The sequence below is a fragment of the Mycobacterium sp. URHD0025 genome, assembly GCF_000426065.1.
In the GTDB taxonomy this organism is placed as follows: domain Bacteria; phylum Actinomycetota; class Actinomycetes; order Mycobacteriales; family Mycobacteriaceae; genus Mycobacterium.
This window is the reverse complement of the sequence record NZ_AUEQ01000021.1, coordinates 1,515-57,722: the sequence shown is the minus strand read 5'-3', so window position 1 is coordinate 57,722 and position 56,208 is coordinate 1,515. Positions and strand designations below refer to the sequence as shown.

Here is a 56,208-nt window from a genome sequence, read left to right as displayed (position 1 = left end):
AGCCGGTACTCCTGAGCTACCTGCTGCGCACACGCACCCTCGTCGATCACCTTGCCCACCACTTCGAGCTTGAACTCGAACGAGTACTGCGTTTTGGTCGGTTTTGCCACCAGTACCTTCCTGCCATGCAGGACCCAACGGCGATATATTTCGCGAACCGGCCCCCGGCTCACTCCCAGATACCTCGCCGTGGCGCCATAGCCCCGACCCTGCTCGAACAACGCTACCGCCGCACCACGTTGAGCCTCACTCAACGAACTAGAAGGATGCAAAAAAGTACTCCCCAGAAGAAGAAACTGAATTTCTCAGTCCAACTTCCGGGGAGCACTTCAGAAAAGGGGCAGTTTTGCGTCTGCTCGTGAGGGTTAGGCGGCGTCCTTGCCTGCGGTGTCGCTGCCGGCGCCGCTGTCTTTGGCGGACGTCGCGGACGTCGCGGACGTCGCGGACGTCGCGGACGTCGCGGACGTTCCGGTCTGGCCGGTCTGGCCGGTGGCCTTCTTGACCGCATCGCCGAGCTTCTTGATCGACGACGACACCTGGTCGTGCGCTTCCTTGGCGGCGGTGCGCACCTGCTCGCCGGCACGGCTGAGCGACTTCGTGACACCCGGTAGCGCCTTGTTGCCGTCCGACAGGTCAGTCGCAGTGCGCGGCTTGACGATGCCATCGGCCGCGGCCTTGAGCTTCGACTTCGTCCCCGCGAGGGATGCGGAATCGGCCGGTTTCGTTGTGTCCGAGACAGTCTCCGTCTCCGGGGCGGACTGAACTGCCTTCGCGACGCTGTCGGTCGTGGTGTTCACCGAGTTCTTGACGTTCTCGGTGCCAGTGGTCACCTTCTCCTGGAGATCGCTCGTATCCTTTTGGACCGTGTCGCTGACGCGCTCGATGATCTGCGCGTTGATCGCACGGCTGAATTTGGTGACCGAGAAGGATGCGTCTGCGACGCTGTGGTTGATCGCGGTCGCGATCGTCTTCAGATCACCGGTCTGGAATGCCGCTTTGACCTGATCGGCGGCGGCGGTCAGCTGCCTGCTCAGCGTCCGCAGCTGCATGTTCACTTCGTGCTCGAAGGTGGGTTCGGGGCTGAACTTCTTGCCGTTCCAGTCCGTCAGGATCCAGCCGTCCTCGGGATTGCCCTCGACGACAACGTAATCGGTGTTGCCGAGCGCGTAATGGCTGAGTAGGTCGATCTTGTCCGTCACGGTGAGATTCGACGCGTTCATCATTGTCCAGACCATGATGGTGCCGCCGTGGGAGAACACCGCGACATTGCGATCGCCTTTGTCGTACATCTGCTGGATCGCACCATCGACCCGGGCGTCAAGGCCGTCTCCGGTGAGCGTGGTTCCGGGCATCGCCACGCCGCGTTGGCCCGCAATCGCCCACGCGCCGATGATCTTCCCGTATCCGGCGGCCGCCTCACTCTCGGGCGTGCCCTCGTAGATGCCTGCTTCGATCTCCTGCAGGCCGGGCAGCACCTGGATCGGCAGGCCCAGGTAGGCCGACATCGGCGCGGCGGTCTGCTGCGTGCGCACCATCTGCGAGGCATAGATCGCGTCATAGTTGTTGTCGCCCAGCAGGTCAGCTACGGCCTGGGCCTCCTGACGGCCCTTTTCGGTCAGCACCGGCCCGGGGGTCTTGGTGTCGATCAGCCCGGAGGCGTTGCCCTCCGATTCGCCATGCCGGATGAACGTGATGCGCATGTTCTCGGCGGCATGGGCGACGGGCATCGCCAGGAAGAACGCGAGGAATGCCAAGGCGACACCCCCTAGAATGCTTCTATATCGGGACGCCGGCGCGTCACCTTTGCGGCGGTTCATGTGTTTCCTCCATTGCGGCTGTACGGATTTCACGTGACCTGCCGGTGACAGTGCGTTGGCCGGCCAACTGCATTGTCTGCCCAGTTGGGATTAAGTCCAGGCGTTATCCCGTTGTGCGGGAAACTATTTCACGAAACATGAGGTCGTTTGCCGGACCGCCGAGGGCACGGCTCGGTCCCCCTCCTCGACGTGAGGAGGGGGACCGGCCCAGTTGGTATTCCTTTGCGCTGCAGCCTATTTCATGCCGCGTCTTTGGCCTTCGGCTTGGCCTTGTTGTCATCGGACTTGTCGGCCTTGGTGGCACCGGTCAGCTTCTTGACGGTGTCACGGGCCTGTGTGACCGAGGACTCGATCCCGCTACGCACCTCGTCTGCGGCCTGATTGGCCCGATCGCGCACCGCGGAGGCAGCGTTACCCGGCTCGACCTTGTTGCCATTGGTCAGCCGCGTCGCGCCGTTGGTGACGCGGGTGGCGGTGGCCTTGGGCTGCACCGGCTCGGTTGCCTTTTCGACGGCTTCGGTGGCGCCTTCGGCAGCGCTGTCGCCCGCGGCCGTGGTGCCGAAGGCGCCACCGTTGTCCGCGGTGGCGTTGAGGGTGCTGACCTTCGACACCGGCGATTCCGGCTGCTTCCCCAACGAGCCGGGGATTCCGGTGATCGCGTTGACGGTGTCGGTGATCGAGTCCTTGACGAACTTCACGCCGGCGTTGGCGACGTTCTGCACGCCCTGCGCACCGGTGGTGACGATGCCCTCGGCGTCGAGCGAAAGGACCGGGAGCCGCATGTCGTAGGCCGCTTTCTGCGGCGCCACGATCAGATCGCGCACGTTGACGAACATCTGGGTCGGGTAGTTGGCCGGACCGACCTCTTCACCAGCCCAGCTCTTCAGGGTCCAACTGCCGTCGTCGTTTTTCTCGACGACGACCGTGTCGGTGTTGTTCAACGGATGCTGCACGATCAACAACAGGTTGGGGTTGTCGACGTTCATCATCGTCCACATCATGATGGTCGCGCCGTGTGAGAACACCGCGGCGTCGATCTCGCCGTCGCCGTTGGTGTCCTCGGTGTCCGACTCGACCTGGGAGAGGGCATTGGTCACGCGCTCGTTGAACTCCAGGCCGTTCTCTCCGCCGGGGATCGGGACGAACTGCAGGCCCAGCGTCCAGGCCAGCGGCGCAAGGATGTAGCCGATGCGGCCGATGCCCTCGCCCTCGGGCAGGCCCTCGAAGATGCCTGCACTGATTTCCTGCACACCGGAGTTTTGCTGCGGGTGATCCGGGTCGTAGGCACCAAGGACGGTGACCGGCAACCCACGCTTGAGGGCGAACGGTGCCGCAGTCTCCTGGGTGCGGATCATGGTCGAGGCGTAGAGCGCGTCGAACTTGGTGCACTCGGCAGTGGGGCACTGGGCATTGGCCCAGTCGACTGCCTGCTGCTCGCCGGTCGGACCATCATTCTGGTTGACCTGGTCATTGGTCAGGTGCGGCCCGGGAGTGCTCGTGTCGATGTAGCCGGAGGCGTTGGCCTGCGATTCGGAATGCCGGATGAAGGTGACCGTCATGGCGGCGGCGGGCAGGGTCGCGGCCGCGAAGAGGGAACACGCTGTCAGGGTGGTCGCGGCGGCACCGGCAGCCCGGCGGCGGTTGGGTCGTTGCATACGTTCTCCATCGGTTCACGAAAATGTGGGCTGCCGCTCACTTGCCGTTCACTGTGCGCGGGCTCACAGAACATAATCAAAATTCTGTTCACTCGTCAATTCTGCTACCAAGAGTTGCGTAATTGGCCAGCTACAGGACACCTCGCAACCCAAAAGCGCCCCCGACCTCGAGGTCGGGGGCGCTTTTGGGAGACGTCCGGTCAGGCCGGGTCGCAGATCACGATCGGGATCTTGCGGTCTGTGTAGGACCGGTAGTTCACGAAGTCGGCGTACATGGCGTCCAGCTTGGGCCAGTACTCGTCGCGCTCGGCGTCGGTGGCATCGCGCGCGGTGAGTTCCAAGGTCTCGTGCTTGGTCTGGAACTTCACCCGGGGATTGGCCACCAGGTTCAGGTACCACATCGGATTGGTGGCCCGGCCGCCCTGCGAGGCGACCAGCACGATGCGTTTGCCTTCCTGGAGGTACAGGAGCGGGCTGTCCCGCTCCTCGCCCGACTTGCGCCCGGTCGTCGTCAGGATGCCCACTTCGGCGCCGCGCAGGAACTTGTCGCCGAAGCGCCCGCCCGTCTTCTTGAAGATCCAGGTCTGGGCGCGCGACATCCACTTGATCGCGGTGCCGGTCGATTTCGCGTTGAGCCGTTCGACCTGTTTGGGGCTGAGCGGACGAGGGGTGTTGGCCATGCGGGGGACCTTAGCGGCTGATGAACGGGGTCAGGGAGGCGCGGATGTGATGGATCTGTCCATCCGATGCCGGAATCAGGAACGTCTCGTCGACGTGTGAGCACACCCGCCGCCCGAACAGACGCGGCTTGGTCAGTACATCGAATCGAGCCCGGATCTGATCGCCGTCGACGGTGAACTCCGGCGTCGTCGTCTTCTCGATCAACTTGAACTGCGGACCGTTGTTCAGGCTGCGGCGCAGGTGATCTCCGGAGCGGCCGGTCTTCAGACCCATCTCGATGCGGATGCAATCCGGTGAGAACGGGACCGCATCCGCCTGATGGCTCACCAGCGCATCGATGTACGCCTGTGCGGCGGCGATGCGGTCGGCATCTGAAACAGGCCCAGCAGACGACTCGGAAGGGGTCACTAGATCCGCTCGATGATCGTGCCGGTGGACAGCGCCCCGCCGGCGCACATGGTGATCAGCGCCGTGCTCTTGTCCGTGCGCTCCAATTCGTGCAGAGCGGTGGTGATCAGGCGCGCACCGGTCGATCCGACCGGGTGGCCCAGCGCGATGGCACCGCCGTTGACATTGACCTTGTCCATGTCGGCCCCGTGCACCCGGGCCCAGGACAGCACCACCGAGGCGAACGCCTCGTTGATCTCGACGAGGTCGATGTCGCCGATTTTCATGCCGGCTTTTTCGAGGACCTTCGCGGTGGACTGCACGGGACCGTCGAGGTGGTAGTAGGTCTCGGCGCCGACGTTGGCCTGGCTGATGATGCGGGCGCGGGGTTTGAGGCCGAGCGCCTTCGCCTTGTCCTCGTCCATCCACAGCACCGCGGCGGCACCGTCGGAAATCTGCGACGACGTTCCGGCGGTGTGGATACCGCCTTCCATGACCGGCTTCAGCGCCGCCAGACCCTCAAGGGTGGTATCGCGGAGCCCCTGGTCGCGGCTGACCGTGTTCCATTCGTCGGTCGGCTGCTTGTTCTCGTCGATGACCGGTGCATCGATCGGGGAGATCTCGCGGTCGAAACGGCCCTCGGCCCACGCCTGCTTGGCCTTTGCCTGAGAGGCGAACCCCAGTGCGTCGATGTCGGCGCGGGTGATGCCACGGCGCTTGGCGATGCGCTCGGCGGCTTCGAACTGGTTCGGCAGGTCGATGTCCCACGACGCGGCACGGGCGCCGCCGCCGTTGGCGCCCAGGCCGACCCGGCTCATCGCCTCGATCCCGCAGGCGATGCCGATGTCGATGGCCCCGGTCGCGATGAGGCCGGCGACCAGGTGGTTGGCCTGCTGCGCGCTGCCGCACTGGCAGTCGACGCTGGTGGCGCCGACGTGCTCGGGCAACCCGGCGATCAGCCAGGACTGCCGGGTGACGTTGTTGGCCTGCTCGCCGTACTGGGTGACGCAACCGCCGATCACCTGCTCGACGCTGCCGGGGTCGATTCCGGCCTTCTCGATGAGGGCCTTCTGGACGGCTCCGAGCAGCTCGGTGGCATGCAGGCCGGACAACCAGCCGTTGCGCTTGCCGATGGGGCTGCGGGTGGCTTCGACGATGACAGGGTTACCCATGGAGTCAGGCTAGAACACGTTTCATTACTCTGACAAGCGGCGATGCACCACTACCTTTGATCTGCGGTCAAGCCGTGTTTCAATGGTCTCAATTGGTACTAGACCACGTTGTTTCAAGCATTGCTGGCTACGCGCACGGCTTGCTACAGACACTAGGAGTTAGACACATGGGCTGCCCCAACATTCCCAAGGAATTCGACTTCCTCGATTCCGAGCTGAACCTCAAGGGCCTGCCGGTCGAGGAACTCGCCGAGCTGCGTAAGGCCGAGCCGGTTCACTGGGTCGACGTCCCCGGAGGCACCGGAGGCTTCGGTGACAAGGGCTACTGGCTGGTGACCCGGCACGAGGACGTCAAGGACGTCTCGCTGCGCAGCGAGGTGTTCTCCAGCGCGATGAACGGCGCGATTCCGGTCTGGCCGCAGGAGATGACCCGCGAAGCGGTCGACCTGCAGCGCGCTGTCCTGCTGAACATGGACGCCCCGCACCACACCCGGCTCCGCAAGATCATCTCCCGTGGCTTCACCCCGCGTGCGCTCGCGCGGCTCGAGGACGAGCTGAACTCCCGGGCCCAGCAGATCGCCAAGAATGCCGCCGCCTCGAACACCGGTGACTTCGTCGAGCAGGTGTCCTGCGAGCTGCCGCTGCAGGCCATTGCCGAACTGCTCGGTGTGCCCCAGGACGACCGCGACAAGCTGTTCCGCTGGTCCAACGAGATGACCGCGGGCGACGATCCCGAATACGCCGACGTCGACCCGGCCATGTCCTCGTTCGAGGTCATCACCTACGCCATGAAGATGGCCGAGGAGCGGGGCAAGAACCCGACCGACGACATCGTCACCAAGCTGATCCAGGCCGACATCGACGGCGAGAAGCTCAGCGACGACGAGTTCGGCTTCTTCGTCATCATGCTGGCCGTCGCCGGCAATGAGACCAGTCGTAACTCCATCACCCACGGCATGATCGCGTTCTCCCAGAACCCCGATCAGTGGGAGCTTTTCAAGCGGGAGCGGCCGAAGACCGCTGTCGACGAGATCATCCGTTGGGCCACACCGGTTTCGGCCTTCCAACGCACCGCCAGCGAGGACACCGAGATCTCGGGCGTCAAGATCAAGGCCGGCGAGCGCGTGGTGATGTCCTACCGTTCGGCCAACTTCGACGATGCGGTGTTCGAAGACCCCTTCACCTTCAACATCCTTCGCGACCCCAACCCGCACGTCGGATTCGGCGGCACCGGGGCGCACTACTGCATCGGCGCCAACCTGGCCCGCCTGACCATCAACCTGATCTTCAACGCGGTCGCCGATCACATGCCCGACCTCAAGCCGATCGGCGATCCCGAGCGGCTGAAGTCCGGATGGCTCAACGGCATCAAGCACTGGCCGGTTGATTACACCGGCAAGTGCCCGGTCAACCACTGATCGCCTGAGCCCAACGAGCGCACTGATCGCCTGACGAATCAAGGAGGATTCGGGTGGATTTCACACCGAACCCAGAACAGCAGGCTGTCGCCGACGTGGTGACCTCTGTTCTGGAACGCGACAACACCTGGGATGCACTGGTTTCCGGTGGCGTCGCGGCGCTGGGAGTGCCGGACCGACTCGGCGGTGACGGGTTGGGTCTGCCCGAACTGTCGACCGCGCTGACCGAGATCGGTCGGCACGGCACCACCGGCCCCGCGCTGGCCACCGTTGGCCTCGGTCTGGTATCGCTGCTCGACCTGGCCACCGAGTCGCAGCAGGACCGGTATCTGTCCGGTGTCGCAGGCGGTGCGGTGCTCTCGGCGGCGCTCAACGAACCCGGGCAGTCGCTGCCGGAACGTCCCGCGACCAACTTCGCGGAAGGCAAGCTCAACGGCACCAAAATCGGTGTGCCCTATGCCGAGACGGCGAAGTGGCTGGTGGTCACCACCGACAACGCCGTGGTGGTGGTCTCGCCCGCGGCCGACGGTGTGACGATCACCAAAACCCCGACCTCCAACGGTTCCGACGAATACGCCGTCACGTTCGCCGATGTCGCGGTCGACGCCGCCGATGTCCTCGACGGCGCGAGTGCGCACCGGGTCAACCAGCTGGCACTGGCCGTCACAGGCGCGTTCGCAGCCGGACTGGTGGCCGGCGCGCTGCGGTTGACCGCCGACTACGTGGCGACGCGTGAGCAGTTCGGCCGGCCGCTCTCGACGTTCCAGACTGTGGCCGCACAGCTGTCCGAGGTCTACATCGCCTCGCGGACAATCTCTTTGCTGTCCACCTCGGCTCTGTGGCGGCTGTCCGAGGGCCTCGACGCCGACGAAGATCTGGACATCCTGGGCTACTGGCTCACCTCGCAGGCGGCCCCGGCCATGCGGTTGTGCCATCATCTGCACGGCGGTATGGGTATGGACATCACCTACCCGATGGACCGCTACTACTCCTCGATCAAGGATCTGACCCGGCTGCTGGGCGGTCCGTCGCATCGCCTCGATTTGGTGGGAGCGTAATGTTCATCGACCTGACACCCGAGCAGCGGGCACTGCAAACCGAACTGCGGGAATACTTCTCGACCCTCATCACGCCCGAAGAGGCCGCGGCGATGGAGTCCGACCGGCACAACGAGGCCTACCGCACGGTGATCAAGCGGATGGGCAGCGACGGCAAACTCGGCGTCGGCTGGCCCAAGGAGTACGGCGGCCTGGGCTTCGGCCCCGTCGAGCAGCAGATCTTCATCAACGAGGCCAACCGCGCCGACATCCCGCTGCCGATGGTCACGCTGCAGACGGTCGGCCCGACCCTGCAGGCGCTGGGCACCGAGGAACAGAAGAAGAAGTTCCTGCCCGGAATTCTCGCAGGTGAAGTGCATTTCGCGATCGGCTATTCCGAGCCCGACGCCGGCACCGACCTCGCGTCGTTGCGGACCACCGCCGTGCGGCACGGTGACGAGTACATCGTCAATGGGCAGAAGATGTGGACCACGGGCGCACACGACGCCGACTACATCTGGCTGGCCTGCCGTACCGACCCGACCGCGGCCAAGCACAAGGGCATCTCGATCCTGATCGTCGACACCAAGGATCCCGGCTACTCCTGGACGCCGATCATCCTGTCCGACGGTGCGCATCACACCAACGCGTCGTACTACAACGACGTGCACGTCCCCGCCGACATGCTCGTGGGCGAGGAGAACGGCGGCTGGAAGCTCATCACCACCCAGCTCAACCACGAGCGGGTCGGTCTGGGCCCGGCCGGCCGCATCGCCGGCATCTACGACCAGGTGCACGCCTGGGCGTCCAAGCCGGGTTCGGACGGTGTCACCCCGATCGAGCATGACGACGTGAAACGCCTTCTGGGGCAGATCAAGTCGATCTGGCGGATCAACGAGCTGCTCAACTGGCAGGTCGCCGCGTCCGGCGAGACCATCGCCGTGGCCGACGCCGCCGCCACCAAGGTGTTCTCCACCGAACGCATCCAGGAAGTCGGTCGGTTGGCCGAGGAGATCGTCGGCAAGTACGGCAACCCGGCCGATCCCGAGACCGGCGAGCTGCTGATCTGGCTGGACAAGATGGCCAAACGCAACCTGGTGATCACCTTCGGTGGTGGCGTCAACGAAGTCATGCGCGAGATGATCGCGGCGTCCGGTCTGAAGGTGCCGCGGGTTCCGCGGTGACTGTCGGTGTCGCCGAGTGTGAGCTCGATGGCGAAGAATTGACCGAATCTCGCGAACAACTTCACTTTCGACGAGGAGGGTGCAGGTGAGCGATCTGCAGGCAGGCATCGACCAGATCATCGCGTCCGGCACGAGCAAGCCGACTGTGGCTCGGGATCCGGTGAATCAGCCCATGATTCACCACTGGGTCGACGCGATCGGAGACAAGAATCCGATCTATGTCGACGAGGCCGCAGCCCGGGCCGCAGGGCATCCCGGCATCGTGGCACCGCCGGCGATGATCCAGGTCTGGACCATGATGGGCCTGGGTCGCACCCGCTCCGACGATGATCCGCTGGGTCGTGCGATGAAGTTGTTCGACGACGCCGGGTATGTCGGCGTCGTGGCCACCAACTGCGACCAGACGTATCACCGGTACCTCCAACCCGGCGAGCAGGTGGCGATGAGCGCCGAGATCGTGGGCATCGTCGGCCCCAAGCAGACCGCGTTGGGCGAGGGCTATTTCATCAATCAGAAGATCCGCTGGCATGTCGGTGACGAGGAAGTGGCCGACATGGACTGGCGGATCATGAAATTTCTGCCGGCCGGAAAGCAGACCGGGGAGGACTCAGCCGAAACGGCGGTCATCCCTGAGGATCTCGATCCTGACAAACTGATGCGGCCATCCTCGTCGCGGGACACCAAGTTTTTCTGGGACGGCGTCAACGCCCACGAGTTGAGGATCCAGCGTCGCCCGGACGGAACCCTGCAGCACCCGCCGGTGCCTGCCGTGTGGAAGGACTACAAGGACCCGGTGACGGAGTCCGACTACGTCGTCGCCTCCGGCAAGGGCACGGTGTTCAGCTACGTCGTGCACCATGCGCCCAAGGTGCCCGGACGCAGCCTGCCGTTCGTCATCGCGCTGGTCGAACTCGAGGAGGGCGTGCGGATGCTGGGTGAACTGCGGGGTATCGCCGCCGATCAGGTGAAGATCGGAATGCCGGTCACCGCAACCTTTATCGACTTCCCGGACAGTGAGATCAGCCCGGCCTGGACGTTGTACGCATGGGAGCCGCAAGCATGAGCCTGACTATCTCCGACGTTCAAGTGGGCACTCCACTCCCCGAACTCAAGATCTACGGCGACCCGACGTTCATCGTCTCCACCGCCATCGCGACGCGCGACTACCAGGATGTGCACCACGACCGGGACAAGGCGCAGGCCAAGGGTTCCAAGGACATCTTCGTCAACATCCTCACCGACACCGGTCTGGTCGGTCGGTACGTGACCGACTGGGCTGGACCCAACGCCATCGTCAAGTCGATCAAGCTGCGACTCGGGGTGCCGTGGTACGCCTACGACACGATCACCTTCACCGGTGAGGTCACCGAGATCGAGGGCGACCTGGTGACCCTGAAAGTGGTGGGCAGCAACAGCCTTGGCAACCATGTCATCGCCACGTCCACCCTCGTTCTGGGAGGCGCACAGTGAGCCTGTCCGGTAAAGCCGCCATCGCCGGTATCGGCGCCACCGACTTCTCCAAGAACTCCGGTCGCAGTGAGCTGCGGCTGGCCGCCGAGGCGGTGCTCGACGCGCTCGACGACGCCGGTCTCGAGCCCTCTGATGTCGACGGCCTGGTGACCTTCACGATGGACTCCAACCTGGAGACCGCCGTGGCCCGGTCCACGGGGATCGGCGATCTGAAGTTCTTCAGTCAGATCGGTTACGGCGGCGGTGCCGCGGCAGCGACCGTCCAGCAGGCTGCCCTCGCGGTCGCCACCGGTGTCGCGGAATGTGCGGTGGCCTACAGAGCTTTTAATGAGCGCTCGGAGTTCCGGTTCGGGCAGGTGATGACCGGCCTGACCGTCAACGCGGACTCGCGCGGTGTCGAATACAGCTGGTCCTACCCGCACGGTCTGAGCACCCCGGCCGCCTCGGTGGCGATGATCGCCCAGCGCTACATGCACGAATATGGCGCCACCAGTGCGGATTTCGGTGCCGTGTCGGTGGCCGACCGCAAGCACGCCGCCACCAACCCGAAGGCATTCTTCTACGGCAAACCCATCACCATCGAGGATCACCAGAACTCGCGGTGGATCGCCGAGCCGCTCCGGCTGCTGGACTGCTGCCAGGAGAGCGACGGCGGTGTCGCCATCGTCGTCACCACGCCCGAGCGGGCCAAGGATCTCAAGCACCGGCCGGCGATCATCGAGGCCGCCGCTCAGGGCGCCGGCACGGATCAGTTCACCATGTACTCGTACTACCGCGACGAGCTCGGGCTGCCCGAGATGGGCCTGGTCGGCCGTCAGCTCTGGGACCAGAGCGGTCTGTCTCCCACCGACATCCAGACCGCCATCCTCTATGACCACTTCACCCCGTACACGCTGATCCAGCTCGAGGAGCTCGGATTCTGCGGTAAGGGCGAGGCCAAGGACTTCATTGCCGGTGGCGCCATCGAGATCGGCGGGCGGCTGCCGATCAACACCCATGGTGGTCAGCTCGGCGAGGCCTACATCCACGGTATGAACGGCATCGCCGAGGGCGTGCGCCAGTTGCGGGGTACTTCGGTCAACCAGGTCGAGGGCGTCGAGCATGTGCTGGTCACTGCTGGAACGGGCGTGCCGACCTCCGGATTGATCCTCGGGTAAAGGTGCGTCGCCACCCCTGATCGGCACGGTAATGTTTGCTCCGCATGTGCATCACGCGTAGAAGGGGGCCGTGGCATGGGGATGCCGCGCGACAGCAGCCCGTACGGGTCGCAGACGTTGCAAGGACCGGCTTGGCCGAATGTCGATGAGGATCAGCTGACCGCGGCTGCGGCGTCGTATACGAAGCTCGCGACCAAGATCAGCGGCAGCGTCGTTCCGCAGCAGACCAGCCAGCTCGCGAAGCTCGGCGAGGGGTGGAAGGGCGCCAGTTCGCTCGCCGCCTCAGGCGAGGCCACCACGATGATCGCCGGCCACGAGGCGAACGCCGCTCAGGCTCAAGCCATCGCCACCGCGCTGACCACCATGGCGGCGGCCGTGGTGCAGACCAAGACCGCGGTCAACGCGGCCGCCGAAGAGGTCCAGCAGGAGGTCATGGCGCTCCAGGCGGCGGCGGCGGTCACGCCCAATGTCCAACAGCTGATCGAGAGCCGCATCAAGATGGGGCTGTCGCAGAACATCGCGACGGTTTCGGCCGCGAGCAGTGAGATGGCCGGCAGCCTGGGCACCATAGCCAACCTCCCGCAGGTCGGCACGCCCCCGACCGCCCAGGCGACGGAGGCCGCCTCAAAGGGCGGCGAGCAGATGATGCAGCTGATCAGCCAGCTCCCGCAGATGCTGGGGCAGATCCCGCAGATGCTCGGTCAGATTCCCCAGCAGCTCTCCCAGCCGCTACAGCAGCTGTCCCAGCCTCTGCAGCAGTTGACATCCATGCTGGGTTCAGGTGGCAAGGGCTCCGGTGCCGGTCCGAGCCCGTTCTCGTCGTTCTCGAATCATCCGCTGGCCGGCGGAGCCGGCCCGAGCAGCGGTTCGGGCATGGTCAAGTCCGCAGGACTGCCGGGCGGACCGGGTGGCGGCAGCCCGCAGACCCCGCTGTTGTCGCGGCTCGTCGGTGGCAACACCGCGCCGGTCGCCGTCGACCCCGGGGCCAGCGGCGCGGTGATGGCCGGTATCGCGCCGGTCGCCGCGGCCAACGCGGCGGGCATGGGCGGCGGCAGCCCGATGGGCATGATGGGCCAACGCGGTGGCGAAGGCGGCGGAGGCACGACATCGGGTCTGGCAGTACCGGCCCCGCTGGAACATGAGTTGGGGGATGGCGATGACGACTATGACGACTGGTGAGCTGATTCAAGGGGGACTCCATGGGTGATCCGCTCTCAACTCCTGACGCACCGCTGAGCTGGAACGCCGCGCCGGTGGAGCTGCCCGAGATGCCGCCGATTCAAGCCGGCGAGGATGCGATGAGCATGACCATCGCCGGGATCTTGCCGACGCTGGCGGCCTCGATGACGACGAATGTCACGGCGTTGTCGGCCAAAGAAAACATGTTCAACAGCAAGCTCTCTGACGCCCAGGGCGCCTACGACAAGGCTGACCAAGGCAGTGGAGAGGGCGTCGGCCAACTCGGCCAGATGCTGGGGCAAATGGGCCAGATGGGTCAGATGGCCGGGGCGCCGGCCCAGATGGCGGGCCAGATGGGTGGACAGTTCGGCTCATTGATGGAGCCGTTGATGAAGGCCATGGAAGGCGCCAAGGGCGACGGTGCGGGGAAGGACGGTGCGCCAGGTGCCGGTCAACCTGGCCAGCCCGGCGGCCCGGGTCAGCCCGGCGGTCCGAATCCGCAACAGCAGCAAGAGGAACGCGAGGCCAAGCTCAACGAGCGGGACAAGCAGCAGGAGGATCGCGAGACAGCGCAGAACGACCGCGATGCTGCGCAGGATCGGCGTGAAGCTGGCCTGGATGCCCGTGAGACCCAGCTGACCGACCGCTCCGAGCGAGCTCCGGAGGGCGCAGGCGCTGCTACACCGAGTGAAAATCGTCCGAGTGCCGGGCCCGCTCCGGTGGCACCGCCGCAAGCACCGGTCGCTCCGCACACGCCGGCCGCTCCGGTGGCTCCGGTGGCTCCGCACCAGCCGCCGCCGCGCTACGACGATGGTGATCTGTCGCGTCGCATGTAAGCGGTGTCAGGCCTGGGGTGCAGCTCCGGGGTTGAGAATTGCCGTGGTGTCAGCGCCGCCGACCACGGCGCGGGCCAGGTCGGCCAGTCGTTGATTGGTTCGCCTGGCGTGCGAGCGCAGCAAAACGAAGGATTCGTCCATCCCGACGGACCCGCGCTCGGCGAGAACACCCTTTGCCTGTTCGATGATGGTCCGGGTGTTGAGAGCACTTTGCAGCTGCTGATTGATGATCTCGGCGCGGGTCAGGATGCGTTGGTGCAGTATCCCGACGGCAGCGACGTCTGCCAATCCTTGCCCGACTGCAAGATCGACCTCTGACAGTGGCCCGGGTTCGGTGCGGAACAGATTCACAGCGCCGATGCGCTCATCGCGCAACCGCAATGGCAACGCGAACACCGCTGCGAACCCGTACTCCGCGGCACGCTCGGCGAACGCGGGCCAACGTTGGCTCTCGTTCGGGATAGCGGGTACCAGCACCGGGTTCCGAGTGACGTAGGCCTCCAGGCACGGGCCGGCGTTCGCCTCGACTTGCAGCAATTCGAGGAGGCGGATGTGTTCGCTGCTCGAGGCGAACACATGCAGGCGTCCGTTCGCGTCACCGAGCATGATGCCGGCCGAGGACACCGGCAGCAAGGCAGTGAGGTTGTCAACCAGGCGCTGGGCGAACTCGACCACGTCATAGTCTGCGACGAGGGTGTCCGCCAGTCCGACGAATGTATTCGCGAGTTGCTCGTACCGGTCCATCAGTGTCCCCTTACCGGAATCATTTTTTCCCTCTGCGCCTGTGGTGGTCAACTTTGCTCACGGGGCCACCGATGGGTCCGGGTCTGGATCCGCTGCCGGGTCGACATCGGCGCCAGGTGTGAACCTCAGCCGGCGATGTACAACTTCATGGGCGACATCACTGAGCAATCGCCCGTGCGCGTAGGCGTAGGCCTGCAGGCGGACGTAGGCGTTTCGGGCGCTGACCCCTAGTTGCGCGACGATCATCCCGGTGGCCTGGTGAACCTCGCGACTGCCTATGGGCTGGTCCCACACCGATCCGATCGAATCGACCGGGATATCTGTTCGATCCGGACTCAGCAACGTCGCGGTCACCATCTCGGCGACCGCCAACGCGTTGGCAAAATCGATGGCGGCCAGTTCTGCCGGAGCATCGCGGTACAGATCGAGGACACCTACTTGGATCGCACCGATCTGCAGCGGTAGTGCGTACATCGCGGCGACGCCGATGTCGGCGGCCTCATTGGCGAACGTCGGCCACCGCGCGTCCGATGCGGACAGGTCCGCCACCACCACCGGGCCGCCGGATGCCATGGCGTCCACACCGGGTCCCTCGCCCAACGTGACCTGAGTCCATTCCACGCGTTCGGCGACGGCGTCGCTGGTCCGCAGGACTTCAAGTCCCACGCCCTCCACATTCACCGAGATCCCCGCCCGTGTGACCGGAAGAACCGATACGCATGTCTCGCACAGTCGCTGAGCCGGATCGTGGTCAGGCGAGGTCGTGTGGAAGGCAGCGAGAAACCTCGTTCGCACATCCAACGGCTCCGACGCATTCACGGAACGCTCCGCTCTGTCCATCGGTCAAGCCCGGACTCTCACCGTACCGGCTGAGGTGTGGTTTGCGGCCGAGCATGAACTGGAGAGGGCGCTGGATGTCAGTGTCCGAAACAGTCAGTCGAGCTAAATAGCTGTAATCGGCAATTGGTTTCGCAGAGGTTTCTAATATGGTTGCTATATAACGTTCTAGATAATATTTGTGTTGACCAAGCGCGGACGCGTCCGGTGGACCCGGCGGAGGGTAGCGGCCGGAGACTCGTGAAGTCGCCGCGATGGGTAGACCTTCAACTTCGCACATCGAACACATGGGGGCTTGTAGCGCGATAGCCAGCAGTTTCGGCACAGATAACGTGCTGTTTACCTATGCCGCCGCAGCAACTCCGGGCGGGGAAGTGGCCCGCCGGGCGGCTTGGCAATCAACGGCGCTTTCCGGAACTGGCGGGTTGGTTCGGAGCGTCATGCTGAAGATATGGCAAACAAATTAGTAGTGTGCTAGATTCGCAGTTCTGGTAACGGATGAATATCCGCTAAATTGCTGAAGCTAGTTGAATTTCTATCTTGTCGCCCGGTCCCCGCGGCAGTCGGCACAACCTGGTTCTAGAGCAAGGGGCCAAGATGGCGACCGTGGTCGCATTGATGCATGCCGAGGCCGGAGCGGTTCTTGAGCGCATATTCATGCCGGGAGCGATTCTCGCGGGCCGGTTCCGAAGGAATCCGGAGACGGCTGAACCGTCTCCGGTTTGCGATTAGACGAAGCGGTCACATGGACGAGATTTCTGCCGGCCCGACCTCGACCTCAATCTGTCCCGCGACAGCGGTGGAGCCCGGGGCGGGACTGTGGGTGAGTGCGCCCGCAGGACTCGGCCAGGAGGTGTGCGGCCAGGTGGGGGGCAACGGCCATCGGCCGGCGCATCCGCGGGGATCCGCGAACGGGTCCGGTGGCGTATTCGACCGTGTGCTACCGATGACCGCTATCGGCAGGAGCGAGTCGACCTGGGGAACTGACCCTGGCGTGGGCCTGCTCCGCGGAGCGCGAGTTCTGATCATCGACGACTGCATGCTGTCCCGCGATAACCTGGCCGCTGTCCTGTCATCGCACGGGGGACGGTTGCCGGGTGTTGCCTGGGATCTGGCGTCGTTGATCGCGGCATTCGAAACAGCACTGCCGCAGGTGATCCTGCTGGACACGGAGACGCGCGACAGCGTCAATCTGCTGACGCACGCGAAGAAACTTGGTCCGCAGGTGCGGGTGGTGGTCCTCGGTGTATCGGAGGAGGACGAGTCCAAGATCGTGGCATGCGCCGAGGCGGGCGTGGCCGGATACCACATGCGCACAGAGTCGCTCGCTCAGCTTCTCGTGCTGATCCACAAAGTTTCTTCGGGTGAATCCGTATGTCCGCCGCGGGTTTCGGCAATCCTGCTTCGACGATTGTCCGCGTTGGCGTCCCAGCGGCGCCCGGCAGCGAAAGAGCTTGCCCTTACCGCCCGGGAGGCCCAGGTCTTGAGGATGCTGGAACTGGGCCTCGGGAACCGGGCGATCGCCGACGACCTCTGCATCGCGGTTCACACAGTCAAGAACCACGTGCACAACCTCTTGACCAAGCTGGGCGTCAGCACCCGCGCCCAGGCTGCCGCACTCAGTCGCACCATGCCGCGGGCGTCGGATCTCCCTGCGATCTAGGCCAGGATCTAGTCCGGGAACTAGACCGGAGATTCATCTCAAGATCGCTCGGTTGGTCTATGTACGAACAGCTTTCGGTGCCTCATAGTGATTGACAGGCCGGGTCGCTGAGAGCAGAAGCCGGGATGACTTGTCATCGACGGCGCTGCAATCCTGATCGGCGCGACGCTCACCGATCAGCCTTGTGCAGGTCGTCCACCGTCCAAAGGCATTCTGTCCGAAGTCATTCGAAGTGCATGGCGGAGGGCGACAGCGATCGAGGCTTCGTCGAGTGTGGAGGTGGCGTTCATGACGCAAATCAAGGATGCCCCAACGGACTTCGGAATTGCCACCGCCGACCTGGTCGCCAAGATGATTGCCGGAATCTCGCGAGTCGGCGAGGCGCGGCGGGTTCTGGAATCCATTGGCCCGGCAATCATCACTGCCAACCGGATCACCGTTGACGACAGGGTCGAGGCCGCCCTCGTCTTGTCGGGTGACAGCGGCTGGTGGCAGGTCTGCAACAGCGACGGCACACCGCCGGTCTGGATCGTGGGCGCGTTCTGCACGACCGTCGCGAGCTGGGCCGGCTGCGATGGCTGATGGCTTTCCTGTCTTCTACGACAAGAGCGGAAAGCGTTTGCGCCGATTCGTCATCGTCACCATCGCGATGCTGTGCGTGCCCGTCGGCGCGGGAATCTATCTCGCCCCGGCTGTGCTCGCGCCCACCCGGGTCGAACGGTCGGATGAGCACTTCGCCCGTAGCTTCCTCGCCACCGGTGACCCGTCGAGGATCCCGGTCGTCGGGGACGCTCGAGATGGCGTGATGACCCGCATGGTGACAGTGGCTCAAGAGCACGGCGGACCGGGCGCACTGCCCGGGGCGCCCACGTCGGTCGATGCCGGCAACTGGGGCTGGTGGGAGGACGGAGCGGCGGCGCCGCCGATGCCGCCGCTGAGGCTCCTTGATGCGGCAACCGGTGAATACCTGAGGGACGCCGAGGAATTCGAGCGCGACAGCATCGGCGGCCGACCGTACGCCATCGACCACTTCGGCAGGCCGCCCGACAAGACGCTCATGCTGACGTTCGACGACGGCCCCGACCCCATCTGGACGCCGCAGATTCTGGATGTCCTGGCGCGCGAGCACGTCCCGGCCACGTTCTTCGTGATCGGATCCAATGTGGTGCGTCACCCGGACATCTTCCGGCGGATGATCCGCGAGGGTCACATGGCCGGGAACCACACGATGTCACATCTGGACTTCGACCAGCAGAGCGACTTCCGCAATCAGCAGGAGTTGGTTGCCACAGACCGGATCATGCGGGCCGAGGGACACTATTCCTCGCCGGTGTTCCGGATACCGAAAGGCGACCCGGACCACAACGGCGTAGCTCAGCTGCAGTCGCAGTCGCTCGGTTATCTGCAGGTGGACATGGATGTGGATACCTTCGACTGGCGGCATCCCCCGGGTGAGGAGGTGCCGGTACCGCCCTTGGACGGCCGAGGGCACGTGGTGCTGCTGCACGACGCGGGAGGCGATCGCTCGGCGACGGTGGCGATGCTGGAGAAGTTGATCCGGCAGGCGAAGAGCCAGGGTTACACGTTCACCACCCTGGAACCCATGCTGCCGCAGCGGTACCTGCCGCTGAAGAACGTAGAGCCGGTGCTCGCCGACCGGGCGACGGCGCTGATCGCGTACACGCTCTGGGTGGCTCCGGGCCAGCTGCTCGGAGGGCTGTTCTGGTTCGGCAGCGGATCGCTGGTGAGTATGTCGGCGCTCTACCTTCTGCTGGCGTTGCTCACCGGATGGCGGCAGCGCCGCCGGCGGTGGCCGGAGCTCGAGGACGCCGACTTGCCCTTCGTGAGCGTGGTGCTGGCCGCATACAACGAGGCGGCAGTCATCGCGCGAACCTTGGCAGTGTTGCGGGACAGTGACTATCCGGCTTCGAGATACGAGGTGGTGGCGGTCAACGACGGCTCGACCGACAACACCGCCGAGATCTTGGAGGACTGCGCGCGGGCGTGGCCGCGGCTGACGGTGGTGCACCAGGAGAACAGCGGGAAGTCGTCAGCGCTGAACAACGGCATCAACCACACGACTGACCGGTCCACGGTGATCGTGATCATGGACGCGGACACCCTGTTTCGCCGGGCCACGATCCGTAACTTGGCGCGGCATTTCGTCGGCCATCACAACGTCGGCGCCGTGGCCGGTCACGTCAAGGTGGGCAACCGCCGCAACATCATCACCGCCTGGCAGAGCCTGGAGTACATCTCCGGCATATGCGTGACCCGGATGGCCGAGATGTCCATGGGTGCGATCAGCATCGCCCCCGGTGCGTGTAGCGCGTGGCGGCGCAGTGCGCTGGAGCGCATCGGCGGGTTCTGTGACGACACACTGGCCGAGGACGCCGACGCCACGCTGTCGCTGCAGAAGCTGGGTTACCCCGTGGTGAACGAGAATGAGGCGATCTGCGACACCGAGGCTCCCGAAACAATTCGCACGCTCGCCAGGCAGCGAAAGCGTTGGACGTTCGGCAATATTCAGGCGCTGTGGAAACACCGGGGAATGCTGCTGCGGCCGAAGTACGGAATGCTCGGTATGGTGACGCTGCCATACGCCGCCGTCTCACTCATTTTCCCGATCCTTTTCCTGCCGCTCACGCTCGTGGTGGCCGGCCTGAGCCTGGCGGAGGGCAATTGGCGCAGCATCGCGCTGTTCGCCGCATTCGTGGCGGTGGTACACGGCATCATTGCGACGACGGGCGTTGTGATCGCGCGGGAGAAAGCGTGGCACCTGGCGGTGGTGCCGATATACCGGCTCATCTACGAGCCGCTGCGGTTCTACCTGCTCTACGCGTCGACCTGGCGGGTCATCAAAGGGACCGTCGTGGCCTGGGACAAGCTGGAGCGTCGGAACACCGTCGTCGCAGCCGAGGATGCGGGAAGGAACGACCTTGAGGAATACCTGGATCGCCGCGTCGCTGCTGTCGTTGGGATTGGCATCGGCGCTGAGCGTGGGCTGCGGCTCCTCGACCGGCCAGCCTGAAACCGTGAGTCGCGCGGAGTTCGAGCAGATCTTCCCCGGCCACAACGGGTTTTACAGCTATGACGGATTCGCCGCCCACACCCACTTCGATTCACGGAAGGATGCGGCCCAGTTTCTGGCCAACGTCGCCCACGAGACGGCGGGGCTCACTCTCGTCGAGGAGGAGGTGAACCGACGCTCGGTCTATTGCGACGAATCCACGTCGTATGACTGCCCCGCGGGACGGAACAACTATTTCGGCCGGGGTCCGATCCAGCTGAGTTGGAACTACAACTACAAGGCGGCGGGCGACGCGCTGGGTCTGGACCTGTTACATGACCCGGGTCAGGTGGCGCACGACCCGGACACGGCCTGGCGGACTGCCGCGTGGTTCTGGGGCAGCCGGGTGCCCCGCGGCGACTTCGGTGACACGATCCGCGCCATCAACGGCGCCCAGGAGTGCGACGGGCGAAACCCGGACCAGGTGCACAGCCGGGTGAATCAGTATCGCCGGATCACCAACCTGCTGGGCGTCGGCACTGGCGGCAACCTCTCCTGCTGACGTCTCGTTGTCCCAGATAGCCCGAATAGAGTGCGCTGGCATGGGTCCTTGCCTACGCAAATCTGGCCAGGACCCATTTGAGCAAACACTGATGCGTATTCCTGCTGATGTCTACCGTCAGTGCAGTTGGATCGGGCGCATCGCGAAGCGCCGAATTCCTCGCCGGGAGGACTGATGGTCATGGGTTGTGGACCTCACGTGACGGACCCGACCGGGGGACACCGTGAGCGTGGAGGGACACGGTGAAGATCGTGTGTGTCGGCGGCGGGCCGGCCGGGCTGTCGTTCGCGACGTTGATGAAGGGGCAAGACGAGGGCCACGAGATCACCGTCTTGGAGCGAAATCGCGCAGGATCGACGTATGGCTGGGGAATCACGTACTGGCAGCCGCTCCTCGACAAGCTCGCTGAGATCGACCCGTCCTTGGCGAATGAGATTCGTCAGAGTTCGTTCCGCTGGTCCGGCAGCTTGGTGGACCTGCAGGGCGCTCGGACGGCGAGCGCCGGGCACTCTGGACTGAGCATCAGCCGGCGGACGCTTGTCGACATATTGGGCAGGCGTGCAACAGAACTCGGAATCGACGTTCAGTTCGAGCGCGATGTGGTGGACCCAACCCAATTGCCGAAGGCGGACTTGATCGTCGCGTGTGACGGCGTCAACAGTCGGCTGAGGAAACATCACCCGGGCAGTTTCGGGACGAAGGTCCTCCTCGGCAGAAACAAGTACATCTGGCTGGGTACCGACAAGGTTTTCGACGCGTTCAACTTCGCCTTCACCGAAACGGCTGCCGGCTGGATCTGGTTCTACGCCTATGGTTTCGATGGGCACACCAGCACCGTGATCGCTGAGTGTTCACCGGAGACCTGGACCGGGCTCGGTTTCGACACACTGGGGGCGGAGGGCGCCACGGCCGAGTTGGGCAGGATCTTCGAGCGACAGTTGGACGGTCATTCGCTGTTGAGCGCCACACCCAGCCATACCGGAGCAGCCTGGGCGAACTTCGCGACGGTGACCAACGAGAGGTGGCACCACGACAACGTTGTCTTGATGGGGGACGCGGCCCACACCACGCACTACAGCATCGGGTCAGGGACGATCTTGGCGCTTGAGGACGCTATCGGGCTCGCCGAGAACCTGTGCAGGCGCCAAGATCTGGCCTCTGCCCTCGACGCTTACCAGCAGGAGCGTTCGCGTGCCATGGCGCCTCACCGGGCCTGGGCGCGCAACAGCGCCCAGTGGTACGAGAACATTCCGCGTTACGTGCGAATGCGGCCGGCGGAATTCTCGGTAGCGCTCCGGGCGCGCCGCTCGCCACTTCTGCCACACTTCCCACCGCGGATCTACTGTGGCTTATATCGAGTAGTGGAGGGACTGTACCGAATGGCCCAGGAGTCTCCGGCGCTGCGCAAGCCGCGGAAGCCCCCGGAGTCCAACGCCATTCGGTCTGATGGGCGAGTCCCTCCATCGGTCTGCTGATCAGGCCGGGACGAGCTCCACACCCGACAGCACGACGGCATTGTCCCGCGACGGTGCGGTCAGCACGCCGATGAACTTGCCGTCTTCTTTCCAGATGTTGGCCTGCAGGGTCTCGCCGGGGAAAACCACGCCGGCGAACCGCGCGCCGTACGAAGCCACCTGGGAGACATCGCCATCGAGCAAGTTGTCGACGATGGCCTTACAGCCGATGCCGTAGGTGCACAGCCCGTGCAGGATCGGCCGGTCGAAGCCCGCCGCCGCGGCGAACGCCGGATCGGAGTGCAGGGGGTTGCGGTCACCGCACAGCCGGTACAGCAGGGCCTGCTGCGGCAGTGTCGGCAACGAGATCTCGACATCTGGTGCGCGGTCGGGCAATTCGGCCGAGGTCGCAGGTCCGCGCTCGCCGCCGAAACCACCTTCCCCGCGGGCGAAGATCGACCGCTTGGTGGTCCACAGCACGGTGCCCGACGGATCGGTCACCGTGGACTCGCTGACGATGACGGCGGCCTTGCCCTTGTCCCAGATCTCGGTGAAACGCTGTACCGACTTCGCGGTGCCGCTGGTGGGAATCGGGCCCGGCACGCTCACGGCTTCGCTGGCGTGGAGCACCTTGGACAGTTCGATGTCGATGCCGGGGAACTGCACCTTGGGCGGCTCGGTCATGTGGAAGCTGACCGCGACATTGCCGAACGTCGGCAGCACCTGTGGGGTGTCGTCGACAAGGTAGCTCAGCTCGCGCTGATCCATCGGGTCGGCGCCGGCGCCCAGGCCCAGGTGGTAGAGCTGGACGTCGCTGCTGGTCCAGGAGAACTCGATGGGTTCCAGCTCGGCGCCCAGCGCCTTGTCGAGATCGATTGGCATCTACTTCTTCCCTGCAATGTCGAGTGCTGCGAGGTAACCCCACGTCATGGCGGGACCAATGGTGCCGCCGGGGCCGGGATAGGTGTGCCCCATCACCGGTGAGCTGACGTTACCCGCGGCGTAGAGACCCTCGATCACGGAGTTGTCGTCCCTCAGTGCCCGGCCACGCACGTCGGTGCGGATACCGCCCTTGGTGCCCAGGTCGCCCGGCACCATCTTGGCCGCGTAGAACGGGCCGTGCTTGATCTCGCCGAGGTTGGGATTGGGCTTGTTGGTGGGATCGCCGTAGTAGCGGTCGTAGGCGCTCTCGCCGCGGTGGAAGTCTTCGTCCACCCCGGTGCGGGCGAAGCCGTTGAACCGGTCGATGGTCGCGCCGAACGAGTCGGCGGGCAGACCGGTCTTGGCGGCCAGCTCCTCGAGGGTGTCGGCCTTGACGATGACGCCCGATTCCAGCCACTTCTTCGGAATGCGTTGTCCGGGTTGTAGACCCGCGAAGATGAAACGGTCACGGTACTGCTGGTCGAAGATCAGCCAGGCCGGGATGTTCTCGCCCGGCCCCGGGCCCTGGCCGTACTCACCGCCGTACATGTGGTGGCAGGCCTCGACGTAGGGCATCGATTCGTTCATGAACCGCTTGCCGGCCATGTTCACGATGATCGAGCCGGGGGAGTTGCGCTCGGACAGGGCGAACCACGGCGAATCGGTCAGCGGGACCGTCGGGCCCCACCACGAATCCTCCATGAATTCGAGTGCGGCACCGTGCTTTTCGGCGGCCAGGATGCCGTCGCCGGTGTTGGCCACCGCGCCGACGGTCCACTCGGTGGTGATCGGTGCGCGCTGGTACTTCACCCGCATCTGCTCGTTGTGCTCGAATCCGCCCGAGCCGAGGATCACTGCTCGGCGCGCCCGGATCAGCTGCGGCTCAGCGGTTTCGCCCTTGGTGGTGTCACGGACATAGATGCCGCGGACAACGCCGTCCTCGACATGCAGATCGGTCAGCGCGGTGTTCAGCAGGACCGGGACGCCGGCCTTCTGCAGGCCGATGCGCAGCGGTGCGATGAGCGCGCGGCCCATGCCGACCAGGTTCTTGCCGGTGGCGTTGGCCCAGACAGAGCGGACGCCCACCTTGACGCTGCGCAGTACGCCACGCGGATGACGCTTGAGCTGGTTGAGCCGCACATAGTCCTGCTGCATCACGACCATGTTCATCGGCACCTTGCCGTACGGCGGCTCCAGGCCCTTCTCGTCGGCGCCGAGCTTCTTGGCGTTGAACGGCTTGGGCTCCACCGAGCGACCCGTGGGCTTGCCGCCGGGCGTCTCGGGGTAGTAATCGGAGTATCCGGGCACCCAGCACAGCTTCAGTGGGGAGTGCTTCAGGACGAACGACAGCATCTCCGGCGAGCGCTCGAGGTAGGTGTCGATCTTCTCCGCGGGCACCACGTCACCGATGATTTTGTGGAGGTAGGTGCGCGCCGCGTCGGGGGTGTCTTTCACGCCGTCGCGTTTGAGAATCTCGTTGTTCGGGATCCACACCCCACCACCTGACCGCGCAGTGGAACCTCCATAGTGCGGCGCCTTCTCTACGACTACTGTCGAGAGGCCCTGATGGGCTGCGGTGAGGGCGGCGACCATGCCGGCAGCGCCGCTGCCGACCACGACAACGTCGTACTCCTGTCCAGTCATGTAGAACACGTTATAGAATTGCCGGGCCTGTGGACAACTGCGCCGGTCAAAGAAGCGAGGGGAATTCACCAAAATGCTTAGTGTCGAGGTGCGCGACGAGCTCGCGGCCGATCTCGCCGAGGCCGAGCGGAGCCGGGTTCCGATGACGCCGCTGACGGATCGGTACGGCGATATCGACGTGGTGGATGCCTACGAGATCCAGCTGATCAACATCCGGCAGAGGGTCGCCGAGGGCGCCCGCATCATCGGCCACAAGGTCGGGCTGTCCAGCAAGGCCATGCAGGACATGATGGGTGTCGACGAGCCGGACTACGGCCATCTCCTCGACGAGATGGAGGTGTTCGAGAACGTCCCGGTGCCCTCGTCGAAGTTCCTGTACCCGCGGGTCGAGGTGGAGGTCGGGTTCATCCTGGCCGACGACCTGCCCGGGGCCGGCTGCACCGAGGAGGACGTGCTCGCTGCGACGGCCGCGTTCGCCCCGGCGATCGAGCTGATCGACACCCGCATCACCAACTGGCAGATCAAGTTGTGCGACACCATCGCGGACAACGCCAGCAGCGCCGGCTGGGTGCTCGGGGAAGCGCGGGTGTCGCCAAAGGACATCGATATCTGCAACATCGACGCCGTCCTGACCAACCAGGGCAAGGTCGTGGCCGAGGGACGCAGCGATGCGGTGCTGGGAAATCCGGTCACCGCGGTGGCCTGGTTGGCCCGCAAGGTGGAGAGCTTCGGCGTGCGCCTGAAGGCCGGTGACATCGTGCTGCCGGGCTCGTGCACGCGTGCGATAGATGCACCTCCGGGCAGCGATTTCGTCGCTGACTTCGCCGGGTTAGGTTCAGTAAGACTGAGTTTCGAATAAGGGAGTGGAAATGCCTGCGAAGGCTTCCGTCGGCGGAGCCGACAATAAGGCTTCAGTTGCCATCGTCGGGTCGGGCAACATCAGCACCGACCTGCTGTACAAGTTGTTGCGTTCGGAGTGGCTCGAGCCGCGCTGGATGATCGGCATCGATCCGCAGTCCGAAGGGCTGGCCCGGGCCCGCAAACTCGGCCTGGAGACTTCCCACGAGGGTGTGGACTGGCTGCTCGCCCAGGACGAGAAGCCCGATCTGGTGTTCGAGGCCACCAGCGCCTATGTGCACCGTGACGCGGCGCCGCGCTACGCCGAGGCCGGTATCCGTGCCATCGACCTGACCCCGGCGGCCGTAGGCCCCGGCGTCATCCCGCCGGCCAACCTGCGCGCGCACCTCGATGCGCCGAACGTCAACATGGTCACCTGCGGCGGACAGGCCACCATCCCGATGGTGTACGCCGTGAGCCGTGTCGTGGACGTGCCCTACGCCGAGATCGTGGCGTCGGTGTCGTCAGCTTCGGCGGGTCCGGGCACCCGGGCCAACATCGACGAGTTCACCAAGACCACCAGTGCGGGTGTGCGCGATATCGGTGGGGCCCACAACGGCAAGGCGATCATCATCCTGAACCCGGCTGAGCCGCCGATGATCATGCGCGACACCATCTTCTGCGCGATACCCGAGGATGCGGACCACGCCGCGATCACGCAGTCGATCAAGGATGTGGTGGCCGAGGTGCAGACCTACGTGCCGGGTTACCGCCTGCTCAACGAACCGCAGTTCGACGAACCGTCCGTGGTCAACGGTGGAAACCACCTGGTCACGGTGTTCGTGGAAGTGGAGGGTGCCGGTGACTACCTGCCGCCCTACGCTGGAAATCTGGACATCATGACCGCGGCGGCAACCAAGGTCGGCGAAGAGATCGCCAAGGAACGCCTGGCCGCCCCGGCCGGAGGAGGCCAAGCATGAGCACCGCAGACATTTTCTTCAACCCCGTGTGGGACGTCCGGATGACCGACACGTCGCTACGCGACGGGTCGCACCACAAGCGGCACCAGTTCACCAAGGATGAGGTCGGCGCCATCGTCGCCGCCCTGGATGCCGCCGGTGTCCCGGTCATCGAGGTCACCCACGGCGACGGACTGGGCGGGTCGAGCTTCAACTACGGGTTCTCCAAGACCCCGGAGCAGGAGCTGATCAAGCTGGCCGCCGAGACGGCCAAGGAAGCCAAGATCGCCTTCCTGATGCTGCCCGGTGTGGGCACCAAGGAAGACATCAAGGAAGCCCAGAACAACGGTGGCTCGATCTGCCGTATCGCGACCCACTGCACCGAGGCCGACGTCTCGATCCAGCACTTCGGGCTCGCCCGTGAGCTGGGCCTGGAGACCGTCGGGTTCCTGATGATGAGCCACACCATTCCGCCGGAGAAGCTGGCCAAGCAGGCCCGCATCATGGCCGACGCCGGCTGCCAGTGCGTGTATGTCGTGGACTCCGCGGGTGCCCTGGTGCTCGAAGGTGTCGCCGACCGGGTGGCGGCGCTGGTTGCCGAACTCGGTAACGATGCGCAGGTCGGATTTCATGGCCACGAGAACCTCGGTCTCGGCGTGGCCAACAGTGTCGAAGCGGTGCGCGCGGGTGCCAAGCAGATCGATGGCTCGTGCCGTCGGTTCGGTGCCGGTGCCGGCAATGCCCCGGTCGAGGCGCTGGTCGGGGTGTTCGACAAGATCGGCGTCAAGACCGGCATCGACTTCTTCGACATCGCCGATGCCGCCGAGGAGGTCGTCGCCCCGGCGATGCCGGCCGAGTGCCTGCTGGACCGCAACGCGCTCGTGATGGGCTACGCGGGGGTGTACTCCAGCTTCCTGAAGCACGCGGTGCGCCAGGGCGAACGCTACGGGGTGCCCGCCCACGAACTGTTGCTCCGCGTCGGCCAGCGGAAGCTCATCGGTGGTCAGGAAGATCAGCTGATCGACATCGCACTGGAGATCAAGCGCGAACAGGAAGCTGAAAAGGCGAAGGCCTAGAGGCTGATTGCCTCGTCGGCATCGTCATCGACGATGCCGAGCTGTCGGTAGATGTCGTCGCGGTAATTGGCGTACTGCGAGTTGATCGGGAGCGTGGCCCAGGCATGCATTTGGCCCATCCCGATCACGACGCTGACGTCGCCGCCGGCATCGTCGATCGCCTTGGCGAATTTCAACGCCCCGGGCGCGATGATCTCGCGCGTGCCAATGTAAATCGTGGTTCGCGGCAGGCCCTCGACCGACCCTAGGAACGTGTCGGACAGCTCGGGGTCCTGCTGCGATCGCCACTGCGCCAGACCGTCGGACTCGGGCACCCCGAAGAGTGGATCGTTCACCAGCACAACATTGGGGTCGGTGAAGACCTCTGGATCGGTGAGCCCGGGTGAGCTGAGCACCATGCGCGAGGGCACCCGGCTGCTGACGCACTGGGTGTCACCCTCGCAGTCGCGAATGATCTTCTGCACTGCCAGTACGGCGACCATTCCACCGGAGGATTCCCCGTACACACTGACATTCTCCGCGCCGTATTCGGCGACGTAAGCGGTGATGAGATCTGCCGCCGGTGGAACCGTGTTGTCGGCGGTCCCACCGTCAGGGATCAGTGGGTAGCGCGGCACGATCACTGTCGCGCCGGTCTGGCGCGACATCTGGGTGTAGTCCAGCCAATGAAAGATGTTGGGCGGAGTAACCAATCCGCCTCCATGAAACGCGATGACGTGCTCGTCGGAGTCTGATCTTGGGTTCGAGATTTCCCAGACCTGCCATGTCTGCTCGACACCGTCGGCGTCCTGGGCGGTGAACTCCGTTGCCCGTACATCCAGTCCGACGGTCAGGATCGGCGGCGGATTGGGCACGGAGATGCCGCCACCCAGGCTCGTCGTGATGTCGACGCCGATGACCTCGGAGATCTCCCGAAACGCCGTCAACGCCAACACGGTCACTTGGTCGAACAATGACGGGCCTTCGGTCACGTTCACTTTGTCGACAAGGCTGTCCGGCACGACGATGCCGGGCGCGAGCGCCACCGGGCCCCGCGCGGTGACGGCGCTGAGCGTGCTGACCTGGGTCAACAGATTCTGCGGCTGACGGAAGGCGTGCTCGAACTCGCGGCGTGCGAATGCCAGCATGGCCCAGGCCGCGGCAGGCTCGGCCGGAGAGTCAGGTGTGGAGTTCACCGAGAACGGATTCAGCACGGTATTGATCACCGTCGAGACTGCCCCGGTCACGGTGTCCTCGACTTTGGCGATCTTCGGCGGTGCCGGCGCTTTCGGTTCCGGCAGCTTCGGGCCCGGAGCAGGCGTGAGCACCGACTTCGGGATCGTGGCGATCGATCCGACCTCGACCACTACGGGTGCTTTGGGCTCGGGCTCGTCGGCCTCAACGCCGGTGTCGGCCTCGGGGTGTGATGATGTGGCCGCGTCGGGCAGGAGGCGCTCGACAATCGTGGCCGCGCGCTTCGCCGGTGCCTTCACGGTGAGGGCCTTCGTCGCTGCTTCGTCGTCTGCGCCTGGCCGGTCGGAGGCGACCGAACCCAACGCGGCACGCACGGTGGTGCGCAGTGCAGCACCCACTTTGTCGATCGCGGCTCTCGGAGTCGAGGCGACGTCTTCGGGGTCTTCGGAGTCCCGGGATCCGGTGTCGCCGGCCTCGATGTCCGGCTTGGCGGCGGTGGGCTTGCGGGGCTTCGATGCGTGCTGTCGTTTCGGTTTCGCTGGATCGGCCGTCTTGGCCGACGGTCCCGGGGACCGAGATGAACCAGATGAACCAGATGACGTGGACGAGTGCGTCGGGTCGGCCGCCGCCAACGCGCATCCGTTGCCCAGCGCCACCGCAGACCCAACCCCCAGGGCCACCGCCAACGCACCGACGTGCCCCACATATCCCCCCATAGGCATGGGTCCACGTCTACCGGACGAATATCGTGCTCGGCGGTGTTTCGCAAAAAGTGACGCTGATTCATGTTTAAGCGAAACGCTTAGTGGGCCTGGGGTTTTCGATTCATGCCGGTTTGGTGTGGTGAGGAGTGTCAGAGGAACCCGGCATGATTGGGTGATGACAACCCGCGAGCAGGCCCAGTCGATCCTCGAACAACTGGCCGGCCCCGGGGCGGTGCTGCGCGATGATCAGTGGTCGGCCATCGAGGCCCTGGTGGTCCGGCGGCAGCGCGCGCTCGTCGTGCAACGCACCGGCTGGGGCAAGTCCGCGGTCTATTTCATCGCCGCGAAGCTGCTGCGCGCCGCCGGCCGCGGCCCCACGGTCATCGTCTCCCCGCTGTTGGCGTTGATGCGCAACCAGGTCGCCGCTGCCGAGCGGGCCGGGGTTCGGGCCGCCACGATCAACTCCGGCAACGTCACCGAATGGGACGCGATTCACCAGCAGGTGGCCGACGGGCAATTGGACGTGCTGCTCGTCAGTCCAGAGCGGCTGAACAATCCCGACTTCCGTGACAATGTGCTGCCCGCCCTGGCCGCCGATGCGGGTCTGGTGGTGGTCGACGAGGCGCACTGTGTATCGGACTGGGGACATGACTTCCGGCCGGACTACCGCCGAATCCGTACGTTGATAGGCGAATTGGGTTCGGAGGTACCGGTTCTCGCCACGACTGCGACCGCCAACGATCGCGTGGTCAATGACGTCGCAGCCCAGTTGGGTGTCGGCGGATCGGACACCTTGGTGCTGCGCGGTGGTTTGGATCGTGAGTCGTTGCGGCTGTCGGTGGTGCAGGTTGGCACTCCGGCACAGCGCGCTGCCTGGATCGCGGCGAACCTGGATTCCCTTCCCGGCTCCGGCATCATCTACACGCTGACGGTGGCCCAGGCGCACGATGTGGCCGCACTGTTGGCCGAGCGCGGGCACAAGGTGTCCGCCTACACGGGGTCCACCGACACCGCCGAGCGTGAACAACTCGAAGCAGATCTGCTCGACAACCGGGTCAAGGCATTGGTGGCGACGTCAGCCCTGGGGATGGGCTTCGACAAACCAGATCTGGGGTTCGTTGTGCACCTTGGTGCGCCGTCGTCCCCGATCGCCTATTACCAGCAGGTGGGCCGCGCCGGCCGCGCGACTGACAGCGCCGAGGTGGTCCTGCTGCCGGGCACCGAAGATCAGGACGTCTGGAGGTACTTCGCGTCGGTCGCGTTCCCGTCGGAATCCATGGTGCGTCACGTCATCGGTGCACTGGACACCGACCGCGCGCAGTCCACCCAGGCGCTGGAACCGCAGGTCGATCTCAACCGGTCCCGCCTTGAGATGGTGCTCAAGGTGCTCGACGTGGATGGTGCGGTCCGCCGGGTGAAGGGCGGCTGGATCGGCACCGGTGTGCCCTGGGTTTACGACGAGGCCCGTTACCGCGCATTGGACGAGGCTCGGCGCCGGGAGCAACAGGCGATGCTGGACTACCAGGCCACAGCCGGTTGCCGGATGGTTTTCCTGCGGGGCCAGCTCGACGATCCCGAGCTGGCACCGGACGCACGGTGTGGCCGCTGTGACAACTGCACCGGTCGGCGCTACGAGGCCGCGGTGGCGCAGGACATCCTCACAGATACCGCGCAACGGCTGTCCAGACCAGGCGTTCTCGTCGCCCCCCGAAAGCAGTGGCCGTCGGGGCTCGCTGCACTCGGTGTGCCGCTGTCCGGTCGAATCGGCGAGGGTGCGGCGCCGGGCCGGGCGATCGGCAGACTGACCGATCTCGGCTGGGGAGCTCGCCTGCGTCGCCTACTGGCCGAGCCGGACGGTGAGTTGCCCGACGACGTGCTGGCCGCGGCGGTCGAGGTCCTCAAGGTTTGGGATTGGGATCGAAGGCCGACGGCGGTGATTGGGCTGGACTCCGAGACGCATCCGTTGTTGATCTCCTCGACGGTGCAGCGGCTCGCTCAGATCGGGCGACTGACGAATCTGGGCATCCTGACCTATACGCCCCAACGCCGCCCTGTCACCGCCGCGAATTCGGCCTATCGGGTGGCAGCGCTGGACGGTGCCTGGGAACCGCCGCGGCTTGATGTCGACGGGCCGGTGCTGTTGGTCGACGACATGACCGACACCGGATGGACGCTGACCATGGCGGCCCGGCTGCTGCGCACTGCCGGAGTCGCCGATGTTCTGCCGCTGGTGCTGGCAAGCGTCAGCTGAGGTGCTCGCAGGATCTGGTCGACGTCGCCGTCGAGCGAACTTTTTCGCCTTCGTTTCGAGGGGCGACCGTCATGGGAAAGATGACGCTGCCAGCAATTAATTTTCACTAATTGCTTCACTAGTCAACCATCTGCGTTTACTGGCTCCGCACATCCGTGCGGTTATCCCATCAATTGGGCCGGGTTCAAGGACCGGTGGCCGTCCCCGATCATGCGGCGATGAAGATCAAGTCGGCGGGACCTCGCGGGCGCGGATGCCGCACGATTTGTTAGCCGGTTATTGAGAAGGGAAATTTTGAGACCAACTGATCTTGATGGCGCAAGTAAGGATTGCGTGGCTAACTATTGACCGTTCAGCGTTGATCTTGAGGCGCCATACGATGCCCCTGCAAGCGTTCGATCAGATTTGCCGAAAGCTTTGACGCTGGGCTCGGTCTTCCCATTGGCGGACTTGAGACATTGTCGGCGATCTAGGCATTTTGCGCTCAGCTTCGCTGGATTGAACTACACGATTGTGGGCATCTCCGCAGTGAGGTGCGGCCGCCCTGGAATGGCGTGCGCCGCACGGGCGGAATCGGCCGTCAGTGATGCGTTCCCCGAATCTCCTGCGCCCTGAATGCAGGAGGCCGGAGTGGTTCGGAACTCCACAAGCGGTCGCGGACGGCTCGGTGATGCGGGCGGTCCGCGGGACGGCGGACGCCAGGGTCTCTCAGTATCCCTGCAGGGAAATGCCAGGTGGCGGCCGCAGGCGCCGCCACGATGCCCGCGAATTCGGACGCTGCGCGGTAGGGAGTGCCATGTCATGCCGCGCGGCTTGCGCCGCCGAGTGGCGTCCGCGCGCCCCGACTGCCCGGGCGGATCGAACGTGACCACGGACGCCCGCCGGCCGCGGGGATGTCTTCGTGGCCGACAACCGGCGCATCGCACGATCGGAGGTCGAAGTTCAACGATTCCGAACTTTCGGCATCGGCTGAAGTTATCGAATCGCGCGCCATAAGGTCCTTGCGGTCGACGCCGCACATATTTGCTCAATGCTCATCGGTGGGCCGAGTAAGGGGGCGATTCCACTACCTTCAGCAACGGATTGTTCCTGGATCGCCAAATTCTGCACCCCCGTCAAGAAGATCTGGATATGCTGACGCTCTGCAACTAGACACGTCATAGCTGGAGTGGGTCGCAAAGAAACAGACTTCGTGAGGACAGGTGCGAGGCGCGACGCCCCGTGTCGGTTTCTCGAGCGGTTTTACTGGCCTACTCGACGATGGGGAGGACCAGGGTGAGCATCAACCCGTTTGACGACGACAACGGCAGCTTTCTCGTTTTGATCAATGACGAGGAGCAACACAGTCTGTGGCCGACTTTCGCCGATGTTCCGGCCGGCTGGAAGGTGGTGTTCGGCGAAGCTGACCGCGCTGCGTGTCTGGACTACATCGAGCAGAACTGGCCGGATATTCGACCTAAGAGCCTGCGCGACAGATTGGCGCAGAGCTAGGGCCCGATAGATCAAAGGGCCGGGGGGTTCGCATTTCTTAGCGTGGTGGGAGATTCCGATGCAGCATGTTGAACAGGCGCTGCCGGTAACGCGCGCACAGCTCGACATATGGCTTGCGCAAGACGTCGCTTCCTCTGGTGCGGACTGGCAACTCGGCCTGTTCGTCCGAATTTCAGGTGAGGTGGACCGCGATGCCCTTGAGTGGGCGGTCTGCCGTGTGGTCCGCGAGGCCGAACCCATGCGGGCGAGGTTCTTCGAAGCTGATGGAGAGGTTCTCCAGACGGCGGTCGAGTATCCGAATGTCGAGGTTGCGTTCCATGACCTGACGGGCGCAGCCGATCCGGAGCGGGAAGCCCGGGACATGGCGGCGGCGATCCAGCGCACACCCATGCCGATGGCAGGGCCGCTGTTCAAGTGCGCACTCTTCAAAACCCGTACCGACGAGCATTTCCTGATCGCGTGCTGTCACCACATCGTTCTGGACGGAACGGGTATCGCTCTCGTTGGCTCCCGGCTCGCCTCGGTGTACTCGGCACTCGTCACCGGAGCGCCGATACCGCCCGCGATCTTCGGTTCCCTGTCCGATCTGATCGACTGCGAGTCGGAGTACGAGGCGTCCGGCGATTACCTCGACGACGAGGTGTACTGGAGTGAGCATCTCCCACCGGACGGCGGCCCGCGCTTTGAGGCCGCCGAGGCCCAGGACCGAGATGAAGCTCATTGGCCTTCGGCCCCAGTCCAACTGGATCCAGAACTGCTCCGCAGGATCGATGCGTTCGCCGACTCGAAGAACGTTCCTCGCTCGTCGATCATCACAGCGGCATGCGCGCTCCTGGTGCGTGGGTGGAGCCCCGATGGCTCGGATGTGGTGCTCGACTTCCCCGTGAGCCGCCGTGTGCGCCCTGAGGCACGGACGCTTCCGGGGATGGTGGCGGGGGTCGTGCCGCTGGTGTTGACGGCCTCGCCGTCAACCTCGATCTCCGATTTCATCGACCATGTCGAAGCTCGCATACAAGAAGCCGTGCAGCACCAGCGATTCCCGGTGCATGCGCTGGAGCGCAAGGTCAATCCGCACGCTGCGGGCCAGATGGCCAATCGGGTCAGCGTGAACTTCCTCCCGTCCACGTTCACGTTGGACTTCGGTGGCGTGCCCGCATCGGCTTCGCTGACCAACGCCGGTGTTGTCGGTGGCTTCGGGCTGATCTTCTCCAGCGCGCGTGATCAGTTGCTTCTCAGCACCATGGGGACCGGTCAGCCGTTCTCCGATTTCGACGTCGCCGACCTCGCGGCGCGGTTGGAGCGCGTGTTGGCCGTGCTGACGGCCGACAGGACGCAGCGTTTGTCGGCTGTGGATGTGTTGGATGGGGCTGATCGTGCGCGGTTGGATGAGGTAGGTCATCGGGCGGTTTTGGCGCGGTCGGTGGTGGAGTGCTCGATTCCTGAGCTGTTTGCGGCGCAGGTGAATCGGGCTCCAGATTCGGTTGCGGTTTCGTTTGATGGTCGTTCGTTGTCGTATCGCGAGCTGGATGAGGCGTCGAATCGGTTGGCGCACTTGCTGGTTGCCGAGGGTGCTGGGCCGGGCGCGTGTGTGGGTTTGTTGACGGGGCGTTCGGCCGATGCGGTTGTCGCGATCTTGGGTGTGTTGAAGTCGGGGGCGGCGTATCTGCCGATTGATCCGGTGGTGCCGGATGCGCGGGTTGAGTTCATGGTGGCTGACGCTGCTCCGGTGGTGGTGATCACGACCGCGGAGTTGGTGGGTCGGGTGTCTGGGTGCGACGCGGTGGTCATTGATGTGGCTGACGCGCGCATCGATGTTCAGCCGAATTCGGCGCTGCCTTTCCCGGCGCCCGACGACGTGGCCCACATCATCTATACGTCGGGGACGACGGGTGTGCCCAAAGGCGTTGCGGTCACTCATCAGAACGCGACCAGGCTGTTCGACGGGTTGGATGTCGGCATCGAGATGGGGCCGGATCAGGTGTGGGCCCAATGTTCGTCGCTGGCATTCGACTACTCGGTGTGGGAGATCTGGGGTGCGCTGCTGCACGGTGGGCGGCTGGTGGTGGTGCCTGAGGCGGTGACGCGTTCACCGGAGGATCTGCACGACTTGTTGGTCGGCGAGCACGTCACTGTGCTGAGCCAAACTCCCTCGGCGGTGGGGATGTTGGACCCGCGGGGGTTGGAGTCGGCGGCGTTGATGGTGGCCGCGGAGGCGTGTCCGCCGGAAGTCGTGGATCGTTGGGCGCCGGGTCGGGTGATGATCAACGGCTACGGTCCGACGGAGACGACGGTGTATGCCACGATCAGCGCTCCGCTACAAGCCGGTTCGGGTGTTGTCCCGATCGGTGTGCCGGTGCCGGGTGCCGGGTTGTTTGTGCTGGATCGGTGGCTGCGTCCGGTGCCGCCGGGTGTGGTGGGCGAGTTGTACGTGGCCGGCCGTGGTGTCGGATTGGGGTATGTGCGGCGGGCCGGTTTGACGGCTTCGCGGTTTGTGCCATGTCCGTTCGGCGAACCGGGCGTAGCCGCAACCCGTATGTATCGGACAGGGGATCTGGTCTCGTGGGGGCCTGATGGACAGTTGCGGTATGCCGGACGTGCTGACGAGCAGGTCAAGATCCGTGGCTATCGGATCGAATTGGGTGAAGTGCAAACGGCTTTGGCTGACGTGGACGGTGTCCAGCAGGCGGTGGTGATTGTTCGGGAGGACCGCCCGGGTGACAAGCGTCTGGTCGGTTACCTCACCGGTACGGCTGATCCGGCCGATGTGCGTGCTGTGTTGGCTGAGCGGTTGCCGGACTATATGGTGCCCGCCGCGGTGGTGGCTCTCGATGCGTTGCCGTTGACGGTCAACGGCAAGCTCGACAAACGGGCCTTGCCCGCACCCGAGTACACCGGTGATCGGTATCGGGCGCCGAGCACTGCCACCGAGGAGATCTTGGCCGGGATCTACGCCCAGGTCCTCGGCCTGGAACGGGTCGGTGTCGACGACTCCTTCTTCGACCTCGGCGGCGACAGCATCATGGCGATGCGGGTGGTCTCGGCGGTCAACGTGGCCTTGGATGCCGGTCTGGCGGTGCGCACGCTGTTCGATGCACCGACCGTCGCGCAATTGGCCCCCCATATCGGTGAGGAATCTGACCGACGTGCACCACTGACCGCGGGTGATCGCCCCGAGGTGGTGCCGCTGTCGTACGCGCAGAACCGCATGTGGTTCCTCAACCGGTTCGAGGATGGCGCAGCCACTTACAACATGCCGATGACTTTCCGGATCGGCGGGGCGCTCGATGTCGAGGCTCTGGGATCGGCTCTGGATGACGTCATCGCCCGGCACGAATCGCTGCGCACGGTGTTTCCCGACGTCGACGGCGTGCCGCTGCAGCAGGTAGTCCCCGCGCAGCCGGGCCTGTGGCGTCGTGGCGGGCCGGCGGTGGTGCCCCTGTCGGAATCCGAAGTGTTCGACGAGCTTGTTTCGTTGGCCGAGTACCGGTTCGATCTGTCGTCCGAGATCCCGTTCCGGGCACACATCTATGCCGTGGGGCCAGATCAGTACGTCCTCGGAATCGTGCTGCACCACATCGCCTTCGACGGCTGGTCTATGGCACCCATGGCGCGCGACGTGGGCGAGGCGTATCGCGCCCGGGTGCAGGGCCAGGCCCCGCAATGGCTGCCGCTGCCGGTTCAGTACGCGGATTTCACTCTGTGGCAACAGGATTGGCTGGGGTCAGAAGTAGACCCCGAGAGCGTGATCGCGCGCCAGTTGGCGTATTGGCGGCGGGAGTTGGCGGACCTGCCCGAGGTGGCGTCGCTGCCCTCGGATCGGCCGCGGCCGCCGGTGCCGACATATCGTGGCGACGCGGTTGACATGCACATCGATCCTGAATCGTGGGCGGGCATCAAGGCGGTTGCCGCGGCGCACAATGCGACGACGTCGATGGTGCTGCAGGCCGTGATGGCAGTGGCGCTGCACCGGGCCGGAGTCGGTGAGGATATCGCCCTCGGGACCCCGATCGCCGGACGCATGGACCAGGCACTCGATGAGTTGGTCGGCTTCTTCGTCAACACCTGGGTGCTGCGGGTGGGGGTCGATCCCGCATTGCGGTTCAGTGAGGTGCTGGAGCGGGTGCGCCAGAAAGCGCTCGATGCGTACGCCAACCAGGATGTGCCGTTCGAACTGCTCGTCGAGCGGCTCAACCCGACGCGATCCACATCGCATCATCCGTTGTTCCAGGTGGCGTTGGCCTTTCAGAACAATGTGCGCCCCGAGATCGACCTGGACGAGCTCGACGTCGAACCCGTGAGCGCCGATATCCGCACCGCGCGATTCGACCTGGAGTTCGATCTGCGGGAGGTGTCCAGCGGGGAAGCGAGTGCGCTCTTCGATCTGAAGGCTATGCCGGCCGGAGGCCAAGGCGCGCCCATGGCCGCCGGATCGGTCGCCTACGCCACCGATCTGTACGACCGGTCGAGCATTGAGCGTTTGGTGGGTTGGTTCGGCCGTGTGGTCGAGGCCGTGGTCGCTGATCCGGCGGTGGTGGTGGGTGAGTTGCCACTGCTGGACCACGATGAGCGAGATCTGGTGCTGAACACGTGGTCTGGATCGGAGATCAGCGCGCCCGTGGGTTTGGCCCCGGAGTTGTTGACGACGGCGGTCGCCGCTCATCCGGATTCAGTCGCGATCGTGGACGGGCCACGGGAGCTGTCCTATCGCGAGCTGGATACGGCCTCGAATCAGTTGGCGCGGGCGTTGATCGAGGCCGGTGTCGGTCCCGAGCGTGCCGTCGGTGTGGCGATAGGCCGGTCTGCGGAGTTGGTGATCTCGTGGTGGGCGGTGCTCAAGGCCGGTGGAGTCTACGTACCGGTCGACCCGGACCACCCGGCCGAGCGGATCGCCACGGTGCTGGAGACGATCGACGCGGTATGCGTACTCACGTGTGGTATCGCGGGGGTCGAGGGGACCGGCGGACGTCTGGTGATCCCTCTCGATGTGGTCGATTTGTCGGGGTACAGTGCCGGTCCGGTCACTGACTCGGATCGATTGTCCGCGTTGGATGTTGATGATGCGGCGTATGCGATCTTCACATCGGGTTCGACTGGTACGCCGAAGGGGGTGGCGATCAGCCATGCCGGTGTGCTCGGTGTGGCCGCGGCGCATCGTGATGTGTTCGGGTTGGGTTCCGGTGCAAGGGTTTTGATGGTGGCGGCACCGACATTCGATGCCTCGGTGTTCGAGTGGTTGTGGGCGGTGGCTTCGGGGGCGACGTTGGTGGTGGCGCCGCCGGATTCCTATGCGGGCGAAGCATTGGCCGAGGTTTTGGCCAGCCGGCGCGTCGACGCGGCGCTGATCACTCCTACCGTGTTGGCGACGTTGGACGCGGCCGGCACTGATGGGCTGGAGACGTTGGTCACCGGTGGTGAGGCGTGCCCGGCAGAGTTGGTGGCGGCCTGGGCGCCTGGCCGGCGGATGTTCAATGCCTATGGGCCGACCGAGGTGACCATCTGGGCGACCTGGAGTGCGCTGTCGGCCGGGGAGCCGGTACGTATCGGTGCGCCGGTGCCAGGCACATGTGCGTTGGTGCTGGATATGCGGTTGAATCCGGTTCCGGTCGGTGTGGTGGGCGAATTGTATGTGGCCGGTCCGGTGCTGGCGCGGGGCTATGTGGGACGGCCGGATCTGACGGCGGATCGGTTTGTGGCCAACCCGTTCGGTGCTCCGGGCACTCGGTTGTATCGCACGGGTGATCTGGTGCGCTGGAATTCGGAAGGCAGCCTGGAATACCTTGGTCGTGCTGATGCGCAGGTGAAGTTGCGCGGGCAGCGCCTTGAGTTGGGCGAGATCGAGAACACGCTGCTCGCCTGCCCACATGTCAATCGCGCCGCAGCGACCGTGCACCGGAGCGGGGCCGGTGTCGACCATCTTGTCGGCTACATCGCCTTGGAACAGACCAGCACAATCCACCACGACGCGGAAGTCGTCGACCAGTGGCAGGACATCTACGACGAACTGTACGACGCCGACGTGCCGGTGGCGGAGTTCGGCAATGACTTCCGTGGTTGGAACAGCAGCTATACCGACGAGCCGATTCCGTTGCATGAGATGGCGGAGTGGCGGTCGGCGGCAGTCGACCGCATCCTGGCGCTGAAGCCGCGACGGGTGTTGGAACTCGGCGTGGGGTCGGGCCTGCTTTTGGCACAGATCGCCCCGGAATGCGTGGAGTATTGGGGCACAGACTTTTCCGCGCCGACCATCCGTACCCTGCAGGCGGCTGTGTCCGGACAGCCATGGGGAGAGCGGGTCCATCTGCTGACCCGGCCGGCGCATGTCACCGAGGGACTGCCACAGGATCAGTTCGATGTGGTGGTGATCAACTCGGTGATCCAGTACTTCCCGAGCGCGGGTTACCTGTCCGAGGTCATCGACAAGGCAATGGAGCTGCTGGCTCCCGGCGGCACATTGTTCGTCGGCGACGTGCGCAACCACAGTTTGCAGGGCGCCTTCCAGACCGGAATCGCGCTGGCCCGCAGCGGCCCGGGCACCGACACCGACGACATCCGCCAGCGGGTACAGCACGCGATGCTGGGTGAGCACGAATTACTGTTGTCGCCGGAGTTTTTCACGAGTTGGGCGGCAGACCATCCGTCAGTGGGCGGGCTGGGCATCCACGTGAAACGCGGCGAAGCCGACAATGAGCTGACCCGATACCGCTATGACGTCATCGTCCACAAGTCCCCCACGCAGGTGTGCTCCATGGCCGGCGCACCGAATTGGGCGTGGACCGACTGTGCCGGCCTGAGCGGCGTGGATGCCGAGCTGATGGTCCAGCGCCCGTCCGCGGTGCGGGTCAGTGGGATTCCACGTGCCGGGGTGATCGCCGATGTGGCGATCGAACAAGCCCTGGCGTCGGGGCTCACCCTCGCCGAGGCGCTGGATCGGGCGGACTCCGCTGCGACAGCCGATGATGTCGTCACTCCTGAGCTGTTGTATCGGCTCGGCGAGGCCACCGGATACCACGTTGCCGTGACATGGGGTGCGCAGCCCGGCACGCTGGATGCGGTCTTCATCAAGGCGTCCGACGGTGACGCGATGGCGCCGCTCACCGATCTGTATCTGCCCTCGATCGATTCGCGTCAACGCGGCGGGTACGCCAACGACCCGCACACCAACGCGAAGGTCAGCGAGGTGCGCCAGTGGCTGGCCGAGCGGCTGCCCGAGTACATGGTGCCGACACACATCATGGTGCTCGAGGAGCTTCCCTTGACCTCGTCGGGCAAGATCGACCGTAAAGCCCTGCCAGAACCGACATTTGCCGCTACGTCTTTCCGAGCCCCGCAAACCGACACCCAAAAGATCGTTGCCGAGGTGTTCACCGAGGTGTTGGGTCTCGGCCGAGCTGGGCTCGATGACGACTTCTTCGCTCTGGGCGGAGACTCGTTGATCGCCATTCGGGTGAGTTCGAGGCTGCAGGCAGCACTCGGCAGAGACGTGCCGGTGCGGTACCTGTTCGATGCGCCGGCGGTCGGCGGGCTGGCCGATTATCTGGAACGCCATCAGGACGGCGTTGCCCGGCCACCGCTGGCCGCCCAACACCGTCCTGACGCAGTGCCGTTGTCCTATGCCCAGCAGCGGTTGTGGTTCCTCGAGCAGCTGCACGGTCCGTCGCCGATCTACAACATGGCCGTCGCCCTGCGGCTCCGGGGACACTTGGACGCTGACGCGCTCGGTTCCGCGCTGGCTGACGTGGTGGGCCGGCAGGAGAGTCTGCGCACCATCTTCGGCTCGGTCGACGGGGTGCCGCACCAGTTGGTCGTCGATGTCGAGATGGCGGACTTGGGTTGGCAGATAGTCGATGCCGGCGGATGGCCGGCGGGCCGGCTGGATGAGGCCATCGGTGAGACCGTGCGTCACAGCTTCGACTTGGCGCGCGAGATTCCCATCAAGGCAACCCTTTTCCGGGTTGACGACAACGAGCACGTGTTGGCGGCCGTGGTGCATCACATCGCCGCCGACGGATGGTCGATCGCCCCGTTGGTGACGGATCTGGGCACCGCCTACGCCAGTCGTTGCACCGGACAAGTCCCGGAGTGGGCACCGTTGCCGGTTCAGTACGCCGATTACACGTTGTGGCAGCAGGATTGGATGGGGTCGGTCACGGATCCCGACAGTGTGATCTCGGCCCAGTTGGAGTACTGGAAGGACGAACTCGCTGGGCTGCCCGAGCAGTTGGAGCTGCCCACGGATCGACCTTATCCACCGGTGGCCGATTACCAGGGCTCGAGTGTGGCGGTCGAGTGGCCCGCAGAATTGCAGCAGCAGATCGCTCGGGTGGCACGTGAGCACAATGCGACGAGTTTCATGGTGGTTCAAGCCGCACTGGCGGTCCTGCTGGCCCAGTTGAGCGCCAGTACCGATGTCGCCGTGGGCATCGCATCTGCCGGCCGCGGTGACCCGGCACTCGACGACCTGGTGGGATTCTTCGTCAACACCTTGGTGCTGCGGGTGGACCTGTCCGGAGACCCGACCGTGTCCGACGTGCTCACTCAGGTGCGCCGGCGCAGCCTGGGGGCCTTCGAACATCAGGATGTGCCGTTCGAGGTTCTGGTAGATCGGCTCAACCCGACCCGAAGCCTCACCCACCATCCGTTGGTGCAGGTCATGTTGACCTGGCAGAACCTGCCGTGGCAGCACAGTGACCCCGCCGCCGGACTGGCGTTGGGAGAAGTTCAGGTCACCCCGCTGGATGCGGAAATACGTTCTGCACGTATGGATCTGGTGTTCTCTCTCGCTGAGCGGTTCGACAACACCGGTACGCCTGGCGGGATCGACGGGATGGTGGAATTCCGTACGGACGTCTTCGACGCGGCAAGTGTCGAATCGCTGATCGAACGGCTGCAGCGCGTGCTGGTCGTGCTGACGGCCGACACGGCGCAGCGTTTGTCGGCTGTGGATGTGTTGGATGGGGCTGATCGTGCGCGGTTGGATGAGGTAGGTCATCGGGCGGTGTTGGCGCGGTCGGTGGTGGAGTCCTCGATTCCTGAGCTGTTTGCGGCGCAGGTGAATCGGGCTCCAGAGGCGGTTGCGGTTTCGTTTGATGGTCGTTCGTTGTCGTATCGGGAATTGGATGAGGCGTCGAATCGGTTGGCGCACTTGCTGGTTGCCGAGGGTGCGGGGCCGGGCGCGTGTGTGGGTTTGTTGACGGGGCGTTCGGTTGGTGCGGTTGTCGCGATCTTGGGTGTGTTGAAGTCGGGGGCGGCGTACCTCCCGATTGATCCGGCGGTACCCGACGCCCGTGTCGAGTTCATGCTCGGTGACGCCGGGCCTGTGGCGGTGCTCGCCACGACCGAGCTGGCCGAGCGGCTTCACCGCTGTGGTGTGCCGGTGATCGACACCGAAGATCCCCGGATCGACTCTCAGCCCGGTACACCGCCGGCGGGAGGTCCCGCCGCTGACGATGTCGCCCACATCATCTACACGTCGGGCACGACGGGTGTGCCGAAGGGCGTTGCGGTCACTCATCAGAACGTGACCAGGCTGTTCGACGGGATGGACGTCGGTATCGAGATGGGGCCGGATCAGGTGTGGGCCCAATGTTCGTCGCTGGCATTCGACTACTCGGTGTGGGAGATCTGGGGTGCGCTGCTGCACGGTGGGCGCCTCGTCGTCGTGCCCGAACAGGTCACCCGCTCACCGCAGGACCTGCATGCCCTCCTGGTCAGCGAGCGCGTCACCGTGCTGAGCCAAACACCCTCTGCGGTAGGCATGTTGGACCCGCGGGGGTTGGAGTCGGCGGCGTTGATGGTGGCCGCTGAGCCATGTCCCGCCGAGGTGGTTGACCACTGGGCGCCGGGCCGGGTGATGATCAACGGCTACGGCCCGACCGAGACGACGGTGTACGCCACCATCAGTGCCCCGTTACAGGCTGGGTCGGATGGGGTGCCGATCGGTGTGCCGGTACCGGGCGCGGCGCTGTTCGTACTGGATCGCTGGCTGCGTCCGGTGCCTCCGGGCGTGGTGGGCGAGCTGTATGTGGCCGGCCGCGGCGTCGGCGTCGGTTATGTCCGGCGCGCGGGTCTGAGCGCATCTCGGTTCGTCGCCTGTCCGTTCGGGAGCGCGGGGGCACCTGGAATACGCATGTATCGCACCGGAGACCTGGTGTCATGGGGTCCCGATGGCCAGTTGCGGTATGCCGGCCGCGCTGACGAGCAGGTCAAGATCCATGGCTACCGCATCGAACTCGGCGAAGTCCAAACGGCGCTGGCCGATCTCGGTGGCGTCCAACAGGCTGTGGTGATCGCCCGGGAGGACCATCCCGGCGACAAACGCCTCGTCGGCTACATCACCGGCACCGTGGACCCGGCTGAAGTACGTTCTGCGCTGGCCGAGCGGCTGCCCGCCTACATGGTGCCCGCCGCGGTGCTGGTCATCGACGCGCTGCCGTTGACCGTCAACGGCAAGCTCGACAAACGTGCCCTGCCGGCACCCGAATACACCGACACCGACCATTACCGGGCGCCGAATAGTCCCACCGAAGAAATCCTGGCGGGCATCTACGCGCAGGTGCTCGGTCTGGAGCGCGTCGGGATCGACGACTCGTTCTTCGACCTCGGCGGTGACTCCCTGTCCGCGATGCGACTGATCGCCGCGGTCAACAACAACTTGGATGCCGATGTGGGCGTCCGGACCCTGTTCGACTCGCCCACGATTGCTCAACTCACACCGCACATCAAGGCGGGTACGGGCGGACGTCCGCGGTTGACCGCGCAACAGCGTCCAGCCGTCATCCCGCTGTCCTACGCGCAACAACGGTTGTGGTTCTTGGAGCAGTTGCAAGGGCCGTCGGCGATCTACAACATGGCAGTCGCGTTGCGGTTGAACGGAAGTCTGGATGCCGATGCGCTGGGGCAGTCGCTGGCCGACGTGGTGGGCCGGCACGAGAGCCTGCGCACCATGTTCCGGGCGGTCGAGGGTGTTCCGCAACAGCTGCTGGTGCCGGCGGAGCAGGTAGAACTGGGTTGGCAGATTGTCGACGCCACCGGATGGTCGCCGGATCGATTGGAGCAGGCCGCCGGAGCGGCCGCGCGGCGACCATTTGACCTCTCCGGTGAAATCCCGTTACGTGCCACGCTGTTCCGCGTTGACGAGAACGAGCATGTGCTGGTGGCGGTGGTGCACCATATCGCCGCCGATGGTTGGTCCATCACACCGTTTGTCGCGGATCTGGGTTCGGCCTACGCGAGCCGGTGCGCGGGCGCTGCCCCCGACTGGTCGCCGTTGCCGGTGCAGTACGCCGATTACACGTTGTGGCAGCAGGACTGGCTGGGGTCGGTATCTGACCCCGATAGCGTGATCTCTGGCCAGCTGGCCTATTGGGAGGAGGCGCTGGCCGGGTTGCCGGAGCGGTTGGAGTTGCCGACGGATCGGCCGTATCCGCCGGTGACTGACTACCAGGGCTCGAGTGTGGTGGTTGATTGGTCTGCCGAGTTGCAGCAGCAGATCGCTCGGGTGGCACGTGAGCACAATGCGACGAGTTTCATGGTGTTCCAGGCCGCATTGGCGGCCCTGCTGGCTCAGTTGAGCGCCAGTTCCGATGTGGCCGTGGGTATCGCGACCGCCGGCCGCAGCGATCCGGGCCTCGACGAACTGGTGGGGTTCTTCGTCAATACGCTGGTTCTGCGGCTGGATGTGGCCGGCGACCCCACTGTTGCCGGCTTGTTGGACCAGGTACGCCAGCGCGGTCTGGCGGCGTTCGAGCATCAGGATGTGCCGTTCGAGGTGCTGGTGGAACGGCTCAACCCGGCTCGCAGCCTGACCCACCATCCCCTTGTGCAGGTGATGGTTTCGTGGCAGAACTTCGCCGCGGATCAGGCGTCGAGTTTGGAGCTGGGCGATGTCCGGGCGACGCCGTTGGATGCGGAAACCCGGACCGCTCGGATGGACCTGGTGTTCTCGTTGGCCGAACGTTTCAACGACGCCGGCGCGCCGGCGGGCATCGGCGGGGTGGTCGAGTTCCGTACCGATGTATTCGACGCTGCCGGCATCCACACATTGGTGGAGCGGTTGCAGCGGACATTGGTCGCGATGACGGCCGACACGTCTCAACCGTTGTCAGCAGTCGATCTGCTCGATGCCGCCGACTGTGCGCGACTGGATGAGCTCGGCCACCGGGCGGTGCTGGGCCGACCGGTGGTGGCGTCCTCGGTTCCGGCGTTGTTCGCGGCGCAGGTGCAGCGGGCTCCGGGGGCGACGGCGGTCAGTTTCGACAGTCGCTCGATGACCTACCGCGAACTGGATGAGGCGTCGAATCGGCTGGCCCACTTGCTGGTGAGCCGCGGCGCCGGTCCGGGCGAGTGTGTGGCGCTGTTGCTTGAGCGCTCGGCGCAGGCCATCGTCGCGATCTTGGCAGTGCTCAAGTCAGGAGCGGCGTATCTGCCGATCGACCCGGCAGTGCCCGATACCCGTATCGAGTTCATGCTGGCTGATGCCCGACCGGTCGCGGCGGTCACCATGGGTGGATCGGTCGAGCGGCTGGACGGCTGCGGCGTCCCGGTGATCGAAGTCGACGATCCTCGTATCGATGGGCAGCCCACCGCCGGGCTGCCGGTGCCGGCGCCCGACGATGTGGCTCACATCATCTACACGTCGGGGACAACCGGTGTGCCGAAAGGTGTTGCCGTTACGCATCAGAACGTGACGCGGTTGTTCGATCATCTCGATGTGGGTGTGGAGTTGGGTCCGAAACAGGTGTGGGCGCAGTGTTCGTCGTTGGCGTTCGACTATTCCGTGTGGGAGATCTGGGGCGCGCTGCTGTTCGGCGGGCGCCTGGTCGTGGTGCCGGAACAGGTCACTCGCTCACCGCAGGAGCTGCAGGACTTGGTGGTCGCCGAACGGGTGACCGTGTTGAGTCAGACTCCGTCCGCAGTAGGGGTTTTGGATCCGGCGGTCCTGGGTTCGGTATCGACGTTGATGGTGGCCGCTGAGCCGTGCCCGGTCGAAGTGGTGGACCGCTGGGGCCCGGGTCGGGTGTTGATCAATGGTTACGGTCCGACGGAGACGACGGTCTACGCGACCATCAGCGCGCCCTTGAAGAAGGCTGGAGCGGCCGGTCCGTCGGCCGTCCCGATCGGTGTGCCGGTGCCGGGTGCGGCGTTGTTCGTGCTCGATCGGCGGTTACGTCCGGTGCCTCCCGGCGTGATGGGGGAGCTGTATGTGGCCGGCCGTGGTGTCGGCGTCGGTTATGTGCGGCGGGCCGGGCTGACTGCATCTCGTTTCGTCGCGTGCCCGTTCGGCGGGGCGGGCGTGCGGATGTATCGCACCGGGGACCTGGTTTCGTGGGGACCCGACGGCCAGTTGCGGTATGCCGGGCGTGCCGACGAGCAGGTCAAGATCCGCGGCTACCGCATCGAGCTCGGCGAAATCCAAACGGTACTGGCCGATCTCGACGGGGTACGGCAAGCGGTGGTGATCGCACGTGAGGATCGCCCGGGTGACAAGCGCCTGGTCGGCTACATCACCGGAACCGCGGACCAGTCCGAGGTCCGCACGCAGCTTTCCCGGCGGTTGCCGGCCTACATGGTGCCCGCCGCGGTGATGGTGCTCGAGTCCTTGCCGTTGACCGTCAACGGCAAGCTCGACAAGCGCGCTCTGCCCGAACCGAAGTACAGCGACACCGGCCACTACCGCGCCCCGACCACTGCCACCGAAGAGATCCTGGCCGGCATCTACGCCGAGGTTCTCGGAATCGAGCGCGTCGGCATCGACGACTCGTTCTTCGACCTCGGCGGCGACTCCCTGTCCGCGATGCGTCTGATCGCCGCGGTCAACACCAGCCTGGACGTGGATATGGCCGTCCGCAGCTTGTTCGACGCACCCACCGTCAGCCGACTCGCGCCCCGCATCGGCACCGGCTCCAGCGGACGCGAACCGCTGCTGCCGCAACAGCGGCCGGCCGTCATCCCGTTGTCCTATGCCCAGCAGCGGCTGTGGTTCCTCAACCGGTTCGAGGGCGGGGCGGCGACCTACAACATGCCGATCGCGTTCCGGATCAATGGCGCGTTGGACCTCGGAGCCCTCGATGCGGCGCTGGACGATGTGGTCGCCCGGCACGAGTCACTGCGCACGGTGTTCCCCGACGTCGATGGTGTGCCGTCACAGAAGGTGCTGCCGACGCAGCCGGGGCTATGGCGTCGCGGAGGCCGGGCGGTGGTGCCGGTAGCCGAAGACGATGTTGTCGGCGCGTTGATCTCTCTGGCGGGGTACCGGTTCGATCTGGCCACCGAAATCCCCATCCGGGCCCAGATCTATGCGGTCGGCCCGGAACAGTATGTGCTCGGAATTGTCCTGCACCATATCGCTTTCGATGGCTGGTCGATGGCGCCGATGGTCCGGGACGTGGGTGTCGCCTACGCCGCCCGGTGCGGTGGCGAGGCCCCGGCCTGGGCGCCGTTGCCGGTGCAATACGCCGACTACACGCTGTGGCAGCGCCGACATCTGGGAGACATCGCCGATCCGGACAGCCGCATTTCTGAGCAGTTGGCCTATTGGCGGCAAGAATTGGCGGGCCTGCCGGAAGTGGTGTCGCTGCCCACGGATCGGCCGCGCCCGCCGACGCCCAGCTACCGCGGCGACGGGGTTGACCTCCGCATCGATCCGCAGACTTGGGCGGGGCTCAAGACGGTGGCCGCGGCGCACAACGCAACGGTGTCGATGGTCTTGCAGGCCGTGATGTCGGTGGTGATGCACCGAGCGGGGGTCGGTGACGACATCGCGCTGGGTACCCCGATCGCCGGTCGCAATGATCAGGCGCTCGAAGGTCTGGTCGGGTTCTTCGTCAACACCTGGGTGTTGCGGGTGGGGCTGGACTCACAGCAGCGGTTCAGCGACGTCGTCGACCAGGTGCGTCGAAAGGCGCTGGACGGGTACACAAACCAGGATGTGCCGTTCGAGTTGTTGGTGGAGCGCCTCAACCCGACTCGGTCCACGTCGCACCATCCGTTGTTCCAGGTGGCTCTGGTCTACCAGAACAACGTGCGCCCGGAGGTGACCCTGGAGGGCGCCGGCATCGAGCCGATGTCGATGGTCACCCGCACTGCCAAGTTCGATCTGGATGTCGACATCAGGGAGGTGCCCGACGAGGAGTCGGGTGCGCCGATGGCCGCCGGAGTGCTGACCTTTGCCACGGACTTGTTCGATCGGTCCACGATCGAGCGGTTGGTGGGTTGGTTCGGCCGGGTGGCCGAGGCAGTGGTGGCCGATTCGTCGGTCGTGGTGGGCGAGGTGGGCCTGCTGGATCCCGATGAACGGGACCTGGTGTCGCACAAGTGGTCTGGTGCTGATGTCGTCGTGCCGGTCGGGTTGGCTCCGGAGTTGCTGGCGGCGGCGGTGGCTGCCGATCCGGACGGTTTGGCGGTTGTCGATGGGCCGCGCGAATGGACGTACCGGGAGCTGGATGAGGATTCCAACCGGCTCGCGCGGGTATTGATCGACGTCGGGGTGGGTCCTGAGCGTGCGGTCGGTGTGGCGCTTGGCCGGTGTGCGGAGTTGGTCACCGCGTGGTGGGCGGTGCTGAAGGCCGGTGGGGTGTATGTGCCGGTGGATCGGGCGCACCCGGCCGAGCGGATCGGCACCGTGCTGGACACCGCCGAGGCGGTGTGTGTACTGGCCCGTGGCGCCGAGCCTGTGGCGGGAGCCGGCACTCGCCCGGTCTTGGACATCGACGCACTGGACCTGTCGAGCATCTCCGCGGCACCGATCGACGATGCAGACCGGTTGGCGCCATTGAGTATTGACGATGCTGCCTATGTCATCTTCACGTCGGGTTCCACCGGTACGCCGAAAGGCGTGGCGGTCAGCCATGCCGGGGTGTTGGGGGTGGCCGCGGCCCATCGCGAGCTTTTCGGGGTGGCAGCGGGCGCGCGGATCCTGATGGTGGCCGCGCCGACGTTCGATGCCTCGGTGTTCGAGTGGTTGTGGGCGGCCGCTTCGGGCGCGGCATTGGTGGTGGCGCCGCCGGATTCCTATGCGGGCGACGCGCTGACGGCGGTGATCGAGGACCACCGGGTCGACGCCGCGTTGATCACCCCCACTGTGGTGGCAACGCTCGACCGCACCCGGTTGGGCGGGCTGCGAACATTGGTCACCGGCGGTGAGGCATGCCCGGCCGAGTTGGTGGCCGCATGGGCGCCGGGTCGGCGGATGTTCAATGCGTACGGCCCGACCGAGGTCACCATCTGGGCCACCTGGAGTGCATTGTCGGTCGGGGAGCCGGTGCGGATCGGCGCCCCGGTCCCGGGTACCTGCGCACTGGTGCTGGATGCGCGGCTGAACCCGACCCCGGTCGGGGTTGTGGGTGAGCTGTATCTGGCCGGTCCTGTGGTGGCGCGCGGCTATGTGGGCCGCGCGGAACTGACCGCAGACCGGTTTGTGGCCAATCCCTTTGGTGCCCCCGGCACCCGCCTGTATCGCACCGGCGACCTGGTGCGCTGGACCTCGGCGGGAAACCTGGACTACCTGGGTCGTGCGGATGCTCAGGTGAAGCTGCGCGGGCAGCGGCTGGAGTTGGGGGAGATCGAGAACACCCTGCTGGCCTGCCCGCAAGTCAGCCGGGCTGCTGCAGCCGTTTACCACAACGACGCCGCTGACCACCTGGTCGCATATGTCGCCCTGGAGCGCGCCAGCAGTGCTGATCATGACGCGGAAGTCGTCGATCAATGGCAACATGTCTACGACGAGCTGTATGACGCCGACCTCGAAGTGGCTGAGTTCGGTAGCGATTTCCGGGGCTGGAACAGCAGTTACACCGGAGACCCGATTCCGCTGGATCAGATGCAGGAATGGCGCTCAGGTGCCGTCGGCCGGATTCTGGCACTTCGGCCTGAGCGGGTGCTCGAGCTGGGCGTGGGCTCGGGGCTCGTCCTCTCGCAGATCGCTCCGAAGTGCGTGGAGTATTGGGGGACAGACTTTTCCGCGCCGACCATCCGGACGTTGGAATCGGCGGTGGCCGGGCAACCATGGGGAGACCGGGTCCGGTTGCGGGTGCAGCCGGCCGATGTGGTCGACGGGCTGCCGCAAGGGTACTTCGACACGATCATCATCAACTCGGTCATCCAGTACTTCCCCAATGCGGTTTATCTCACCGAGGTGATGGACCACGCCGTGGAGTTGTTGGCCCCGGGTGGAACGTTGTTCATCGGCGACGTGCGTAACCACAGCCTGCAGGGTGCGTTCCAGACGGGTATCGCGTTGGCGCGCAGCGGCTCCGGTATGGACACTGACGATCTCCGCCAGCGTGTGCAGCGCGCGGTCCTCGGCGAACCCGAGTTGCTGCTGTCCCCAGAGTTCTTCTCCACCTGGGCGGCCGAGCGTCCCGTGGTCGGCGGATTGGGCATCCAGGTCAAGCGTGGCGAGGCCGACAATGAGCTGACCCGGTACCGCTACGACGTCGCCGTCCACAAATCACCCACCGAGGCGTGCTCGCTGGCCGATGTCCCCATTTGGGCATGGTCCGACTGTGCGGGGCTGAGCGGGCTGCACGTCGAGCTGACGACCCAGCGGCCGCGAGCGGTGCGGGTCAGTGCGATTCCCCGCGCCGGGGTGATCGCGGACGTGTTGCTCGAACATGCCCTTACCGCTGGGCATTCGGTGACCGAGGCGTTGGCCGAAGTAGATGCCGACGCCTCGGCAGCTGACGCGGTCACGCCCGAGCTCCTGTATCGGATCGGAGATGCGGCCGGGTACCACGTCGCAGTCACCTGGGGCGCGCACCCTGGCACGGTCGACGCCGTCTTCGTCGCTCCCACGGGTGAGGGGCGCGCTCCGGTGCTGTCCGACCTGTACCAGTCGACGGGCGGATCGCATGAGCGCAGCGCCTACGCCAATGATCCTGACACCAACAGCAAGATCAGCGAGGTGCGCCAGTGGTTGGCCGCTCGACTGCCCGAATACATGGTGCCGAGTCAGATTGTGGTGCTTGAGGAGTTCCCGTTGACCTCCTCGGGCAAGACCGACCGCAAAGCCCTGCCCGAGCCGGTGTTCTCGGCTACCACATTCCGGTCACCCCAGACTCCGACTGAGAAGACGGTCGCCGAGGTGTTCGCCGAAGTGCTCGGCCTCGATCAGGTCGGCCTGGACGATGATTTCTTTGCCCTGGGCGGGGATTCATTGATCGCCATCCGCGTCAGCGCGCGCCTGCAGGCGGCGCTCGGTAAGGACGTGCCCGTCCGGTTCCTGTTCGACACACCCACCGTCGGAGGGCTGGCCGGCTGCCTGGACAACCAACACAGCGACGCGGTACGCCCGCCGCTGCAGGTGATGCCGCGCCCCCAGGCCATCCCCTTGTCATACGCCCAGCAGCGGTTGTGGTTCTTCGATCAATTGAACGGGCCATCCCCGGTGTACAACCTGGCCGTGGGCTTGCAGCTGAGCGGGGAACTCGATCCCGTTGCGCTCGGGCAGGCGCTGGCCGATGTGGTGGGTCGTCACGAGAGCCTGCGCACGCTGTTCACCCTGGCGGGCGATGCGCCTCGGCAACTGGTGGTGCCGGCCGAAAGCGCCAACGTGTGCTGGCAGGTGGTTGATGCGGCCGACTGGCCCGCGGACCGGTTGGTCGCGGCTGCCGGTGCAGTCGCGGGCCACCCGTTCGACTTGTCGGCCGAACTGCCCTTGAGGGCCACACTGTTCCGTGTCGCCGAGGATGAGCATGTGCTGGTGGCAGTGGTGCACCACATCGCCGCTGATGGCTGGTCGGTGACTCCGTTGGTGGCAGATCTCGGTGCGGCCTACGCCAGCCGATGCCGGGGTCAAGCTCCCGATTGGTCACCTCTGCCGGCCCAGTACGCGGACTACACACTGTGGCAACGTTCGTACCTGGGTGATCTCGCCGACACCAACAGTCGCATCTCCGGGCAGTTGGCGTATTGGGAGGAAACGCTGGCCGGGCTGCCGGAGCGGCTGGAGTTGCCGACAGACCGGCCGTATCCGCCGGTGGCGGACTATCGCGGGGCCGCCCTGGTGGTCGAGTGGCCCGCGGAGCTGCAGCAGCGGATCGCCCGGCTCGCTCGTCAGCAGAATGCGACCAGTTTCATGGTGGTCCAGGCCGGGTTGGCGCTGCTGCTGTCGAAGCTCGGCGCGAGCACCGATGTGGCGGTGGGTATCTCGATCGCCGGCCGCACAGATCCGGCGTTGGACAACCTGGTCGGGTTCTTCGTCAATACCTTGGTGCTGCGCGTCGACTTCGCCGGAGACCCGACCATCGGCGAGCTGCTGGACCAGGTTCGGCAGCGCGGCCTGGAAGCCATCGAACACCAGGATGTGCCGTTCGAAGTTGTGGTGGATCGACTCAACCCGACCCGCAGCCTGACCCATCACCCACTGGTACAGGTCATGTTGTCGTGGCAGAACCTGGCCTGGCAGCACAGCGCGGATGCCGCAGGCGGTCTGACGCTGGGTAACGCACGGGTGAAGCCGCTGCCCGCGCAGACCCACACCGCGCGTACGGATCTGACATTTGCATTGGGGGAGCAGTGGAGTCAGACCGGTGAGCCGGCAGGGATCGGAGGGACGGTGGAGTTTCGTACCGATGTCTATGACGAGGCGACGGTCGAGCGACTGATCGATCGGTTGCGGCGGGTGCTGATGGCTATGACGGCCGAGGCGGAGGCGTCGTCGTGACTGCCGATCTGAGCCGCCGGTTGTCGTCGGTGGATTTTTTGGACGAGGATGAGCATTCACAGCTTTTTGGGTGGGGTAATCGGGCGGTTTTGAGTCGGCCGGAGTCTTCAGCGGTGTCGATTCCGGAGTTGTTTGCCGCGCAGGTGGTTCGTGCGCCGGATGCGGTGGCGGTGTCGTTCGAGGGTCGTGCGATGTCGTATCGCGAACTCGATGAGGGATCGAATCGGTTGGCGCACTCGCTGATTGAACGTGGCGCAGGGCCGGGCGAGCGGGTGGCGGTGTTGTTGCCGCGGTCGGCTGAGGCGATTGTGGCGGTTTTGGCGGTGTTGAAGTCGGGGGCGGCGTATCTGCCGATCGATGCGATGCATCCTGATGCGCGGATTCGGTTCATGCTCGATGACGCGGAACCGGTTGTGGCAGTGACGACTACGGAGTTGATGGGCCGATTCGCCGGCTGCGATCTGGAAGTCATCGATTTCGGCGATCTGCGCCGACAGACCGGGCAGAGTGAAGCATTGCCGTCACCGACGGCTGATGATGTGGCGTATTTGATTTACACGTCGGGGACGACGGGCCAGCCCAAGGGCGTGGCGATCACCCATTCCAATGTAGTGCGGTTGTTGGGGACGTTGGATGCGGAATTGGGGCTCGAGGGTCAGGCGTGGACGCAGTGTCATTCGTTGGCCTTTGACTATTCGGTGTGGGAGATCTGGGGTGCGTTGCTGTACGGCGGCCGGTTGGTGGTGGTGCCGGAGCCGGTGACGCGATCTCCGGAGGACCTGCTCGCATTGTTGGTTGCCGAGCAGGTCACTTTGTTGAGTCAGACGCCGTCGGCGTTCTACGCGCTGCAGGCTGTGGATGAACTGGAGCCTGAGCTGGGCCGTCAGTTGGCGTTGCAGACCGTGGTCTTTGGTGGGGAAGCTCTTGAGCCGCAACGTCTTCGCGCATGGGTGGATCGGCATCCGGATTCGGCGCGGTTGATCAATATGTACGGGATTACCGAGACGACGGTGCATGCGTCGTTCCGGGAGATCGTGGCCGGTGACGCTGAGGGCAGCGTCAGCCCTATCGGGGTGCCGTTGGGACATCTCGGCCTTTTTGCTCTGGATCCAACGCTGCAGCCGGTGCCGGTGGGTGTGGTGGGCGAGTTGTATGTGGTGGGTGCGGGGTTGGGGTATGGGTATTGGTGTCGGGGTGGGTTGACCGGTTCGCGGTTTGTGGCGTGTCCGTTTGGTGGTGGCGGGGCGCGGATGTATCGCACCGGAGACCTGGCGTCCTGGGGCAGCGATGGGCAGTTGCGGTATCTGGGGCGTGCCGATGAGCAGGTCAAGATTCGTGGGTATCGGATTGAGTTGGGGGAGATCCAGACCGCGTTGGCTGAGGTGGACGGGGTGCAGCAGGCCGCGGTGATCGCCCGAGAGGACCGTCCCGGCGACAAACGATTGGTTGGATACATCACTGGCAGCGCGGACCCGACCGAGGTCCGCGCAGAGCTTTCACGGCGGCTGCCTGCCTACATGGTGCCCGCCGCCGTGGTGGTGCTGGAAACCCTGCCGCTGACGGTCAACGGAAAACTGGACAGGCGGGCCCTGCCGGTACCGACGTACATCGACGTCGATCGCTACCGCGCGCCGGGTACCCCAACCGAAGAAATGCTGGCCGGCATCTACGCCCAGGTGTTGGGTCTGGAACGCGTCGGGGTGGATGACTCGTTCTTCGATCTGGGTGGGGATTCGTTGTCGGCGACGCGGTTGATCAACTCGATCAATGCCAGTCTGGGCGCTGATCTTGCGGTGCGGGCAGTGTTCGAGACGCCTTCTGTGGCAGAGCTTGCCGCCCGTGCCGATGAGAGTTCGGGTGGGCGTGAGCCGTTGGTGGTGCAGCCGCGTCCGGCTGTCATTCCGATGTCGTATGCCCAGCAGCGGCTGTGGTTCCTGGATCAGCTGGAGGGCCCGTCACCGATTTACAACATGGCGGTGGCCTTACGGATCGCCGGTCATCTGGATGCCGATGCGCTCGGTGCGGCCCTGGTCGATGTGGTGGAACGTCATGAGTCTCTGCGCACGGTGTTCAGGCTGGGCGAAGGCGGCCCAGAGCAGGTAGTGGTACCTGCTGCAGAGGCTGATTGTGGTTGTCGGGTGGTTGATGCCCACGGCTGGTCAGCAGCTGAACTGCGTGAGGCCGTCGAAGCGGTGGCACGTGGCACCTTCGACCTGAACAACGAGATCCCGTTGCGGGCGACCCTTTTCCGGATGGACGAGGATGAGCATGTGCTGGCCGCGGTCGTGCACCATATCGCTGCCGACGGCTGGTCGGTAGCCCCGTTGGTCGCGGACTTGCAGTCGGCGTATGCCAGCCGGTCCGCAGGACGAACTCCCGAGTGGGTGCCACTGCCGGTGCAGTACGTGGATTACACCTTGTGGCAGCGGGCGCATCTGGGCGATCTGGCCGATCCCGACAGCCGTATCTCGGGGCAGGTGGCGTATTGGGAGCAGGCTTTGGCTGGGCTACCCGAGCGGTTGGAGTTGCCGACGGATCGGCCGTATCCGTCGGTGGCGGATCACCGGGGTGCCAGTGTGGCAGTGTCGTTGCCTGCCGAACTGCACCAGCGAATTCGCGATGTCGCTCGTGAGCACAACGTAACGACGTACATGGCGGTACAGGCTGCGTTGACGATCTTGTTGTCGAAGCTCAGTGCGAGTTGTGATGTGGCGGTGGGTGTTCCGATCGCCGGGCGCGGTGATGCCGCGTTGGATCAGGTGGTGGGGTTCTTCGTCAATACGTTGGTGTTGCGGGTGGATCTGAGCGGTGATCCCACTGTCAGCGCAGTATTGAAGCAGGTGCGTCAGCGCAGCCTGGCAACCCTCGAGCACCAGGATGTTCCTTTCGAGGTTGTGGTGGACCGGCTCAAGCCGGCTCGATCGCTGGCCCATCACCCGCTGGTTCAGGTGGCACTGGCCTGGCAGAACTTCTCCACCGATGCGCCGAGCGAGGCGGCGTTGGGCGAGGCACAGGTCACCCCTCTGTCAGTCGAGACTCAGGTCGCCCGTATGGATCTGACGTTCTCGTTGGCTGAACGGTGGAATGAGACTGGTGAGCCGGCGGGGATCGGTGGGACCGTGGAGTTCCGTACCGATGTGTTCGATGCGGGCAGTATTGAGGTGTTGGTCGGGCGGTTGCAGCGAGTGTTGGACTCGGTGGTTGCTGATCCGGGGCGGTTGTTGTCGTC

General features: G+C 65.1%; 30 protein-coding genes. 20 read left to right on the top strand and 10 right to left on the bottom strand.

Annotation, left to right across the window (positions count from 1 at the left end):
* Positions 1 to 365: 365 nt before the first annotated feature.
* The 5 genes from H977_RS35050 to H977_RS0127430 all read right to left on the bottom strand — a co-directional run bounded on the left by H977_RS35050 (position 366) and on the right by H977_RS0127430 (position 5,712).
* Positions 366 to 1,754 (bottom strand): histidine phosphatase family protein, encoded by a 1,389-nt coding sequence (locus tag H977_RS35050; RefSeq protein WP_231396071.1) that lies wholly within the window; start codon positions 1,752 to 1,754, stop codon positions 366 to 368.
* A 302-nt stretch (positions 1,755 to 2,056) separates the two neighbouring features.
* A complete protein-coding gene (locus H977_RS34570) occupies positions 2,057 to 3,472 on the bottom strand; it encodes a histidine phosphatase family protein (RefSeq protein ID WP_051289159.1) in 1,416 nt (471 codons plus the stop codon).
* 200 nt (positions 3,473 to 3,672) lie between these two features.
* Positions 3,673 to 4,152 carry a nitroreductase family deazaflavin-dependent oxidoreductase gene (locus H977_RS0127440; protein WP_029110864.1) on the bottom strand — a complete coding sequence of 160 codons (480 nt, stop codon included), beginning with the start codon at positions 4,150 to 4,152 and terminating at the stop codon, positions 3,673 to 3,675.
* 10 nt (positions 4,153 to 4,162) lie between these two features.
* On the bottom strand, positions 4,163 to 4,561 hold the full coding sequence (locus H977_RS0127435; protein WP_029110863.1) for a DUF8021 domain-containing protein: 399 nt from the start codon (positions 4,559 to 4,561) through the stop codon (positions 4,163 to 4,165).
* A complete protein-coding gene (locus tag H977_RS0127430; RefSeq protein ID WP_029110862.1) occupies positions 4,561 to 5,712 on the bottom strand; it encodes a steroid 3-ketoacyl-CoA thiolase in 1,152 nt (383 codons plus the stop codon). The genes H977_RS0127435 and H977_RS0127430 overlap by 1 nt, the downstream gene beginning before the upstream one ends.
* Positions 5,713 to 5,879: 167 nt before the next feature.
* On the opposite strand from H977_RS0127430, the gene H977_RS0127425 reads away from it, so the two are divergent.
* The 8 genes from H977_RS0127425 (at position 5,880) to H977_RS0127390 (ending at position 13,993) form a co-directional block, all read left to right on the top strand.
* The gene (locus H977_RS0127425; protein ID WP_029110861.1) at positions 5,880 to 7,130 is read left to right on the top strand and encodes a cytochrome P450; all 1,251 of its coding nucleotides are present in this window, start codon (positions 5,880 to 5,882) and stop codon (positions 7,128 to 7,130) included.
* A 53-nt stretch (positions 7,131 to 7,183) separates the two neighbouring features.
* Entirely contained in the window at positions 7,184 to 8,188 is a 1,005-nt protein-coding gene (locus H977_RS0127420; protein ID WP_029110860.1) for an acyl-CoA dehydrogenase family protein, read from the top strand.
* Positions 8,188 to 9,351 carry an acyl-CoA dehydrogenase FadE29 gene (fadE29, locus tag H977_RS0127415; RefSeq protein ID WP_029110859.1) on the top strand — a complete coding sequence of 388 codons (1,164 nt, stop codon included), beginning with the start codon at positions 8,188 to 8,190 and terminating at the stop codon, positions 9,349 to 9,351. Before H977_RS0127420 ends, fadE29 begins: the two co-directional genes overlap by 1 nt.
* Positions 9,352 to 9,430: 79 nt before the next feature.
* Positions 9,431 to 10,414, top strand: a complete 984-nt coding sequence (locus tag H977_RS0127410) for a bifunctional MaoC family dehydratase N-terminal/OB-fold nucleic acid binding domain-containing protein (RefSeq protein ID WP_155946865.1) — start codon at positions 9,431 to 9,433, stop codon at positions 10,412 to 10,414.
* Positions 10,411 to 10,821, top strand: a complete 411-nt coding sequence (locus H977_RS0127405; RefSeq protein ID WP_196808337.1) for a MaoC family dehydratase — start codon at positions 10,411 to 10,413, stop codon at positions 10,819 to 10,821. The genes H977_RS0127410 and H977_RS0127405 overlap by 4 nt, the downstream gene beginning before the upstream one ends.
* A gap of 2 nt (positions 10,822 to 10,823) precedes the next feature.
* Positions 10,824 to 11,978, top strand: coding sequence for a 17-hydroxy-3-oxo-4-pregnene-20-carboxyl-CoA lyase (ltp2, locus tag H977_RS0127400; RefSeq protein WP_029110856.1), 1,155 nt, complete (start codon positions 10,824 to 10,826; stop codon positions 11,976 to 11,978).
* A 75-nt stretch (positions 11,979 to 12,053) separates the two neighbouring features.
* Positions 12,054 to 13,157: a hypothetical protein gene (locus H977_RS0127395; protein ID WP_029110855.1), complete on the top strand. Its 1,104-nt coding sequence runs from the start codon at positions 12,054 to 12,056 to the stop codon at positions 13,155 to 13,157.
* A 20-nt stretch (positions 13,158 to 13,177) separates the two neighbouring features.
* Positions 13,178 to 13,993, top strand: coding sequence for a hypothetical protein (locus tag H977_RS0127390; RefSeq protein ID WP_029110854.1), 816 nt, complete (start codon positions 13,178 to 13,180; stop codon positions 13,991 to 13,993).
* Positions 13,994 to 13,999: 6 nt separating this feature from the next.
* Here H977_RS0127390 and H977_RS34055 read toward each other — a convergent pair whose 3' ends face one another.
* Positions 14,000 to 14,737, bottom strand: a complete 738-nt coding sequence (locus H977_RS34055) for a GAF and ANTAR domain-containing protein (RefSeq protein WP_036477452.1) — start codon at positions 14,735 to 14,737, stop codon at positions 14,000 to 14,002.
* A gap of 57 nt (positions 14,738 to 14,794) precedes the next feature.
* Positions 14,795 to 15,403: an ANTAR domain-containing protein gene (locus H977_RS34050; protein ID WP_196808336.1), complete on the bottom strand. Its 609-nt coding sequence runs from the start codon at positions 15,401 to 15,403 to the stop codon at positions 14,795 to 14,797.
* A 1,210-nt stretch (positions 15,404 to 16,613) separates the two neighbouring features.
* Between H977_RS34050 and H977_RS34045 the strand changes: the two genes are divergently transcribed.
* The 5 genes from H977_RS34045 (at position 16,614) to H977_RS0127355 (ending at position 22,284) form a co-directional block, all read left to right on the top strand.
* Complete coding sequence (locus H977_RS34045) at positions 16,614 to 17,237, top strand: LuxR C-terminal-related transcriptional regulator (protein WP_353589383.1); 624 nt, start codon at positions 16,614 to 16,616, stop codon at positions 17,235 to 17,237.
* A gap of 279 nt (positions 17,238 to 17,516) precedes the next feature.
* Positions 17,517 to 17,819: a hypothetical protein gene (locus H977_RS0127370; protein WP_155946863.1), complete on the top strand. Its 303-nt coding sequence runs from the start codon at positions 17,517 to 17,519 to the stop codon at positions 17,817 to 17,819.
* Positions 17,812 to 20,268 carry a bifunctional polysaccharide deacetylase/glycosyltransferase family 2 protein gene (locus H977_RS34040; RefSeq protein WP_231396070.1) on the top strand — a complete coding sequence of 819 codons (2,457 nt, stop codon included), beginning with the start codon at positions 17,812 to 17,814 and terminating at the stop codon, positions 20,266 to 20,268. Before H977_RS0127370 ends, H977_RS34040 begins: the two co-directional genes overlap by 8 nt.
* Before the next feature lie 4 nt (positions 20,269 to 20,272).
* Positions 20,273 to 20,809 carry a chitinase gene (locus H977_RS0127360; protein WP_196808335.1) on the top strand — a complete coding sequence of 179 codons (537 nt, stop codon included), beginning with the start codon at positions 20,273 to 20,275 and terminating at the stop codon, positions 20,807 to 20,809.
* 242 nt (positions 20,810 to 21,051) lie between these two features.
* Positions 21,052 to 22,284, top strand: coding sequence for an FAD-dependent monooxygenase (locus tag H977_RS0127355; protein ID WP_029110851.1), 1,233 nt, complete (start codon positions 21,052 to 21,054; stop codon positions 22,282 to 22,284).
* Here H977_RS0127355 and chsH3 read toward each other — a convergent pair whose 3' ends face one another.
* Together chsH3 and kstD are read right to left on the bottom strand one after the other, a co-directional pair.
* Positions 22,285 to 23,145, bottom strand: a complete 861-nt coding sequence (gene chsH3 / locus H977_RS0127350; protein WP_029110850.1) for an enoyl-CoA hydratase ChsH3 — start codon at positions 23,143 to 23,145, stop codon at positions 22,285 to 22,287. It abuts the gene before it with no gap.
* Complete coding sequence (kstD, locus tag H977_RS0127345) at positions 23,146 to 24,828, bottom strand: 3-oxosteroid 1-dehydrogenase (RefSeq protein WP_029110849.1); 1,683 nt, start codon at positions 24,826 to 24,828, stop codon at positions 23,146 to 23,148.
* Between the two features lie 73 nt (positions 24,829 to 24,901).
* Here kstD and H977_RS0127340 point away from each other — a divergent pair, with 73 nt between their 5' ends.
* The 3 genes from H977_RS0127340 to dmpG are packed head-to-tail and all read left to right on the top strand — an operon-like array spanning position 24,902 to position 27,700.
* Positions 24,902 to 25,687, top strand: a complete 786-nt coding sequence (locus H977_RS0127340) for a 2-keto-4-pentenoate hydratase (RefSeq protein WP_029110848.1) — start codon at positions 24,902 to 24,904, stop codon at positions 25,685 to 25,687.
* Between the two features lie 10 nt (positions 25,688 to 25,697).
* Positions 25,698 to 26,645: an acetaldehyde dehydrogenase (acetylating) gene (locus H977_RS0127335; protein ID WP_051289153.1), complete on the top strand. Its 948-nt coding sequence runs from the start codon at positions 25,698 to 25,700 to the stop codon at positions 26,643 to 26,645.
* Positions 26,642 to 27,700: a 4-hydroxy-2-oxovalerate aldolase gene (gene dmpG, locus H977_RS0127330; protein WP_029110846.1), complete on the top strand. Its 1,059-nt coding sequence runs from the start codon at positions 26,642 to 26,644 to the stop codon at positions 27,698 to 27,700. Before H977_RS0127335 ends, dmpG begins: the two co-directional genes overlap by 4 nt.
* On the opposite strand, the gene H977_RS34565 is transcribed toward dmpG, so the two are convergent.
* Complete coding sequence (locus H977_RS34565; protein ID WP_081681875.1) at positions 27,697 to 29,595, bottom strand: alpha/beta hydrolase; 1,899 nt, start codon at positions 29,593 to 29,595, stop codon at positions 27,697 to 27,699. The two genes, dmpG and H977_RS34565, sit on opposite strands and share 4 nt — an antisense overlap.
* 157 nt (positions 29,596 to 29,752) lie before the next feature.
* On the opposite strand from H977_RS34565, the gene H977_RS0127320 reads away from it, so the two are divergent.
* The 4 genes from H977_RS0127320 to H977_RS36280 all read left to right on the top strand — a co-directional run.
* Positions 29,753 to 31,828, top strand: coding sequence for a RecQ family ATP-dependent DNA helicase (locus H977_RS0127320; protein ID WP_029110845.1), 2,076 nt, complete (start codon positions 29,753 to 29,755; stop codon positions 31,826 to 31,828).
* Between the two features lie 1,275 nt (positions 31,829 to 33,103).
* Positions 33,104 to 33,319, top strand: coding sequence for an MbtH family protein (locus H977_RS0127315; RefSeq protein ID WP_029110844.1), 216 nt, complete (start codon positions 33,104 to 33,106; stop codon positions 33,317 to 33,319).
* Positions 33,320 to 33,377: 58 nt separating this feature from the next.
* Positions 33,378 to 52,979 carry a non-ribosomal peptide synthase/polyketide synthase gene (locus H977_RS36285; protein WP_051289149.1) on the top strand — a complete coding sequence of 6,534 codons (19,602 nt, stop codon included), beginning with the start codon at positions 33,378 to 33,380 and terminating at the stop codon, positions 52,977 to 52,979.
* Between the two features lie 113 nt (positions 52,980 to 53,092).
* Positions 53,093 to 56,208, top strand: a 3,116-nt coding sequence (locus tag H977_RS36280) for an amino acid adenylation domain-containing protein (protein ID WP_502691221.1), incomplete at its 3' end; no start/stop codon positions are given.

Coding starts and splice junctions, on each gene's coding strand:
- kstD (WP_029110849.1), bottom strand. CDS start 24,828: ATGACTGGACAGGAGTACGACGTTGTCGTGGTCGGCAGCGGCGCTGCC.
- H977_RS0127335 (WP_051289153.1), top strand. CDS start 25,698: ATGCCTGCGAAGGCTTCCGTCGGCGGAGCCGACAATAAGGCTTCAGTT.
- H977_RS0127405 (WP_196808337.1), top strand. CDS start 10,411: ATGAGCCTGACTATCTCCGACGTTCAAGTGGGCACTCCACTCCCCGAA.
- H977_RS34565 (WP_081681875.1), bottom strand. CDS start 29,595: ATGCCTATGGGGGGATATGTGGGGCACGTCGGTGCGTTGGCGGTGGCC.
- chsH3 (WP_029110850.1), bottom strand. CDS start 23,145: ATGCCAATCGATCTCGACAAGGCGCTGGGCGCCGAGCTGGAACCCATC.
- H977_RS34570 (WP_051289159.1), bottom strand. CDS start 3,472: ATGCAACGACCCAACCGCCGCCGGGCTGCCGGTGCCGCCGCGACCACC.
- H977_RS0127320 (WP_029110845.1), top strand. CDS start 29,753: ATGACAACCCGCGAGCAGGCCCAGTCGATCCTCGAACAACTGGCCGGC.
- fadE29 (WP_029110859.1), top strand. CDS start 8,188: ATGTTCATCGACCTGACACCCGAGCAGCGGGCACTGCAAACCGAACTG.
- H977_RS0127340 (WP_029110848.1), top strand. CDS start 24,902: ATGCTTAGTGTCGAGGTGCGCGACGAGCTCGCGGCCGATCTCGCCGAG.
- H977_RS0127425 (WP_029110861.1), top strand. CDS start 5,880: ATGGGCTGCCCCAACATTCCCAAGGAATTCGACTTCCTCGATTCCGAG.
- H977_RS34055 (WP_036477452.1), bottom strand. CDS start 14,737: ATGGACCGGTACGAGCAACTCGCGAATACATTCGTCGGACTGGCGGAC.
- H977_RS0127440 (WP_029110864.1), bottom strand. CDS start 4,152: ATGGCCAACACCCCTCGTCCGCTCAGCCCCAAACAGGTCGAACGGCTC.
- H977_RS0127430 (WP_029110862.1), bottom strand. CDS start 5,712: ATGGGTAACCCTGTCATCGTCGAAGCCACCCGCAGCCCCATCGGCAAG.
- H977_RS34040 (WP_231396070.1), top strand. CDS start 17,812: ATGGCTGATGGCTTTCCTGTCTTCTACGACAAGAGCGGAAAGCGTTTG.
- H977_RS36285 (WP_051289149.1), top strand. CDS start 33,378: ATGCAGCATGTTGAACAGGCGCTGCCGGTAACGCGCGCACAGCTCGAC.
- H977_RS34045 (WP_353589383.1), top strand. CDS start 16,614: ATGCTGTCCCGCGATAACCTGGCCGCTGTCCTGTCATCGCACGGGGGA.
- dmpG (WP_029110846.1), top strand. CDS start 26,642: ATGAGCACCGCAGACATTTTCTTCAACCCCGTGTGGGACGTCCGGATG.
- H977_RS0127395 (WP_029110855.1), top strand. CDS start 12,054: ATGGGGATGCCGCGCGACAGCAGCCCGTACGGGTCGCAGACGTTGCAA.
- H977_RS0127390 (WP_029110854.1), top strand. CDS start 13,178: ATGGGTGATCCGCTCTCAACTCCTGACGCACCGCTGAGCTGGAACGCC.